This window comes from Galactobacter valiniphilus, from assembly GCF_003575975.1.
Taxonomy (GTDB): domain Bacteria; phylum Actinomycetota; class Actinomycetes; order Actinomycetales; family Micrococcaceae; genus Galactobacter; species Galactobacter valiniphilus.
Window position 1 is genome coordinate 55,456 of sequence record NZ_QQXK01000003.1, and the last position, 57,671, is coordinate 113,126.

The 57,671-nt window shown below is 71.5% G+C and carries 49 protein-coding genes (1 of these 49 running past the window's edge); 33 read left to right on the top strand and 16 right to left on the bottom strand.

Annotated features, from left to right (window positions below; translation table 11 throughout):
- Nucleotides 1–27: 27 nt before the first annotated feature.
- The 13 genes from rpsK to rpsI all read left to right on the top strand — a co-directional run bounded on the left by rpsK (nt 28) and on the right by rpsI (nt 15,473).
- Nucleotides 28–429, top strand: coding sequence for a 30S ribosomal protein S11 (gene rpsK / locus DWB68_RS02045; protein WP_119423480.1), 402 nt, complete (start codon nt 28–30; stop codon nt 427–429).
- A gap of 169 nt (nt 430–598) precedes the next feature.
- On the top strand, nt 599–1,582 hold the full coding sequence (locus tag DWB68_RS02050; protein ID WP_119423481.1) for a DNA-directed RNA polymerase subunit alpha: 984 nt from the start codon (nt 599–601) through the stop codon (nt 1,580–1,582).
- A gap of 62 nt (nt 1,583–1,644) precedes the next feature.
- Entirely contained in the window at nt 1,645–2,373 is a 729-nt protein-coding gene (rplQ, locus tag DWB68_RS02055; protein WP_119423482.1) for a 50S ribosomal protein L17, sunset domain variant, read from the top strand.
- A gap of 218 nt (nt 2,374–2,591) precedes the next feature.
- Entirely contained in the window at nt 2,592–3,458 is an 867-nt protein-coding gene (truA, locus tag DWB68_RS02060) for a tRNA pseudouridine(38-40) synthase TruA (protein WP_233548560.1), read from the top strand.
- A gap of 83 nt (nt 3,459–3,541) precedes the next feature.
- Nucleotides 3,542–5,701 (top strand): helix-turn-helix transcriptional regulator, encoded by a 2,160-nt coding sequence (locus tag DWB68_RS02065; protein WP_147391547.1) that lies wholly within the window; start codon nt 3,542–3,544, stop codon nt 5,699–5,701.
- The gene (locus tag DWB68_RS02070; RefSeq protein ID WP_147391548.1) at nt 5,698–8,067 is read left to right on the top strand and encodes a LuxR C-terminal-related transcriptional regulator; all 2,370 of its coding nucleotides are present in this window, start codon (nt 5,698–5,700) and stop codon (nt 8,065–8,067) included. Before DWB68_RS02065 ends, DWB68_RS02070 begins: the two co-directional genes overlap by 4 nt.
- Before the next feature lie 159 nt (nt 8,068–8,226).
- Nucleotides 8,227–11,115, top strand: coding sequence for a vWA domain-containing protein (locus DWB68_RS02075; RefSeq protein WP_147391549.1), 2,889 nt, complete (start codon nt 8,227–8,229; stop codon nt 11,113–11,115).
- An 85-nt stretch (nt 11,116–11,200) separates the two neighbouring features.
- Nucleotides 11,201–11,803 (top strand): alternate-type signal peptide domain-containing protein, encoded by a 603-nt coding sequence (locus DWB68_RS02080; RefSeq protein ID WP_158588176.1) that lies wholly within the window; start codon nt 11,201–11,203, stop codon nt 11,801–11,803.
- A gap of 82 nt (nt 11,804–11,885) precedes the next feature.
- Entirely contained in the window at nt 11,886–12,677 is a 792-nt protein-coding gene (locus tag DWB68_RS02085) for a hypothetical protein (RefSeq protein WP_119423487.1), read from the top strand.
- Nucleotides 12,674–13,240: a signal peptidase I gene (locus DWB68_RS02090; protein WP_158588177.1), complete on the top strand. Its 567-nt coding sequence runs from the start codon at nt 12,674–12,676 to the stop codon at nt 13,238–13,240. The genes DWB68_RS02085 and DWB68_RS02090 overlap by 4 nt, the downstream gene beginning before the upstream one ends.
- On the top strand, nt 13,237–14,082 hold the full coding sequence (locus tag DWB68_RS02095) for an LPXTG cell wall anchor domain-containing protein (RefSeq protein ID WP_147391550.1): 846 nt from the start codon (nt 13,237–13,239) through the stop codon (nt 14,080–14,082). The genes DWB68_RS02090 and DWB68_RS02095 overlap by 4 nt, the downstream gene beginning before the upstream one ends.
- A 414-nt stretch (nt 14,083–14,496) precedes the next feature.
- Nucleotides 14,497–14,940 (top strand): 50S ribosomal protein L13, encoded by a 444-nt coding sequence (gene rplM / locus DWB68_RS02100; protein ID WP_119423490.1) that lies wholly within the window; start codon nt 14,497–14,499, stop codon nt 14,938–14,940.
- A gap of 38 nt (nt 14,941–14,978) precedes the next feature.
- Entirely contained in the window at nt 14,979–15,473 is a 495-nt protein-coding gene (gene rpsI, locus DWB68_RS02105) for a 30S ribosomal protein S9 (RefSeq protein ID WP_119423491.1), read from the top strand.
- 164 nt (nt 15,474–15,637) lie between these two features.
- Here the strand turns inward: rpsI and DWB68_RS02110 are convergent, their stop codons facing one another.
- The 8 genes from DWB68_RS02110 to DWB68_RS02145 form a co-directional block, all read right to left on the bottom strand.
- Nucleotides 15,638–17,233 (bottom strand): sialidase family protein, encoded by a 1,596-nt coding sequence (locus DWB68_RS02110; protein WP_119423492.1) that lies wholly within the window; start codon nt 17,231–17,233, stop codon nt 15,638–15,640.
- Complete coding sequence (locus DWB68_RS02115) at nt 17,230–17,916, bottom strand: N-acetylmannosamine-6-phosphate 2-epimerase (protein WP_119423493.1); 687 nt, start codon at nt 17,914–17,916, stop codon at nt 17,230–17,232. The genes DWB68_RS02110 and DWB68_RS02115 overlap by 4 nt, the downstream gene beginning before the upstream one ends.
- Nucleotides 17,917–18,038: 122 nt before the next feature.
- Nucleotides 18,039–18,995 carry an ROK family protein gene (locus DWB68_RS02120; protein ID WP_119423494.1) on the bottom strand — a complete coding sequence of 319 codons (957 nt, stop codon included), beginning with the start codon at nt 18,993–18,995 and terminating at the stop codon, nt 18,039–18,041.
- Between the two features lie 2 nt (nt 18,996–18,997).
- A complete protein-coding gene (locus tag DWB68_RS02125; RefSeq protein ID WP_119423495.1) occupies nt 18,998–19,930 on the bottom strand; it encodes a dihydrodipicolinate synthase family protein in 933 nt (310 codons plus the stop codon).
- Nucleotides 19,927–20,787 (bottom strand): ABC transporter ATP-binding protein, encoded by an 861-nt coding sequence (locus DWB68_RS02130; RefSeq protein WP_119423496.1) that lies wholly within the window; start codon nt 20,785–20,787, stop codon nt 19,927–19,929. Before DWB68_RS02130 ends, DWB68_RS02125 begins: the two co-directional genes overlap by 4 nt.
- Nucleotides 20,784–22,790: a dipeptide/oligopeptide/nickel ABC transporter permease/ATP-binding protein gene (locus DWB68_RS02135; RefSeq protein WP_119423497.1), complete on the bottom strand. Its 2,007-nt coding sequence runs from the start codon at nt 22,788–22,790 to the stop codon at nt 20,784–20,786. The genes DWB68_RS02130 and DWB68_RS02135 overlap by 4 nt, the downstream gene beginning before the upstream one ends.
- A gap of 1 nt (nt 22,791) precedes the next feature.
- Nucleotides 22,792–23,745, bottom strand: coding sequence for an ABC transporter permease (locus DWB68_RS02140; RefSeq protein ID WP_119423572.1), 954 nt, complete (start codon nt 23,743–23,745; stop codon nt 22,792–22,794).
- 137 nt (nt 23,746–23,882) lie between these two features.
- Nucleotides 23,883–25,481, bottom strand: a complete 1,599-nt coding sequence (locus DWB68_RS02145) for an ABC transporter substrate-binding protein (protein ID WP_119423498.1) — start codon at nt 25,479–25,481, stop codon at nt 23,883–23,885.
- Nucleotides 25,482–25,673: 192 nt separating this feature from the next.
- On the opposite strand from DWB68_RS02145, the gene DWB68_RS02150 reads away from it, so the two are divergent.
- Together DWB68_RS02150 and glmM are read left to right on the top strand one after the other, a co-directional pair.
- Complete coding sequence (locus tag DWB68_RS02150; protein WP_119423499.1) at nt 25,674–26,399, top strand: FadR/GntR family transcriptional regulator; 726 nt, start codon at nt 25,674–25,676, stop codon at nt 26,397–26,399.
- 58 nt (nt 26,400–26,457) lie between these two features.
- Nucleotides 26,458–27,807, top strand: a complete 1,350-nt coding sequence (gene glmM, locus DWB68_RS02155) for a phosphoglucosamine mutase (RefSeq protein WP_119423500.1) — start codon at nt 26,458–26,460, stop codon at nt 27,805–27,807.
- Nucleotides 27,808–27,966: 159 nt separating this feature from the next.
- Here the strand turns inward: glmM and mscL are convergent, their stop codons facing one another.
- Nucleotides 27,967–28,350 (bottom strand): large conductance mechanosensitive channel protein MscL, encoded by a 384-nt coding sequence (gene mscL, locus DWB68_RS02160; RefSeq protein ID WP_119423501.1) that lies wholly within the window; start codon nt 28,348–28,350, stop codon nt 27,967–27,969.
- Nucleotides 28,351–28,443: 93 nt separating this feature from the next.
- Nucleotides 28,444–29,433 carry a type I pantothenate kinase gene (coaA, locus tag DWB68_RS02165; protein WP_119423502.1) on the bottom strand — a complete coding sequence of 330 codons (990 nt, stop codon included), beginning with the start codon at nt 29,431–29,433 and terminating at the stop codon, nt 28,444–28,446.
- Between the two features lie 61 nt (nt 29,434–29,494).
- Here coaA and glmS point away from each other — a divergent pair, with 61 nt between their 5' ends.
- Nucleotides 29,495–31,366 carry a glutamine--fructose-6-phosphate transaminase (isomerizing) gene (gene glmS / locus DWB68_RS02170; RefSeq protein WP_119423503.1) on the top strand — a complete coding sequence of 624 codons (1,872 nt, stop codon included), beginning with the start codon at nt 29,495–29,497 and terminating at the stop codon, nt 31,364–31,366.
- A gap of 80 nt (nt 31,367–31,446) precedes the next feature.
- Here glmS and galU read toward each other — a convergent pair whose 3' ends face one another.
- Nucleotides 31,447–32,355 carry a UTP--glucose-1-phosphate uridylyltransferase GalU gene (galU, locus tag DWB68_RS02175; RefSeq protein WP_119423504.1) on the bottom strand — a complete coding sequence of 303 codons (909 nt, stop codon included), beginning with the start codon at nt 32,353–32,355 and terminating at the stop codon, nt 31,447–31,449.
- A gap of 70 nt (nt 32,356–32,425) precedes the next feature.
- Between galU and DWB68_RS02180 the strand changes: the two genes are divergently transcribed.
- The 3 genes from DWB68_RS02180 to DWB68_RS02190 all read left to right on the top strand — a co-directional run bounded on the left by DWB68_RS02180 (nt 32,426) and on the right by DWB68_RS02190 (nt 36,842).
- Nucleotides 32,426–32,782 carry a holo-ACP synthase gene (locus tag DWB68_RS02180; RefSeq protein ID WP_119423505.1) on the top strand — a complete coding sequence of 119 codons (357 nt, stop codon included), beginning with the start codon at nt 32,426–32,428 and terminating at the stop codon, nt 32,780–32,782.
- Nucleotides 32,782–34,368, top strand: a complete 1,587-nt coding sequence (locus DWB68_RS02185; protein ID WP_119423506.1) for an NAD(P)H-hydrate dehydratase — start codon at nt 32,782–32,784, stop codon at nt 34,366–34,368. Before DWB68_RS02180 ends, DWB68_RS02185 begins: the two co-directional genes overlap by 1 nt.
- A 95-nt stretch (nt 34,369–34,463) precedes the next feature.
- Nucleotides 34,464–36,842 (top strand): CDP-glycerol glycerophosphotransferase family protein, encoded by a 2,379-nt coding sequence (locus tag DWB68_RS02190; protein WP_158588178.1) that lies wholly within the window; start codon nt 34,464–34,466, stop codon nt 36,840–36,842.
- 65 nt (nt 36,843–36,907) lie between these two features.
- On the opposite strand, the gene DWB68_RS02195 is transcribed toward DWB68_RS02190, so the two are convergent.
- On the bottom strand, nt 36,908–37,921 hold the full coding sequence (locus tag DWB68_RS02195) for a glycosyltransferase family 2 protein (protein WP_233548568.1): 1,014 nt from the start codon (nt 37,919–37,921) through the stop codon (nt 36,908–36,910).
- A 300-nt stretch (nt 37,922–38,221) separates the two neighbouring features.
- Between DWB68_RS02195 and alr the strand changes: the two genes are divergently transcribed.
- The 5 genes from alr to tsaD all read left to right on the top strand — a co-directional run bounded on the left by alr (nt 38,222) and on the right by tsaD (nt 42,381).
- A complete protein-coding gene (gene alr / locus DWB68_RS02200; RefSeq protein ID WP_233548562.1) occupies nt 38,222–39,409 on the top strand; it encodes an alanine racemase in 1,188 nt (395 codons plus the stop codon).
- The gene (gene tsaE / locus DWB68_RS02205; protein ID WP_199700358.1) at nt 39,406–39,954 is read left to right on the top strand and encodes a tRNA (adenosine(37)-N6)-threonylcarbamoyltransferase complex ATPase subunit type 1 TsaE; all 549 of its coding nucleotides are present in this window, start codon (nt 39,406–39,408) and stop codon (nt 39,952–39,954) included. Before alr ends, tsaE begins: the two co-directional genes overlap by 4 nt.
- Before the next feature lie 131 nt (nt 39,955–40,085).
- Nucleotides 40,086–40,769 carry a tRNA (adenosine(37)-N6)-threonylcarbamoyltransferase complex dimerization subunit type 1 TsaB gene (tsaB, locus tag DWB68_RS02210; RefSeq protein ID WP_119423511.1) on the top strand — a complete coding sequence of 228 codons (684 nt, stop codon included), beginning with the start codon at nt 40,086–40,088 and terminating at the stop codon, nt 40,767–40,769.
- Complete coding sequence (gene rimI / locus DWB68_RS02215; protein WP_233548564.1) at nt 40,766–41,308, top strand: ribosomal protein S18-alanine N-acetyltransferase; 543 nt, start codon at nt 40,766–40,768, stop codon at nt 41,306–41,308. The genes tsaB and rimI overlap by 4 nt, the downstream gene beginning before the upstream one ends.
- Nucleotides 41,305–42,381 (top strand): tRNA (adenosine(37)-N6)-threonylcarbamoyltransferase complex transferase subunit TsaD, encoded by a 1,077-nt coding sequence (gene tsaD / locus DWB68_RS02220; protein ID WP_119423512.1) that lies wholly within the window; start codon nt 41,305–41,307, stop codon nt 42,379–42,381. The genes rimI and tsaD overlap by 4 nt, the downstream gene beginning before the upstream one ends.
- Nucleotides 42,382–42,455: 74 nt before the next feature.
- Here tsaD and DWB68_RS02225 read toward each other — a convergent pair whose 3' ends face one another.
- From DWB68_RS02225 to DWB68_RS02240, 4 genes are all read right to left on the bottom strand, one after another.
- Entirely contained in the window at nt 42,456–43,598 is a 1,143-nt protein-coding gene (locus DWB68_RS02225; protein ID WP_119423513.1) for a glutamate--cysteine ligase, read from the bottom strand.
- Between the two features lie 120 nt (nt 43,599–43,718).
- Nucleotides 43,719–44,555, bottom strand: a complete 837-nt coding sequence (locus DWB68_RS02230; protein WP_119423514.1) for a DUF4097 family beta strand repeat-containing protein — start codon at nt 44,553–44,555, stop codon at nt 43,719–43,721.
- A gap of 45 nt (nt 44,556–44,600) precedes the next feature.
- Complete coding sequence (locus DWB68_RS16935; RefSeq protein WP_119423515.1) at nt 44,601–45,164, bottom strand: toxin-antitoxin system HicB family antitoxin; 564 nt, start codon at nt 45,162–45,164, stop codon at nt 44,601–44,603.
- A gap of 129 nt (nt 45,165–45,293) precedes the next feature.
- Entirely contained in the window at nt 45,294–46,553 is a 1,260-nt protein-coding gene (locus DWB68_RS02240; RefSeq protein ID WP_119423574.1) for a class I SAM-dependent methyltransferase, read from the bottom strand.
- A 217-nt stretch (nt 46,554–46,770) separates the two neighbouring features.
- Between DWB68_RS02240 and groES the strand changes: the two genes are divergently transcribed.
- From groES to DWB68_RS02285, 9 genes are all read left to right on the top strand, one after another.
- A complete protein-coding gene (gene groES / locus DWB68_RS02245; protein ID WP_119423516.1) occupies nt 46,771–47,067 on the top strand; it encodes a co-chaperone GroES in 297 nt (98 codons plus the stop codon).
- Between the two features lie 137 nt (nt 47,068–47,204).
- Complete coding sequence (groL, locus tag DWB68_RS02250) at nt 47,205–48,797, top strand: chaperonin GroEL (RefSeq protein ID WP_119423517.1); 1,593 nt, start codon at nt 47,205–47,207, stop codon at nt 48,795–48,797.
- Between the two features lie 180 nt (nt 48,798–48,977).
- On the top strand, nt 48,978–51,215 hold the full coding sequence (locus DWB68_RS02255; protein ID WP_158588179.1) for an acyltransferase family protein: 2,238 nt from the start codon (nt 48,978–48,980) through the stop codon (nt 51,213–51,215).
- A gap of 168 nt (nt 51,216–51,383) precedes the next feature.
- Nucleotides 51,384–52,895 carry an IMP dehydrogenase gene (guaB, locus tag DWB68_RS02260; protein WP_119423519.1) on the top strand — a complete coding sequence of 504 codons (1,512 nt, stop codon included), beginning with the start codon at nt 51,384–51,386 and terminating at the stop codon, nt 52,893–52,895.
- Nucleotides 52,896–52,986: 91 nt separating this feature from the next.
- On the top strand, nt 52,987–54,132 hold the full coding sequence (locus tag DWB68_RS02265) for a GuaB3 family IMP dehydrogenase-related protein (protein ID WP_119423520.1): 1,146 nt from the start codon (nt 52,987–52,989) through the stop codon (nt 54,130–54,132).
- A gap of 167 nt (nt 54,133–54,299) precedes the next feature.
- Complete coding sequence (locus DWB68_RS02270; protein ID WP_233548565.1) at nt 54,300–55,199, top strand: SURF1 family protein; 900 nt, start codon at nt 54,300–54,302, stop codon at nt 55,197–55,199.
- A 66-nt stretch (nt 55,200–55,265) separates the two neighbouring features.
- The gene (locus tag DWB68_RS02275; protein ID WP_407645633.1) at nt 55,266–55,772 is read left to right on the top strand and encodes a DUF3817 domain-containing protein; all 507 of its coding nucleotides are present in this window, start codon (nt 55,266–55,268) and stop codon (nt 55,770–55,772) included.
- A gap of 110 nt (nt 55,773–55,882) precedes the next feature.
- Nucleotides 55,883–57,430, top strand: coding sequence for a glutamine-hydrolyzing GMP synthase (guaA, locus tag DWB68_RS02280; protein ID WP_119423577.1), 1,548 nt, complete (start codon nt 55,883–55,885; stop codon nt 57,428–57,430).
- 169 nt (nt 57,431–57,599) lie between these two features.
- Nucleotides 57,600–57,671, top strand: partial view of a DNA helicase gene (locus DWB68_RS02285; protein WP_147391551.1) — the 5' end (the start) only. 4,032 nt of this gene lie beyond the right edge of the window; 72 of the gene's 4,104 nt are visible here — the first part of the coding sequence; the start codon lies at nt 57,600–57,602; its stop codon lies beyond the right edge, outside the window.

Sequence of the window (57,671 nt, forward strand, 5' to 3'; positions counted from 1 at the left end):
ACCCACAGGATTTAGGTAGGAGTAGACATGCCCCCCAAGGCACGCACCGCGGTTCGTAAGCCGCGTCGCAAGGATAAGAAGAACGTTGCCGCCGGTCAGGCGCACATCAAGAGCACGTTCAACAACACCATCGTTTCGATCACGGATCCCACCGGCGCCGTGATCTCCTGGGCCTCCGCTGGCCAGGTTGGCTTCAAGGGCTCGCGTAAGTCGACCCCTTACGCCGCGCAGATGGCCGCCGAGCAGGCCGCCAAGCGCGCGCAGGAGCACGGCATGCGCAAGGTTGACGTCTTCGTGAAGGGCCCGGGTTCGGGTCGCGAGACGGCCATCCGTTCGCTGCAGGCCGCCGGCCTCGAGGTTGGCTCCATCCAGGACGTCACCCCGAGCGCCCACAACGGCTGCCGTCCGCCGAAGCGTCGCCGCGTCTGATCGCGGGTCGCGCGCTGGGACGGTGACGGCGCGGGCTGCATAGCCCGCGCCGCCCGTCCCGTCCAGGGGCTCGTGCCCCGCCGACGGTTCACCCACCAAGAGGTGTCGTCGTCCTTAAGTCGCCATGTGTTGCGTCATATAGCGGACGCTCGCTGAAAGGACATCATCAGTGCTCATTGCACAGCGCCCGACCCTGACCGAAGAGGTCGTCGCCGATAACCGTTCCCGGTTCACCATCGAACCGCTGGAGCCCGGTTTCGGCTACACCATCGGCAACTCCATCCGTCGTACCCTGCTCTCGTCCATCCCGGGCGCCGCTGTCACCAGCGTGCGCATCGATGGCGTGCTGCACGAGTTCACCACGGTGCCCGGCGTGAAGGAGGATGTCACCGAGATCATCCTGAACGTCAAGCAGCTCTCCGTCTCTTCGGAGCACGACGAGCCCGTCGTCGCCTACCTGCGCAAGCAGGGCCCCGGCGTCGTCACGGCCGCGGACATCACCCCGCCGGCCGGTGTGGAGATCCACAACCCGGATCTGCACATCGCCACGCTCAACGAGAACGGCAAGTTCGACATGGAGCTGACCATCGAGCGTGGCCGCGGCTACGTCTCGGCGGCGCAGAACAAGAACGCCGACGCGGAGATCGGTCGTATCCCCGTTGATTCGATCTACTCCCCGGTGATGAAGGTGACCTTCCGCGTCGACGCCACCCGCGTTGAGCAGCGCACCGACTTCGACAAGCTCGTCCTGGACGTCGAGACCAAGGAGTCCATGCTGCCGCGTGACGCCGTGGCCTCGGCCGGCACCACCCTGGTGGAGCTGTTCGGTCTGGCCCGCGAGCTCAACGTCGCTGCCGAGGGCATCGAGATCGGCCCGTCGCCGACGGACGCCCAGGTGGCGGCCGACATGGCGCTGCCGATCGAGGACCTGGAGCTCACGGTTCGTTCCTACAACTGCCTCAAGCGCGAGGGCATCCACTCCGTGGGTGAGCTCGTGGCTCGTTCCGAGGCGGATCTCATGGACATCCGTAACTTCGGCGCCAAGTCCATCGACGAGGTGAAGGCCAAGCTCGTGGAGCTGGGTCTCTCCCTCAAGGATTCCCCGGCCGGCTACGACCTCTCGGCCCACGCCGACGTCGATTACGACGCCTGATTCGTTAAGCTTTCTGCCTTCTCGGATGGCTTCCGTGAGGGTCTCTTCCAAGGAGAAATCCCATGCCTACCCCTACCAAGGGTCCCCGCCTCGGCGGCAGCCCGGCGCACCAGCGCCTCATCCTGGCCAACCTGTCGCTCCAGCTCTTTGAGCACGGCAGCATCACGACCACGGTGACCAAGGCCAAGCGCCTGCGTCCCTTCGCCGAGCGCCTGATCACCATCGCCAAGCGCGGTGACCTGGCCTCGCGTCGTCGTGTGCAGTCCGTCCTGGCCTCGCGCAGCCGCACCAACAAGGGCGTCGTGTACACCTTGATGGAGCAGATCGCCCCGGCCATGGCCGGCCGCGATGGTGGCTACACCCGCATCACCAAGATCGGCAACCGCCAGGGCGACAACGCGCCCATGGCCGTGATCGAGCTCGTCATGGAGCCCGTTTCTGCCAAGCAGGCCGTCGTCAAGGAGGCCGCCAAGGCCACCGAGAAGGCCGCCAAGGCTGAGGAGACCAAGGTCGAGGAGACCGTTGTCGAGGCCCCGGCCGCCGACTTCGATTCCGCCAAGGCCGAGGCCACCGCCGCCAAGTTCGCCGGCGCCATCGCCGCGAACGCCGATGCCGCCGCCCCCGAGGGCGCCGACATCAAGGGCAACGCCGATTCCATGAAGTACCACGTGCCTGGCTCGCGCTGGTACGACCAGACGGTCGCCGAGGTGTGGTTCGCCACCGCCGAGGATGCCAAGGCCGCCGGCTTCGCGCCGGCGGGTGGCGAGGCCGCTCAGCAGCAGGGCGAGTGATGATCGGCGGGCGTGAGCCCGCCGGCATCAACGCTTGAGGGCCGCCCCTCACCGGATCTTCGGATCCGGTGAGGGGCGGTTCTTTGTGTGCGCCCGGGGAGCTGCTCCGGGTTTCCGATGCCCGACGGCGGGTGGTGGGCCGGGTGGCGCCCGCCCGAGCGGGCGCGGGGCCGGGACCCGGCCCCGCGTCGTCGGGCACTGCACCCTAAGATGGTGGGGTGTCTGAGCCGGTGCCCTCCCCCCAACGCTTTGCCCTGACCCTGGCCTATGACGGGGGCCCGTTCAACGGGTGGGCGCGGCAGCCGGGCCTGCCCTCCGTGCAGGAGGCCATCGAGTCGGCGCTGGCCGTGGTCAGCCGGCAGGAGCTGCGCGTGGTCGTCGCTGGGCGCACCGATACCGGGGTTCACGCCTCGGGCCAGGTGCTGCACGTGGACCTCGACGCCGCCGCCCAGGCCAAGGTGGGCGTGCGGGACGGCGCAGAGCCCGTCGAGGTGACGCTCGTGCGGCGGCTCAACGCGGTGCTCGCCCGCTCCACCGGACGCGCCGTGCTCATCCACTCGGCCCGGCCCGTGCCGCCCGGCTTCGACGCCCGATTCTCCGCGCTCTGGCGCTCCTACACGTACACGATCGCGGACGGCGAGCGGCGCTGGGATCCGCTGCGCCGCGGCGACACCCTCTTCCACGCGCGCGCCCTCGACGTGGACGCCATGCAGGCCGAACTCGACTCGCTCCTGGGGCTGCACGACTTCCTCTCCTTCTGCAAGCCGCGGGAGGAGGCCACCACGGTGCGGGAGCTGCAGGGCGGCGAGGTGGTGCGCGGGGAGGACGGCCTGGTGCGCGTGCACCTGCGGGCCGACGCGTTCTGCCATCACATGGTGCGCACCATCGTGGGTGCCCTCGTGGCCGTGGGGGAGGGGCGCGAGCCGTCAGGCTGGGTGGGGCGGCGCCTGGGGGAGCGGACGCGCGATGCCAAGACCAAGATGGTGGCGGGGCACGCGCTGGTCCTTACGGGCGTCGGTTATCCGGACGACGAGGTCGCCGGTGCCCGGGCCAAGGCGACCCGGGCCAAGCGCGCAGCCCTGTGAAGTGTCTTTCCGTGGAGCTGCCCCCTTTTTCCTGACGGCGTGAGCGTGATCCAATCCCGTCAAGAGGAACATCGCCCCATGCCATGAATGAGGATCCCCCCTTGGTGGAGTCAGCTCCTCGCGCCCACGAAGTGCGCCACCTCTGGCGGCGGCACAGCGTGGTGATCGTTGAGGGTCCGAGCGGCAGCGGCCGCTCCAGCACCGCGTTCGCCGCGGTATCAGCCGAAGTCGCGGAAGGCGGCCGTCACGGGCTGATCATTCAGGGCGCCCAGGGGCCGGACATCGACGACCTGCGGATGTGGATCGCGACGCGCGTGGCCGTGGCCCGCGCCTCCGGTTCGGGGCAGCAGCCCACCTTCGCCGTGGTTGACGATCTTCACCTGCTCGATGACGAAGCGTGGGGCCTGATCGAGCGCCTCTCCAAGGAACACGGGACCCGCTGGGTCATGACCGTCGCCATGGGCCGCGCCGAGACGCGCGTCGCGGCCCTGCTCGCGGCCGGCGCCGGCCACCTGCGCGTGAGCACGGTCAGCACCCAGGCGGCCAGGGACATCCTGGCCGAGACGTGGGGGCACGAGCCCTCGCCCGGCATGGTCGACGTCGTCTACGAGCTGACGGCCGGGCGTCCCGGGTGGATCCACAAGTGGGCCAAGGCCTCGGCCCATGTGCCGCCCGAGGCCAAGCTGGCTGGCCGCGGCGAGCTCGCCACCTACGAATGGAACGTCTTCCAGCGCACGGCGCGCGTCCTCGGTGAGGGCCTAGGGGTGGGCGTCGAGGCGCGCGCAGCCATGGAACGCCTGGGCCGGGGAGTCGAGACGCCCGCCGATGCGCGGCTCCTGCTCGAGCGCGGCGAGGCGATCGAGACTGACTACAGCCCGCGGCTCCTGATTGCCGTGCCCATCCTGCGCCGGCTCGTGGCGCACGATGCCGAGACCGCCCTGGCGGCCGCCGAGCACCCTGAGCCCGCCACGACGGCCGCCAGGCGCTGGCTCGAGATGTGCATGCCCGACGGCGCGCGACGCCGACTCGAGGGCCAGGCTTCGCCCGAGGCGCGGTTGCTGCGCCTCGAGGCTGCGGCGCTCCTGGGCGAGACCGCGGCCGGCCGCAACGAGCTCGCGAGCCTGCTGGGGGAGGGAGCGAGCTTCTCCGGGAACGATGCCCAGCGGCTTTTGGCACTGGCCCTGGCGGGGCTCAACCGCCCGGCGCTGGATCAGCTGCGCGAGGTGGAGCACGTCCCGGAGATCCTGGGGGCCATCTCCCTGGCCCGAGACGGCGACCTGGCCGGCGCCCAGCGCCTCGCCGACGTGGGGGCCGGCGCGGGGACCGAGCCCAACGCCCTGGGGCTGGCGCCGCTGCGCCGCGCCCTGGCGGCGTGGTATGCGGCACTCTCCGATGACACGGTGAGCGCCTACCGCCTCATGTTCGGAGCCACGCCGTCGAGCTACACGCCCCTCGAGGCGGTCTCGCCGCTCTGGGAGGCTCTGCTCGGCGACCTTCACGCGCTCACGTGCCTCGTGCTCGGGGAATGGAACCGCGTGGGCATGCGCCCGGAGCCGTTCCCGCGCCGCGCCAACACGTGGCTGCGTCACGACGCGGGCAGCTGGCCCATCGTGGCCGTGGCGATGGGCGTGGACCGCGGCCACGGGCGCCTCACGCGCTGCGTGTTTGCCGACAGCATCCACGGCATGGCCTGGCTCACCGCGTTCGCGCGGGTCGTGGCCGACGACGCGGAGCTCACGTCCCCGGCCACCCTGGCGCGCGTGAGGCGACCCGAGGAGCCCGGCCTCGCCAGGCTTTTGGGGGTGTGGCGTTCGCGCGCCGAAATGCTCCAGCGCGGCGCCGTCGTGCGAGGATCTGACGAGGAGGAGAAGGCGGTGACGTCCGCCGGATCCACGCTCGCCAGGGTGCAGCTCGCGCTGTGGAGTTCGGCCTCGCCCGGTCAGGCCGGGCGGTCCGTCGCCCGCGCGAACCTGGTCCGCCTCGGCGGCGTGTACGGACTTGACAGTTGGCTGTCACTCCCCGAGGAGGCCAGCCCGTCAGCGGTGATTCTGAGCCGCAGGGAGAAAGAGGTCTGCGTGGAGCTCGCGCACGGCTACACAGCGGCCGAGACGGCACAGCGCCTCGGCATCTCGCCGCGCACGGTGGAGAAGCATGCCGCCAACGCCTACAAGAAGCTTGATATCGCTTCGCGGCAAGAGCTGGCCGCCGCCCTGGGCATGAGCCTGGCCGGGGGCGGCGCGTGAGGGAGACCGGACTGCTCGCCGGCTGGACCGCGGGGGTGCGCCTGCCCGCGCCCCTGCTGAGCGCCGGCTGGTGGGCAGTCGACCCGCTCGGCGTGCTCGAACGCCACTGGCTGGCGCGGCTCGCGCGGCAGGGGATCGTGGTCGACCTCGATCACGCCGTCGCGGAGGCCGTGCTCGGCATCGCCGGCCCGGAGGTCGACCTCGCCCGTCTGCTCGCTGCTGAGGAGAGCAGCGGTGCCGGCGCGCGCATCATCTCCCTGCACGCCCAACTCGTGGGCCAGCACGGCTTCGTCACGTACTTCACGCGCCGTCCCCTCGCCCTGCGCCCCGCCGTGCGCGGATGGTTGGTGGCGGCGGCCCGCGCCGGCGGTGCCCAGGTGCTCGCCGTCGTGGGCGGCGAGGATGAGATGCCGGACGACTGGGGAGCGGGGGAGGAGTCCGCCCTCCATGAGCTGCCCTCACCCGTGGCCCGCGTGGGTGACGTCGTCAGCCTGGCTCCGTCCTCCGTGACGCAGGGTGTGCCGGTCTTGGCGCTCGCGGCCTTCCTGTCCTCCTGCGGCTATCGACTCGACGTCGCCGAGCTCGCGCTCGGGGCCTTCGAGGACGAGGAGGCCGCCCGTGTGGCGCTGCTGAACGGCACGGCCGCCCAGCGGTCCGCCGGTTCACCGCTGGACCGCGCCCTCCTGCGCCTGCTCGAATCGCTCAGCGAGCGCGAGCAGGCCTTGGCAACGCAGCTGGTGCACAGCGGCGAGGCCCTCCCCGTGTTCGGCTCCGACGTGGAGGCCATGGTGCGCCTGACCTCGCGCGGCCTCGCCGAGGCCCTCGGCGGGCGGGGAGGCCCGCGCGTGAGGGCAGCCAGCGAGCTGATGCGCACCGCCATCGAGGCGCACCTGCTGGAGCCGCGCGAGGCGCCCCACGCGCTGCCGTCCAGCCCCGGGGCCTGGGAGGAACAGCTCCTGCGGCTCGATCGCGCGAACGAGGCCATGGACGCCGTGGCCGGGCGGCTGCCGGCCCAACGCCTCATTCAGTTCCGTTCCGCGTGGGCGGAGGATCCGCTCGCCGACCTCGTGGTGGCGCTGGTCATGGAGCACCACTTCCTCCTGGGAGGGGCCACCGCTTGCCTGCGCCGAGCACGGGCCCTCTCGTTGCCCGGCCCGCTGGCCCGGGGCATGCTCGTGCGCGCCACCCTGGAGAGCGGAGAGATCTACCGCAGCGTGGCCTCCCTCGCCCAGCAGGAACTGGGGCGCGCGCCGCAGCACCGCGACGACGACCTGGTCCTTGACCTGGCCCCTGAGTCGGAGCTGCGCGAGCTCATGCGCGCTGGCCTGCGCGCTGGCGAGCGCGGGGACGTGCGCCGTCAGGCCGTGGCCCTCGGCCGCCTGGTCCGGCTCGTCCTGCGGCCCCTCGAGACGGAGGGGCGTGAACGGGCGGACGTGGCGCGCGAGGCCTACAAGCGCCGCCTCTTCCGGGTGATCGCCGGGCAGGGCATGCTCATGGCGCTCGGCGTGGGCGGGTACCGCTCCATGTTGGAGAGCGTGACGGACACCCTCGTGGCGGACGTGCGACCGTGGCTCGGCGCGCTGGCCGGCGTCAATGAGCTGGCGCTCGCCGTGGACGATGTGGCGCGCGGCTGGCACCGCGAGCTACGCGCTCGCTTCGAGCGCGCCATCAATCACTCGCGGGCCTGGCACCACGGGACGGTGGGCCGAGCCGCGTTTGTGCTGGCCACCGACACCTGGACGGGCGAGGCCGCGCTCGGCGAGGACACCGAGGGCGCCCTGTTCCGCGGCAAGCGGGACCTGCTCGCCACGTGGATGCGGGGCCTGAAGGGCGACTTCACGGCGATCGCCTCCCTGGCCGCGCTCCCGAGCGAGGGCGAGGACGCGCGCACCCGCTCGGCCGTGCTCTGGGCTCGGGCCGTGATGCAGACGGAGGAACCCGTGGCGGCCGCGGCGGCGCTCGCCGACGTGCACGAGGACATGCTCGTGATCTGGCTGGCCAATGTGGCCCTGATCCTGGACCCGGGACGGGCCCATCCCACTACCTCGGCGCTGCTCATGCAGGCCGGGCGCGGGCGCGCCGAGGCGGCCCGCAACTTCGAGGCCCTGCGCGTCCTCGTGGAGCCGTGCACGCTCACCGCACGCGAGATCGACATCGAGCGCGCGCGCCTGGCCGGCGAAGAGGTGGCCACGACGGCGGCGCGCCTGGGGATCAGCGAGCGCACGGTCGAAACGCACCGCTCCACCGCCAAGTTGAAGGCCGATCAGCTCGTCGCCCTGGGCTGGAATCCGGCCGATGCGCGGCGCTGGACCCTCGAGCTCGAGGACCTCCTCAAACCGAACGTTGTTGTGAATGACCATTCATGAAACACCTACTCAATGCCTCTACGTAGTTCTATAAAAAGTCCCGTGCCGACTACGTAGTTCGGCAAGAAGACCCGCTCCTAGCGTTATCGCTGTCATCGAAGGAGCTCCCATGCTTCGTCCCTCCGGGGCTCCTCAGCGTCATTTGCGAAGGAGCCCCTCGTGCGCGTCAGAAGAACTTTGCGACCGGGAACGGCATGGGCCGCGGCCGCCGCCCTGATCGTGGCGCCGCTCGTGGTGGCCCCGATCGTCTCCGCGGCCGCGCCGGGTACGGACGACGCGCCCGCGGCGGTGGCCGCAGCGGCGCCCGCCGCCCAGGAGCAGGCCGCACCCGTTGTCGCCGATGAGGCGCAGCCCGCCGCCGCGGCGCCGGCACCCGCAGCCCAGGAGGCCCCGGCCGCCGACGAGCCGGCGGAGGCATCGCAGCCGGCCACGCAGGAGGCTCCGGCCACGCGGGAGGCTCCGGCCTCCGACACCGCTGCTGTCGCACCCGCGTCCCCCGCGAGCGACGAGCCGAGCACCCCCGCCGCCGAATCGAGCAGCTCGTCCGCGGCGGCGCCTGCCTCCTCGAAGGCCGGCGCGCAGCGCGCCGCGGCTCCCGCGAGCGAAGCCGCCCCGAACGAGGAAGCCGCGAGCGAGCCGGTTGCGGCCGCCGCAGCGATCACCCCGCTCGCCGCCGGGGACCGGGGCACCGTCACGGTGCGTGTGCTGCTCGATCGCAACGGGTCGAGCACCGAGGCGGCCACGGGCTACGCGGGGGCCACCGTGGAGCTCGTCGCCAAGACGCGTTCACGTGCATATTGGTACGACTTCTGGAGCAACTGGAGCGCCTCGAGTGTGCGGGCGACGTGCGTCTCGACGTCGACCGGTCTGTGCTCGCTCGACGTCGCCCCGGTGACCTACCTCTTTCAGTACTCAGAGGTGAGCGTCAACCTCGTCTCCACCGGTGCCGGCGTCACGCGGCTGAGCCAGGTGGGCACCGGTTCATCCGGTGGCTCGCTCACCACCGTCGACGTGATCAACCTCGACGGCGACAAGATGCCGAAGGCCAACAAGACGGCCAAGGCCGAGGACATCACGAGCGACTCGACGAACAACCCCCGCGCCGTGTTCAGTGTGGTGCGCAACAACCCGAGCCTGAGCGGCAAATGCGGCCTCAAGCTCGGCCTGCTCATGGACGTCTCGGGCTCCATTGCCGACTCCACGGACGGTGTGAAGAACCTCAAGAATGCCGCGAAGGCCTTCGTCTCCGCGCTCCAGGGCACCCCCTCACAGGTCCTCATCCGCAACTTTGCCGACAGTTCCCCGGCCGTTGAGAGCGCCGAGGTGGGAACGCTCACCTCCGTCGCGACCCAGGGCGGCGTCACCACGCTCAACAACGCCATCGACCAGCTCAACAACAGCAACGTCACGGGCGCTACCAACTGGGATGCGGGCCTCTACCGCATGCGCAACGCCGGCCTCGACGCCGTGGTCATCGTGACCGACGGCGTGCCGACCTACCGCATGAGGGGCAACTCAACGAGCGGTCCGGGCAACTCGGCCACCGCCGACGTGGTCCAGCACGCCAATTGGTCGGCCAACGCCGTCAAGGCCGGCCCACAGAGCATCATCGCGGTGGGCGTGGGCAGCGACTTTGCCAAACTGGGCGCGGACCTGAACCTCAAGCTGCTGGCCGCGGGCCAGGTCTACAAGGCCAGCGACCTGGGCGCGCTCAAGAGCACGTTGACCTCCCTGGCCCAGCAGAACTGCAAGGGCACGGTCAACATCGTCAAGCGAGTCACCGCCAGCGGGACCACCACGGAAGCCGCTTCCACCCCCGGGGTCGGCTTCACCTTCAAGCAGAACGACGCAGGGGCCAAGGCAACGGACAACAACGGCGCGGTGAGCTTCGACGTGACGAGCAGCGCGGCCCAGAAGTTCACTGAGGTGGCGCAGCCCGACTACGAGATCGTGCCGCAGAACGGCAAGCCAGCCTCGTGCACGGCGGATGGTGCCTCCGTCACGGTGAACGCCGTGGCCGGGGATGCAAACTCCTTCACGGTGGCCGGGTCCACCACCAAGACCATCACCTGCGTTGTCTACAACAAGCCCAAGCCCAAGGACACCTCGCTCACGATCAAGCACGCGTGGGTCGATGAGAACGGCGCGGCTATCCCGGCCGCGGACCTCAGCGACATTGTGGCGAACGACGGCAACCCCGCGCTCAAGGTCAACACGGGTACGGCGGCCGCCGCGACGTACGGCGCCACGGTCAGCACGTGGTCCGGCTCGGCGCTCAAGGCCGGGGATACGGCCACGGTGACCGTGGGGACGGCCCCGAGCCTCAAGAGCGCCTACACGGGCAGTTGCACGGTGCAGTCCGTGGCGGTCACTCCCTCCGGTGCGACGGCGCTCGTGGCGGCAGCCGCTGACAACGCCTTCCTCGTGACGCACACCTTGAAGTGCACCACGCAGCTCACGCTCATCAAGCAGGTCGAAACGACCACCGACGTGCCGGCAGCGGCCACGTTGTGGGATCTCACGGTGACTGGCAAGGGCACGGGCAAGACCGGTACGAGCTACCCGGTGACCCCGGGTGTCGCCTACGGCATCTCCGAGTCCGGCGGGCCCAGCAACCTGGCGGCCAACACCAACTTCGAGCTCACCAATGTCGTCTGCTCGAACGGCAGCTACGACGCAGGCACCCAGAAGGTCACGGTGTCACGCGGCAAGAGCGCCAACTGCACGTTCACCAACAGCCTCCTCCGGCTTGAGGTGACGAAGACGGCCTACGCCGGCACCCCCGATCCGCTCAGCAACGGGACGGAACTGGCCAGCGGCAGTCCCATCTTCACGGGCCAGTACACCTGGCTCTTCACGATCAAGAACACCGGCAAAGCGCCCATCAAGCTCACCTCGGTGTCCGATCCTCAGCTCGGCAACGTCGCCGTCACCTGTTCAACGAACAAGTCGGCAGCGCTCGCCACCTGGGGTGCCTTCTCCGGGAACTCCGTGCTCCCGACCGGCGGCACCTACTACTGCAAGGCCACGGGCGCGGTCACCCGCTGATCTCACCCGCACCTCCCACCGCCCGGCCCGGATGGTCGGAACACCCCACCCTGTCGCGCTCGCGACCACTCCACAAGGAGACATCATGAAGAAGAACACCCAGGTTGTTCTGGCCGGTGCCGTTGCCCTTGGCCTCGCCGCAGGCGGCGGAACGTTCGCCCTCTGGAACTCCACGGCCACCCTCAACGGTGGCGGCGTCACCACCGGCAAGCTCGCGGTCGCCGCTGGCGCCGTGAGCTACACCGACGCCTCGCCGGACGCTGCCAACACCACGTGGCTCTCGACCTACCGCATCGTTCCGGGCGACACCGTGATCAGCAAGCAGGACGTCACCGTGACGCTGGTGGGCAAGAACCTCAAGGCCGATCTGTCGCTCGTGAACGCCACGGGCAACATCCTGGACATCCCGGCGGCCCTTGCCTCCGATCTCACGGTCACCTACGCGGCCGTCCCCGCCGGAACCACCCCGGTGGCCGGCGACTACCACCCGGCCGCGGGTGCCACCACGCTCAACCTGAAGTCGGGCCTGACGCCGGCTGCCACCGACACCGCCGTGTACACGGTCTACGTGAAGTACGCCTTCGCGAAGGCCGCCGGCAACCTCGACCCGAACACGACCGCCACCCAGCTGGACCAGACGGCCAAGCTCATCGACACGACTCAGGTTTCCCTGACTCAGGTCCGCTAGGCGACAACGCGTCGTCGCACCCACTGCATCACCCTCCGGTGCCCGCCCTGCGGGGCGGGCACCGGGCCCGAAAGGAGACACCGTGAAGACCAGAAGCGTCGTCACCACCACAGCGGTCCTGGCCGGCGCCACGGCGCTGGGCATCGCCGCCGGAAGTGCCACGTTCGCCCTCTGGAAGACGGACACCTCGATCAAGAGTTCCGTCACCACGGGCCAGTTCTCCCTGCAGGTGCAGGACGGCAACGGAGGCGGCACCCCCTCCTCCTGGGCGGCGGCGAGCTACGGCACCATCGGCTTTAACGTCAACGCCGCCACCCCGGCCGGCAACCGCCCGGCCGATCCGCTGGCGGCCCTGGATTCCGGGGCGCCGCAGGCCTACCCGATCAAGGTGGACTCCTCGGCCTGGGGTCGCTTCGGGCTCGCCTTCGACCTCAAGGGGCTGAGCACGAGCTACACGGGTGCCGGCAATGCGGACACCGCCCTCATCGCGGCCTCCAAGGTGGTCATCTCCACCGTCAGCTCGAGCGCCGCATGCACCCCGAGCTACGTTCCCAGCTCGGCGGCCACGATCTACTCCGGACCGCTCAGCGACGCAGCCACTCTGCCGAGCAATCCGGTCCAGGGAGTGCAGGGCAATCCGGCCGCGAGCGCCTCGGACACCAAGTACGTCTGCCTGCAGTTCAGCGTCCCCGGCTCCTCGACCCCGTACACCAACGAGGTCACGGTCAACGGTGAAGGTACGGGCCTCTCGCAGAGCACCGTCAAGGCCACGGATACCTGGACGAGCGGCGGCGGCGTCGGCTTCACCGCGGCGCAGCGCTCCTTCTCCTTGCAGCTCAAGGTGGCCCCCACCCTGAACCGGGCCACGCCGTGAACCTCCTGGGCAAGGCGTTCGGCCTCCTCGTGACCGCCGCGCTGCTCGGCGTCTTCGGTCTCGTCGTCGCCGTGCCCCTGGCCACCGGGGCCACGACCCTGACCGTTCTGACGGGGTCGATGGAACCCACGATTGCCCCGGGCGCGCTCGTGGCAGTCAAGCCCGTGCAACCCTCCGAAATCCAGGTCGGCGACATCGTCACCTTCCGCCCGGACAGCGGCTCAGAGGACCTCATCACCCACCGCGTGGTGGCCATCCACGTCGGAGCACAGGGCACCCAGTGGGTCACGCGCGGCGACGCAAACAACACGGACGACCCGCCGATCACGGCGGAGCAGATCCGCGGCACGGTCAGCTATTCGCTGCCCTACCTCGGCTATGCGCGCCAATGGCTTAACGCCGCAGGACCCGCCCCGCTCGTCGGCCTCGCCGTCGTGATCGTTATTGCGGCGCTGTGGCCGCTCATCATCCGCCGGCGCGGTGACGCCGCACCGAACGCCGAAGCGGCGGTCGACGCGCAGCCCGGCACTCGTATCCCTGACCTGAGAGGTGCATCATCATGAACCGCCAGCTACGCCGTGTCTTCGCGGCAGGAGCGCTCGCCGTGCTGCTGGCTGCAGGTGCAGCGGCACCGGCCGGTGCCGACACCACCATCGAGGTGGCTCCCGAGGTCAGTTGGGACGGCGAAGCGGGTACCTGGTCGCAGGAGATCGACGAGCCCATGTTCTCGGTCTCCAACATGGTGCCGTGCAACACCGAGGTCCGCTCGGCCCTCGTGCGCAACGGTGGAACCCGCGAGGCGCACCTCACGGTGACCCTGCAGAACGCCCAGCTGGCCGAGGGGCGCAGCGCGAGCGACCCCTTCTACCAGCAGATTCACCTGCAGATGTTCAAGGGCACCTCCTCCGACCTCGAGGTGGATGACACCATCCCGAACCTCGTGGGGCGCGACATCGTGCTCTTCGATGGGGACGTCGCCGCGGGCCAGGAGGTCCCGGTTCGCGCCCAGTACGCCTGGATGTACGGAAATGCCTGCGGCGTGGATCCGGATAACGCGGCCAACGGTGCCGAGGGGCCGTGGATGGACTTCAAGATCGTCGCCACGATGCGCTACGTCATCGACAGCACCCCGCCGCCCTCCACCACGGCGGCCCCGACGAGCACGCCGGCCCCGAGCGACACCGTGATTCCGCCCACGACCGTCACGGTAACCACCACCGCGACCGACGGCATCGACGCTGGCGTCAAGAGCAGCACCCCCCCGGCCGGAGGCGGCGGGGGAGACCTTCCCTCGACGGGCCTCGGGACGCCCGTCATGGCGCTGGGCCTGACCGGGCTCGTGCTGCTGGCCCTTGGACTGCCGCTCATCCTGCGCCGCCGCAAGGGCAAGCGCAGCCACGCCTGATCCACCCACCCGGCCCCACGCCGTCGTGCACCAGCGCGGCAACAGCCAAGGCCACCCACCCGCGTACCCGCCCTTCACCTGGGGCGGGTACACCCCAGAAACGCGCGGGCCATACCTCGAATGGGAGCGAGGTATGGCCCGCGTCTCTTCGCCTTGGAACCCGCGGGGTTCTTCGGCTACCATTGATAGTTGTTGTGCGCGTGTGCTTTCGACACCACCCGCTTCGCGTGACGGCCCGGTTGCAGGGCCACTGGTCTGCGAGCGGAGCGAGAGCCTCAGCTGTTGAGCGGAAAAGTCCTCACCTGGACCGTTCCTCCTGTGCACAGCAACACCACGGCGCCCGCGCCGGGCGGTTCTCACGCCCACCTCGGTGCCGGACGTCTGACCAGTCAAGTAAACGAAGGCATACATACAGTGCGTACGTACACCCCGAAGGCCGACGACGCCGATCGTCAGTGGCACGTCATCGACGCCACCGACGTCGTCCTCGGTCGCCTCGCCACCCAGACCGCAACCCTGCTGCGTGGCAAGCACAAGCCGACTTTCGCCCCCCACGTGGACATGGGCGACTTTGTCATCATCATCAACGCCGAGAAGGTTGCCCTCACCGGCGCCAAGCTCGAGAACAAGCGCGCCTACCGCCACACGGGCTTCCCGGGTGGCCTGCGCTCCGTGAACTACGCCGAGCTGCTCGAGAAGAACCCCGTTCTCGCCGTGCAGAAGGCCGTTCGTGGCATGCTCCCGAAGAATTCGCTCGCCGCTCAGCAGCTGACGAAGCTCAAGGTGTTCCGCGGTGCCGAGCACCCGCACGCCGCTCAGCAGCCGAAGCCCTACGAGATCTCGCAGGTCTCCCAGTAATTCTGGGCCAACGAGTAGAAACTTCTAAAGGAGAAATCATGGCTCAGAACGAAGAGCTTCTGGAGGCCGAGGCCCCCTCGACCTACACCACCGAGTCGTCCGCTTCGGTTGAGGGCGGTGCCCCCGCCGTGGAGCGCAACCTCACCGTCGGCGGCAACGCCACCGGCCGCCGCAAGGAGGCCATCGCTCGCGTGCGCCTCGTGCCGGGCAAGGGTGAGTGGACCATCAACGGTCGCGCCCTGGCCGAGTACTTCCCGAACAAGCTGCACCAGCAGGAGGTCAATGACCCCTTCAAGCTGCTGGAGCTCGAGGGTGCGTACGACGTCACCGCTCGCATCAACGGCGGTGGCCCCTCCGGCCAGGCCGGCGCCCTGCGCCTCGGCATCGCCCGCGCGCTGAACGAGATCGACCGCGAGAACAACCGCCCGGCCCTGAAGAAGGCCGGCTTCCTGACTCGTGACGCTCGCGTCATCGAGCGCAAGAAGGCTGGTCTCAAGAAGGCCCGCAAGGCCCCGCAGTACTCCAAGCGCTGATCCAGCGTTGTCGGCCTCGTGCCGGCATGGAAGGAAGGCCCCGCACCTCTTCGGTGCGGGGCCTTCCTGCGTTCTTGGGCTCTCTCTGCTGACTCCCCGGTGCTTGCACTTTTCCCCGGTGGATACACGGGGAAAAGTGCAAGCACCGGGGAAACTCGCGGGCCTCAGGCGGGCGTGACGTCCCACGTGAGCCCCAGCTCCCCGTCGCCGAGGGCACGGGAGAGGTGCAGCCAGGCCACGGTGGTGCCGGGGGTGGCGGTCCGGGGATCCCCGGTTGGGCGGCCGTCGGCCACCCAGCGCGGGTGCAGCACGACGTCGCGCGTTCCGTCCCAGCGCGCCGTCGCCGAGAGCGTGATGAGGTCCGCCGGGCTGGGGGTGGCGCTGGCCGGGGCCAGGTTGGCGGCCAGGTCAGCGCGCGTCGCGACGATCTGCGTGGCCGTCGCGCCCTTCTCCTTGCCCTCGCTCGCCGGGGCCGTGATGGCCTCGCCGGAGAGGAAGAGGTGTTCGTCCTTGAGCTCCCAGCGCTCCGGCGGAGCCGGCGTGATGGAGCGGGGTACCACGCGGGTGTGCAGGGCGCCGTGGGGCGTGTCCTCGCGGGCTTCGGCGGCCCAGGCCTCCGAGTCGAGGCCGGGCAAGGCGAGCACGGCCTCAGCCGCCGCACCGGCCGCGGGCGCGGACCCGGTCGGCCGGGCGGCCGCGGCCTCGAGTTGGGCCCGGGGGACGCGAACGAACGCGAGCTCCTCGTAGGCGCCGCGTTCGAACAGGACTCCCGCGTCGCCGCCGGTCAGCTCCACGAGCGTCGAATAGCCGGAGGCACCCGGGCACAGCTGCGCCGAGCCGCCCCAGGTCACGGCACCGTCGGCGCCGGCCACGCCCACCGTGAGCACGGTGTCGCAGCGCAGCCACGGGTGTTGATTGTGCGAGACGACGACCAGGCCGTCGACGCTCAGCACCGAGCCGTTGTCGGAGGGGTCCGGTAGCTCGGGGACGGCCGCCGGCCGGCCAAACGTCAGGCCGCCGTCCGTGGACACGGACCACAGCCGGTGCGGCGTGGCCCGCGAGCAGGACACCACGGTCCCGTCCGGCAGCTCCGCGAGCGAGTGCTCATTCGTGTGCACGCCGCCCGCGGTGGGGGAGAAGGGCTCGCTCAGCCTCCACGTGGCGCCGTGGTCGTCGCTCGCGGCCACGGCCGAGGCGATGACGCCGGGCGTGCCGTCGACCGGATCGGTCATGACCACAAACGGCTGCAGCAGGCGCCCGGCGTGCGGGCCGCGGCGCAGGGCGAGCCCCGAGCCGGAGGCGGGGAAGAGCGAGCGGATCCCCGGGCGCTTGAGCTGCGCCGTGAGCCGGCGGTGCTCCCACGTGAGCCCGTCGTCGAGGGACACGCTCAGATCGCAGTGCTGGGTCCGCTCGAGCCCGGCCTCCGACTCAAAGAAGCCCCACCGGGTGGTGGTCACGTGCCAGCAGAGGACGGCGCCCGTGGCCGGGTCCTGCAGCAGCGCGGCGTCGCCGAAGCCCTCGAGCCCCGCGCCGATGCGCAGCGGCTCCCACGGCTCCCAGGTGGCGCCCTCGTCCGCGCTGCGGCGGATCACGAGGTCGATGGGGGAGGGCAGATCATCCAGCAGCGGGCGGGCGTCGGACACCGCCAGCAGGGTGCCTGCCCCCGTGCGCAGCAGGGCCGGGATGCGGAACTGCCGATAGCCGAGGTCCCCGCGGCGGGCCAGGACGACGGCGGCCGCGGTGGCGGCGTCCGCGCTCATCGGCGCAGCTCGGCGTCGAACCAGGAGGTGATGGAGCTCGGGTGCGTGATCGCGGTGCCGACCACCACGGCGAAGGCTCCGGCCTCGCGCGCGGCGCGGGCGTGTGCCGGCGTGTGGATGCGGCCCTCGGCGATGAGCGGGCGCTCCAGGCCCGCCGCCGCGATCTGGGCGATGAGCTCGAGGTCGGGGCCCTCGGTCTTGGGGCGCTCGCCGCTGTATCCGGCCAGCGTGGTGCCGATGAGGTCGGCGCCCGCCTCGGCGGCCGCGAGCGCGTCGTCGAGCGAGCCGCAATCGGCCATGACCAGCGCTCCGCTGCCGGCGTGCACGCCGGCGATCGTCTCGGCGAGGCTGCGCCCGTCCGGGCGCTCGCGGCGCGTGCCGTCCAGCGCCACGATGTGGGCGCCGGCCTGCGCCACGGCGAGGGCGTGGTGCAACGTGGGCGTGATGAAGACGCCGTCGTGCCCGTCCTTGAACAGGCCGATCACGGGCACCTCCACGGCGCTGCGCGTGAACTGCACATCGGCGAGGCCCTGCACACGCACGGCGACGGCGCCGCCCACCACGGAGGCGGCGGCGACCTGCGCCATGGTGCGCGGATCGCGCATGGCCTCGCCCGGGTAGGCCTGGGCCGAGACGATGAGTCCGCCTTCGAGGGCGGCGAGCTGGGGCTGGGCGAGCAGCATGGGGTTCCTTTCGGGTGCCCTTGGAAGAAGGGCGGTGGGCGCCACGGGCGCCGGGTACTGAAGTGAGGGAAAGTGCCCGACGCCGCCCGCCTCGGCTGAGGCGGACGGCGTCGGGTGGGGCGTCAGGCGGGTGGGGTCCCGCGCAACAGCAGGGAAGCGGCCCCGAGGGTCGCGGCGTCGCCGCCGAGCGAGGCCTTCACCGGCACGGCAGCGCGGACGGCGGGCAGGGCCGCGGCGCGATAGGCGCGCAGCACCGGATCCCACCACGTGGGCCCGGCGTCCGCGAGGCCGCCCGAGACCACCAAGCGGTGCGGGTCGAGGGCGTTCGCCAGGCCGGCCAGACCCTCGCCGGCCGCGGTCGCGGCGGCCTGCACCACGCGCGAGGCGAGCGCCTCGCCGGCGCCGGCCCGCGCGATCACCTCGGGGGTGTCGACGGCGGCGCCGCCCAGGCGGGCGTACCGGGCTGCCAGCGCCGGCCCCGCCGCGATCGCCTCGAGGTGGCCCGTGGCACCGCACGAGCACGGCAGCCCGGCGGCCTGCACGCTGGGGACGTGCCCCACGTGCCCACCCACGTGGTGGCCGCCCGTCAGGGGCACGCCGTCCACGAGGAAGGAACCGCCGACGCCCGTGCCGAAGGCCACGAGCAGGGCGGTCGGCGCGCCCGCAGCCGCGCCGAGCCAGGCCTCGCCCAGCCCGTGCGCGTGGACGTCGTTGACGGCCTCGATGCGCGGTGAGCCGCCCACCCAAGCCGCCGGCGCGACGTCGTGCAGGGCCTCGCTGAGGCCCGGGCGAAGCCGGGTGCCGGTCCAACCGGGCAGGGTGTCGGTCGCGGCGACGACGCTGGCCGAGGCCGGGTCGATCGTCCCCGCGGCGCCGAGGCCCAGGCCGAGCACGGGGCCGGGGGCCTGCGCGAGCAGCTCCCTGACCACGTCGGCGATGGTGCCCAGAACGGCGCGCGCGCCGCGCGCGGCCGGGGTGGCCGCGCGGGCGCGCGCGAGAACGGTTCCGTCGCCGGTGATCAGCGCCCCGGCGGTCTTGGTGCCGCCGAGGTCGAGTCCCAGAGCGAGAGGGGCGTTCATGCTCAGAGCAGGCCCTCCGTCTCGAGGATCGTGCGGATCGCCGCCGCCTCCTCGTCGTTCAGGCTCAGCATCGGGGCGGCCATGCGGTTGCTGGCGAAGACGCCGAGCTCCACGAGGGCCGTCTTGAAGGCGCCCAGGCCGGCGGCGCCGGGCGAGACACGTCCGTTCGGGACGTCGACGATGCGGAACAGGCGCGTGAGGCGATCCTGCTCGGCCTGGGCGTCGGCCCAGCGGCCCTCGACTGCCGCGTCGTACAGGCGGCGGTAGCCGGCCGGGTCCACGTTGCCGAGGCCCGGGACGATGCCGTCGGCGCCGGAGAGCATGGCGCCGTCGCAGACCACCTCGTGGCCCGTGAAGAGGCTGAAGCCCTCCACGCCACGGGTCAGCAGGCGCAGCTGGCGGAAGGAGACGTCGTCGCCCGAGGAGTCCTTGACACCGGAGAGGGTGCCTTCGGCGGCGAGCTCGGCCACGAGCTGCATGGGCAGCTTGTAGTGCGTGCGCACCGGGATGTCGTAGGCCAGGACCGGCACGTCCACGGCGGCGGCGAGGGCGCGGAAGTGCGCCTTCACCTCGGCAGCATCGCTGATCGCGTAGTACGGCGAGGTCGCGACGATGGCGTCGGCGCCGATGGCCAGCACCTTCTTGGCCTCGTCCACGACGCGGTCGACGGTCTGGTCGTTCGCGCCCACCAGCAGCGGCACGCGGCCGGCGTTGGCGGAGACGACGGCGCGCAGGACCTCGTCGCGCTCGGTCTGGGTCAGGTACGGGGTCTCTCCCGAGGACCCGAGCGGGAACAGGCCGGTCACGCCGCCCTGGATCAGGTGCTCGACGACGGCCTCGACGCCGGCGAGATCAAGCTCGCCCTCGGCCGTACGCGGGGTGACCACCGGCGGGACAACGCCCGTGAAGAGGGGGGTGGTGGTCTGGGGGCTCATGCTTCCTCCGTGGTGGTGGGGTTCTCGAGCAGCGTGGGTGCCGCGCCGAGGAGGGTCTTGGTGTAGTCGTTGCTCGGGGAGTCGAAGACCTGGGCGGCGCTTCCCTCCTCGACGATGCGGCCGGCGTTCATGACGCAGATCCGATCGGAGATGTAACGGACGGTCTGGATGTCGTGGGAGATGAAGACCATGCCGAGGTTCAGCTGCTCCTTCAGGTCTCCCAGCAGGTTGAGCACCTGGGCGCGGACCGACACGTCGAGGGCGCTGGTCGGCTCGTCGGCGACGATGACCTCCGGCTCCAGGGCCAGGGCGCGGGCGATCGCCACGCGCTGGCGCTGGCCGCCCGAGATCTGGCCCGGGGTGACCTCGGCCGCCGAGCGCGGGAGGCCAACGACCTCGAGCAGCTCGTAGACGCGGGCGTCCCGGGAGGCCGTGTCGCCCACGCCGTGGATGATCAGCGGGTCCGTCAGGATGTCGTGCACCGTCATGCGCGGGTTCAGGGCCGTGGACGGGTCCTGGAACACGATCGAGACGGCGCGGCCGAACTCCTTGCGCTGGGCCGCGGTGCGGCCCGTGTACTCGGCGCCGTTGAAGAGGCGGGTGCCGCTCGTGGGGGCCTGCAGGCCCACCAGAACGGACGCGAGCGTCGACTTGCCGCAGCCCGACTCGCCCACGATGCCGACGGTCTCGCCGCGGGAGACCGAGAAGTCGACGCCGTCGACGGCGCGCACGATGGTCGGCTTGAAGAGCTTGCCGCCGCGGGCGCGGTGGTGGACGTGCAGGTCCTTGAGTTCCAGAACCGGGGTAGAGGTGGTGGAGACCGCCGGCTGCGGCGCCACGTGCTGAGCCGGGCTCATGCTCGGGCTCCTTTCTGCAGGGAGCTGCGCTCCGCGTCGGTGACCTCGCGGGCGTAGACGTGATCGGCGGTGCCGACCTGCGTCAGCACGAGCGGGCGGTTCGGGTCCGCGTTCGGATCCAGCGAGCGCGCGGCGAAGCGGTCGCCCGTCGCGAAGTCGTGCGGGCTCGGGACGGAGCCGGGGATCTGGTGCAGGCGCTCCGCACCGGACTCGATCGAGAGCACGGAGCCCAGGAGGCCGCGCGTGTACTCGTGGCGGGGGTCCGTCAGGATCTCCTTGATGGCGCCGGACTCCACGATCTGACCGGCGTACATCACCGTGGCGCGGTGGGCCAGGGAAGCGACGAGCGCCAGGTCGTGGGAGACGAACACCATCGCGAAGCCCAGCTGCTCGCGCAGCTCGTTGAGCAGATCGACGACCTGCTTCTGCACCGTGACGTCCAGGGCCGTGGTCGGCTCGTCCGCCACCACGAGCTTGGGGGAACGGGAGAGGGCCATGGCGATGAGGACGCGCTGGCGCTGGCCGCCGGAGAGCTCGTGGGGGTACGAGCGCAGCGTGCGGCGGGGGTCCAGCTTGACGAGCGTGAGCAGTTCCTCGGGGGAGAGGCGGCCGCCGCGCTTGGTCAGCTGCTCCATCTGATCCTTGATCAGCATGGAGGGGTTCAGCGAGGACAGCGCGTCCTGGTACACCATGGCGATCTGCTCGCCGCGCAGGCCGGCGTAGACCTTGTCGCGGGCGCGCTCGTCGCCGCCGGGGGTGACGAGCTCCTTGCCCTCGAAGGTGATGGAGCCGGACACACGGGCGTTCGGGGCCAGCAGGCCCATGATCGCGAGCGAGGTGATGGACTTGCCGCAGCCTGACTCGCCGACGAGCGCCATCGTCTCGCCCTCGCGGACCGTGAAGGAGACGTTGTCCACGAGCGCCGAGTCGCCGTAGCGGTCCGGGAAGCGGATGGAGAGGTTCTTGACCTCCAGCACCACGGGCGCCTGCTCGTTGCTCAGGAGGCGATCAGTGCGCGCCGACTCGACGGCGGAGAGCTGGGCGAGCTCGGCGTCGAGCCGGTTCGCCTCCTCGCCCTCACGCGCGGCCTGGGCAGCGCCGCGGGAGGTGACGGCGGCGTCGTCGTTCGCGTCCTTGATCTTGACTGCCTTGCGCAGGCGGGGGTTGACCATGGCGTCCGTGAGGCCCTCGGCGAGGACGTTGAGCGCCAGGACGGTCAGCAGGATGCACAGGCCGGCGAAGGTGGTTGACCACCAGGCGCCGTTGAGCACCAGGGTACGGCCGTAGGAGAGGACGTTGCCCCACGACGGGGCGGGGTCCTGCACGCCGGCGCCCAGGAAGGAGAGCGAGGCCTCGAAGATGATCGCGTCGGCGACCATGACCGTGGCGAACACGAGCACCGGGGCGGCCATGTTGCGCACGATGTGCTTGAGCAGGATGCGCAGGCGGCCGGCGCCCAGGACGCGCTCGGCGCGGACGTAGTCCTCGTTCCACTGCGAGAGGACGTTGGCCCTCACCACGCGGGCGAGCTGCGGGACGTAGATGATCGCGATCGACAGGATGATGACCGGGACCGAGTTGCCCATGGTGGCCAGCAGCACGGCCGCGAGGGCGATGCCGGGGAAGGCCATGATGACGTCCATGACGCGCATGGTGCCCTCGTCCACCCACTTGCGGGAGGTCGCGGCCAGGGCGCCGATGATGGCGCCGACGACGATGGCCAGCGCCACCGAGCCGAGGCCGATCATGAGCGAGGTGCGGGCGCCGTAGAGCAGGCGCGAGAGGATGTCGCGGCCCAGGCGGTCCGTGCCGAAGAGGTGCTCCGCGGAGGGCTTCTGGGCGGGCATGCCGGTGGCCAGCGGATCGTGCGGGGCGAGCACCGGGGCGAAGATCGCCGCGAGGGCGATGAGCACCAGGAAGAGCAGGGAGAGCTTGGAGCCCCACGGCATGGAGCGGAACGCGATGCCGGGGCGGCTCAGGCGGTCGGCGAGTTTTGAACGCATGTCACACCGTCCTGATGCGGGGGTTGATGAGCAGGTAGAGGACGTCGACGATGATGTTCACCAGCACGAAGGTGATCGCGATGGTGAGCGTCACGCCCTGGACGAGGTTGACGTCCGAGTTGGTGATGCCGTTGAGGATCAGCTGGCCCATGCCGGGCAGCGAGAAGATCATCTCGATGACGACGGCGCCGCCGAGCAGGTATCCCACGCGCAGGCCGAGAACCGTCACCGGGGTCACGAGCGCGTTGCGCAGCACGTTCTTGCGGATCACCTCGGGGCGCGGGACGCCGTTGCCGATGGCCGTGCGCACGTAGTCGCGGTCCATCTCCTCCACCATCGAGGTGCGGACCACGCGGATGAGCGAGGCGCTGACCGGGATTCCGAGGGCCAGGGCCGGCAGGGCCATGGACTTGAAGTAGCCCACCGGATCCTCCGAGAACGGCACGAAGCCGCCGGAGGGGAAGACGTGCACGCCGAGCGCCAGCCACTGGATCAGCAGGATGCCGAGCCAGAAGGACGGGGTCGCGACGGCGGCGATGGAGAAGACGCGGATCAGCTGGTCCTGCCAACGATCGCGGAAGAGCGCGGCCGTCACGCCGAGGAGGAGGGAGAGGATGACGGCGATGATGACGCCCCAGAAGGTGAGCTGGAGGGTCAGGGGGAACGCCTTGGCGATGATGCCGAGGATGGGCTGGGCGGGCGGCGTCGTGTTGCCGAGGTCGAGCGTCACGAGGCGGCCGAGGAAGTGCACGTACTGCAGCCAGACCGGGTCGTTGAGCCCGTTCTCCTGTCGGTAGAGCTCCTTGGCTTCCTCGCTCGCGCCCTCGCCGAGGGCCGTGGTGGCCTGGTCGCCCGGTGCGAACTGGAGGATGACGAAGACGAGCAAGGTGATGCCGAGCACCATGAACGGCAAGGCGAGGAGGCGCCTACCGAGGAGTCGGAGGATGTTGGCCAGCAAGGCTCCACTTCCTTCTAGAAGGGGATCAGGGTCTTGGGGGGAAGGGGTGGGAGGGCGCGCGATGTGTGGTGCGCGCACCCTCCCAAGCGAGGCGGGGCGCCGCTGGGGGTCAGCGGCGCCCCGGGGCGGGTGCGTCAGGCGCGGCCGACGCCCTCGAAGGACAGGCCGGTCGTCGGCAGCGGCTTGAAGCCCGTGAGCTGATCGGCCTTCCACGCGGTGGGGAGCTTGCGGTGGAAGAGCGGGTACAGCGGGGCCTGCTCGGCGACGATGTCCACGATCTGGTTCCAGGTCTCCTGGGCCTTGGCGGTGTCCGTGGCCTGGGCCGCCGTGTCGAGGAGGGTTTGGACCTGCTTGTACTCGGCGGTGTCGGACCAGAAGAATCGCTTCTGCGGCCAGACGGCGCCGCGGTAGAACCAGGAGAGGAGCAGGTCCATGTCCTGGCCGAAGACCGAGGGATCGCCCGGGGCGGCCACGATCTGGTAGGTGCCCTTGTCCACGTTGTCGGCGTACAGCGCGCCGGACTGCAGGGAGCGCAGCGTGACCTCGACGCCGGGAAGCTTGTTCCAGGTCTCGATGATCAGCGGGGCGACGTCCTTGACCCACGCGGTGTCCGTCGTCAGCAGTTCGACCTTGAGCGAGGTCACGCCGGCCTCCTTCAGGAGGGAGGCGGCCTTGTCGGCGTCGTAGCTGTAGACGGTGGAGGCCTCGTGGTAGTTCGGGTGCTCCTTCTGCACGTACGACGTCGCGGGGGTCGCGTTGCCGAGCAGCGCCTTGGTGATGATGGACTCGCGATCCACGGCGTACTGGAACGCCTGGCGCACGCGCACATCGTCGAAGGGCTTGGCCTTGCAGTTGAACATGAGGAACATGAGGCCGAAGGACTGCACCGACTCCACGGTGGCCGTGGCCTTCAGGCGATCCATGTCCAGGTAGGGGACGTCCTCGATGACCTGCACGCGGCCGGACTCGACGGCGGAGACGCGCGCGGCGGCGTCGGAGAGCAGGTACCAGGTCATGCCGGAGGCCTTGGCCGGCATGGGGCCGTTGTAGGCGTCGAAGCGCTCGAAGACGATCTTGTCGTCCTTCGTGGCGGAGATCAGCTTGTACGGGCCGGTGCCGATCGGGGCGGCGTCGAAGGCCTTCTGGTCGGCGGAGGCCACGGCCTTCGGCACGACCTTGACCACGGAGAGGCGGTCCGCCAGCAGCGGCGTGGCGTACTTGAGCTTGATCGTCACGGTCGAGGCGTCCTTGGCCGTGACCTTGTCGATGAAGGGGATGAACTGTGCGAAGAGGGCGGCGTTGGCCGGGTCAAGCACGCGCTCGAAGGAGTAGGCGACGTCCTCGGCGGTGACCTTGTTGCCGTTGTGGAAGGTGGCACCCTCGCGGATCGAGACCTCGTAGGTCTTCTCGTCGATCTTCTTGGGGTCCGCGGCGGCGAGGGCGTTGTAGCGCTCGCGGGTGGCGGGGTGCAGCTCGGTCAGGCCCTCGAAGACGTGGAGGTTGGCGGCCATGGGGGTGGCGCCGGAGGAGGTCATCGGGTCGAAGCCGGTGGAGAGGGGGTAGGACATGCCCGCCTCGATGGTCTTGCTCGCGGAACCGGCGGCGGAGCCGGAGTCCGAGGAGGAGCAAGCGGCCAGCGTGGCAGCGAACGCGCTGGCCAGGCCCATGGCACCGGCAAGCTTGAGCACCGTACGACGTGAAGTGCCCTGCGCGAGGATCTCGGGGGAGTTCATGAAACCGCCTTAGGGGTGTCGGTGGAGTGAAGCGGGGTGGGATGTAGGATGTCCTACACGAGACACAAACGTAGGGCAGATCACATCGACGCGTCAACTAGGACACAATGCGTGATGAGGGGCGACACAATGGCGTTGTTAGACCGCTACGACCGTGATCACCACTTCGCTCGAGGAGGGCACTGAGCCGCGATGACCATCAGCACCGCGAACAAAGCACGCGAGAGTGCCAAACTGCGCTCGCGCGCCCTGCAACACGAGATCATGGCGCTCATCCTCGAGCGGGGACTCCTGCCGGGCGACCCGCTGCCCACCGAGCTGGAACTGGTGGAGGAACTGGGGGTCGGGCGCAACACGGTCCGCGAGGCCCTCAAGGTCCTGCAGGCCATCGGCATCGTGGACGTGCGCCACGGCTACGGCATGTTCGTGGCCAAGAAGAAACTGGACGCGCTCGCCGTGACCCTCGAATTCCACGCGCGCATGTCGCTGGCCCACTCCGGCCGCGAGGCCGTGGAGCTCGTCGACGTCCGTCAGGCCCTCGAATCCGAGCTGATCGCCGCCGCCGTGGACGCCATGACGCCCGAATCCCTCGCCGCCGTGCGCGCGGCGGTGGAGCAGATGGAAGCCGACGCGGCGCGCGGGCACTCGCTCGTCGAGGCCGATCGCGAGTTCCACCGCGCGCTCTTCGCCCCGCTCGAGAACGCGTTGCTGAGCAATCTGCTCGACGTCTTCTGGGCCGCCTACTCCGGCATGCACGAGACGCTGTCCCCGGACGCCGTGGACCTCGCCGAGACCTCGCGCGAGCACCGCGGGATCTACGACGCCGTCGCGGCGGGGGACAAGGAGCTCGCCACGGCGCGCATGCGCGGGCACTTCGACGGCATCCGCGGGCTGATCAGCCGCACCGTCGGTCAGTAGCGCCGCCCCGGCACGGCGAGCGAGGCGATGGCGGGGCCACGGTCTAGAATCGCGTGTTATGGCACGACTCTTTGGCACCGATGGCGTTCGCGGTCTCGCGAACGAGCTGATCACCCCCGAACTCTCCATGGGCCTCGCGCAGGCCGCCGCGGTGGTGCTCGGCTTCAACGAGGTCGAGGTGGGGCAGCGCCCCATCGCCGTGGTCGCCAAGGACCCGCGCATCTCCGGAGACTTCATCTCCGCCTCGATCGAGGCGGGCCTCGCCGCCTCGGGCGTCGACGTTTTTGACGCAGGCACCCTGCCGACCCCCGCCGCCGCGTACCTCGTGGCCGATCTGGGCGCCGACTTCGGCGTCATGATCTCCGCCTCGCACAACCCGGCCCCCGACAACGGCATCAAGTTCCTGGCCCGCGGCGGCCAGAAGCTCGACGACGCGATCGAGGACGCCATCGAGGCCCGCCTGAGCCAGGAGCCGCTGCGCCCCCACGGCGGCGAGGTGGGCCGCGTGCGCCGCTTCGCCGACGCCGAGGACCGCTACGTCATGCACCTGTTGCAGTCGCTGCCGCACCGCCTCGAGGGCCTCAAGGTCGTCATCGACGCGGCGCACGGTGCGGCCTCCGGTTGCTCGCCCGAGGCCTTCAAGGCGGCCGGGGCCGAGGTGGTCGTCATCGGCGCCTCGCCCAACGGCGTCAACATCAACGACGGCTACGGCTCCACCCACCTCGAGGCGCTGCAGGCCGCCGTCATCGAGCACGGCGCCGACCTCGGCGTGGGTCACGACGGCGACGCCGACCGCTGCCTCACGGTGGACGCCGAGGGCACCATCGTGGACGGCGACAAGGAGATGGCCATCATGGCGATCGCCATGAAGGAGGCCGGCACGCTCAAGGACGACACGCTCGTCGTGACGGTCATGTCCAACCTCGGCCTCAAGCTCGCCATGAAGGAGCACGGCATCCAGCTCGTGGAGACCGGCGTGGGCGACCGCTACGTGCTCGAGGCGATGCGCGCGGGCGGCTACAACCTGGGCGGTGAGCAGTCCGGTCACGTCATCATGGCCGACTACGCCACGACGGGCGACGGCGTCCTGACCGGCCTGCAGATCGCCTCGCGCATGGCGGCCACGGGCAAGAGCCTCAAGGAGCTCGCCTCCGTGGTCACGGTGCTCCCGCAGGTCCTCATCAACGTGCGCGGCGTGGACAAGGCGGCCGCAGCGACCGACGCCGCCGTGCTGGCCGCGGTGGCCCGTGCCGAGGAACAGCTCGGCGACACGGGCCGCGTGCTCCTGCGCCCCTCGGGCACCGAGCCCGTGGTGCGCGTCATGGTCGAGGCCGCCGACCACCAGAGCGCGCAGGACGTGGCCCGCTCGCTGGCCCAGACGGTGCAGACCGAGCTCGCGCTCGCCTGAGCCTCCCCCTTTTTCACCGCACGACGGCGCCCGGCTGAGCCGGGCGCCGTCGTGCGCTTGGCGTTGGGGGAGCGGAGCGCGACGCCGTGTGCTCACGCAAAGGGGCCCGGCACCGAAAGGTGCCGGGCCCCGAGGCGGATGGAGTGATGGTGGTGACGCTCAGGCGCCGCGGTTGGCCTTGAGCTCGTCGCGGATCTGGGTGAGGAGCTCAAGCTGCGGGTCCACGGCCTCTTCCTCAGTGATGCCCTCCTTGGCGGCCTTGCGCTCGGCGAGCTTGTTCATCGGCAGGACGAGCGCGAAGTACACGGCCAGGGCGATGAGCAGGAAGTTCACGATGGCCGTGAGCAGGACACCGAACTTGATGTCGCCGAAGGCCAGGAAATCGTCAAAGCTCGGCGTGCCAAAGACGCGGGCGATGGCCGGCATGAGCACGGAGTTGACGAGGGCATCGACAATCTTGCCGAAGGCGGCGCCAATGATGACACCGACGGCAAGGTCCATGACGTTGCCACGAGTGATGAAGTCCTTGAATCCCTGAAGCATGGACTCATCGTAAGACCCTCGAGGTGTATTTCCCAGGGGCTTTCGCAAACTCGTTTCCGCGAGATACATCACGGGGCGCCCCGCGGAGTGTCGTCAGAGCTTGCGTAGCAACATGTGGTGGATCGAGTGATCCGCGTCCTTGGAGAGCACGAGGCGGGCCCGCCCGCGCGTGGGGCGCACGTTCTCGCGCAGGTTGGGTTCGTTGATGCTGCGCCAGATCCCGAGCGCCGTCGTCACGGCCTCGGCGTCCGAGAGGCTCGCGTAGCGGTGGAAGAACGAGGCCGGGTCCGCAAACGCGCCCGAGCGCAGCCGCATGAAGCGGTCCACATACCAGCGCTCGATGTCCCGCGTGCGGGCGTCGACGTAGATGGAGAAGTCGAAGAAGTCCGACAGGGCCAGGCCCACCGTGCCGTCGGCGCGCGGGCGCGCAGGCGCGAGCACGTTGAGGCCCTCGACGATGAGCACGTCCGGCTGGTCCACCACGATGCGTTCGCCGGGGACGATGTCGTAGCTCAGGTGCGAGTAGCGCGGCGCCTCGACCTTGGGGGCCCCGGACTTCACGGCCGAGATGAAGCGCAGCAACGCCTTCTGGTCGTAGGACTCGGGGAAGCCCTTGCGCTCCATGATCCCGCGGCGCAGGAGTTCCGCGTTGGGGAAGAGGAAGCCATCGGTCGTGACGAGGTCCACCTTGGGGGTGCCGGGCCAGCGGCGCAGCAGCTCCTGCAGCACGCGCGCCGTCGTCGACTTGCCGACCGCGACCGAGCCGGCCACGCCGATGACAAACGGGGTGCGGCGGCGGTGCTCGCCCAGGAAGCGGGACGTCGCGGCGTGCAGCTTGTCGGTGCCCTCCACGTACAGGGCGAGCAGGCGCGAGAGGGGGAGGTACACCTCGCGGACCTCGTCCAGGTCCAGGCGATCGCCGAGCGCGAGCAGGCGCGCGAGGTCCGCCTCGTCGAAGGGCTGCTCGAGCTCGTTGGAGAGGCGGGCCCAGGTGGCGCGGTCCAATTCCACGAAGGGCGAACCGGGCGTCTGGTTGACGGGGGCCGCCGGACGGACGGGCTCGGGGGAAGTCACGTGCGCCATTGTTCACCGCGTGTGTGCGGCCACACAAATCATTCCGGCGGCAGTCGCTAGGATGATCTGCATGTGTGGAATTGTTGGATATGCCGGTCTTTCAGCGGACCGAGGTGGACACGACGCGGTTGACGTCGTCATGGAGGGCCTGCGGCGCCTGGAGTACCGCGGCTACGATTCGGCCGGCGTGGCCGTCGTGGCCGACGGAGAGATCTCCTCGCGCAAGAAGGCCGGAAAGCTCGTGAACCTGGTCGAGGAGATCGCGGCGCACCCGCTGCCGGCCTCCTCCACGGCCATCGGTCACACGCGTTGGGCCACGCACGGCGGGCCCACCGACCGCAACGCCCACCCGCACCTCGGGGACGAGGGTCGCCTGGCCCTCATCCACAACGGCATCATCGAGAACTTCTCCTCGTTGCGCGCCGAGTTGCGCGAGAAGGGCCACGAGTTCCTCTCCGAGACCGACACCGAGGTCGCCGCCGTGCTCCTCGGCGAGATCTTCCGCGGCGCGGGCGAGGGCGATCTGACCCGCTCGATGCAGCTGACCGCCTCGCGCCTCGAGGGCGCCTTCACGCTCCTGGCCGTCCACGCCGAGGTGCCCGGCGTCGTCGTCGCCGCCCGCCGCAACTCACCGCTCGTGGTGGGCCTCGGCGAGGGCGAGAACTTCCTCGGCTCCGACGTCTCCGGCTTCATCGACTACACGCGCCGCGCCGTGGAGCTGGAGCAGGATCAGGTCGTGACCATCACGCCCGAGTCCTACTCCGTCACTGACTTTGCCGGCAACGCGGCCGAGGGTCGCGAGTTCCACGTCGATTGGGACGCCGCGGCCGCCGAAAAGGGCGGCTTCGACTCCTTCATGGAGAAGGAGATTCACGACCAGCCGCAGGCCGTCGCCGACACGCTGCTGGGCCGCGCCGACGCCTCGGGTCGCCTCGAGCTCGACGAGCTGCGCATCGACCCGCAGGAGCTCAAGGACATCTCCAAGATCGTGGTCCTCGCGTGCGGCACCTCCGCCTACGCGGCCCACGTGGCCAAGTACGCCATCGAGCACTGGTGCCGCATCCCCGTGGACGTGGAGCTCAGCCACGAGTTCCGCTACCGCGACCCGATCGTGGGCCCCGACACCCTCGTGGTGACGATCTCCCAGTCCGGCGAGACCATGGATACCCTCATGGCCCTGCGCTACGCCAAGGAGCAGGGCGCCCGCACGTTGGCGATCTGCAACACCAACGGCTCCTCGATCCCGCGCGAGTCCGACGCCGTGCTCTACACGCACGCCGGGCCCGAGATCGCCGTTGCCTCCACCAAGGCGTTCCTGGCGCAGATCACCGCGACCTACCTGCTCGGCCTGTACCTGGCCCAGCTGCGCGGAAAGCTCTTCCAGGGCGAGATCAAGGACATCCTGGCGGACATGGCCGACATCCCGGCCAAGATCCAGGACATCCTGGAGCGCAAGGACGAGGTCATCTCCCTCGCCCACGCCATGAAGGACACCACGAGCGTGCTCTTCCTCGGCCGCCACGTCGGCTTCCCTGTGGCCATGGAGGGCGCGCTCAAGCTCAAGGAGCTCGCCTACATCCACGCGGAGGGCTTTGCCGCGGGCGAGCTCAAGCACGGCCCCATCGCCCTGATCGACGAGGGCCAGCCGGTCTTCGTGGTGGTCCCGTCCCCGCGCGGTCGCCACTCGATGCACTCCAAGGTCGTCTCCAACATCCAGGAGGTGCGCGCCCGCGGTGCCCGCACCATGGTGATCGCCGAAGAGGGCGACACCGCCGTGGGCGAGTTCGCCGAGTGGGTCTTCCGCGTGCCAGAGACCAAGACCCTGCTCATGCCGCTCCTGAGCGTCGTGCCGCTGCAGATCTTCGCCTGCGCGCTCGCCGGCGCCAAGGGTCTGAACGTGGACCAGCCGCGCAACCTGGCCAAGTCGGTCACGGTCGAGTAGGCCCACCGCACGCCAGAACGACGGCGGCCCGGCAGCGAAACGCTGCCGGGCCGTCGTCGTTCTGCGGAAGGGGAGAGGCCCTACTTCGCCTCGCCGCGGGAGGCGACAAACTCGCCGAGCCAGGCGGAGAACTCCGGGCCCAGGTCCTTGCGCTCGCTCGCGAGCTGCACCACGGCCTTCAAGTAGGAGAGCTTGTCGCCCGTGTCGAAGCGGTGGCCGCGGAAGACGACGGCCGTCACGCCGCCGCCCTGCTCGGCCGGCATCGTGGCGAGCTCGAGGAGCGCGTCGGTCAGCTGGATCTCGTTGCCGCGGCCGGGCTCGGTGCGCTCGAGCACCTCGAACACGGCGGGGCTCAGGACGTAGCGGCCGATCACGGCGAGGTTGCTCGGGGCGTCGGCGACGGCCGGCTTCTCCACGAGCGTGTTGACGCGGACGTAGTCCTCGCCCTCGACCTCGGTCACGTCGGCGCAGCCGTAGGCGGAGATCGACTCGCGGGGGACCTCCATGAGGGCGATGACGGAGCCGCCCACGCGTTCCTGCACGGCGATCATGTCCTTGAGCAGCGACTCGTTCTCGCCGATCAGGTCATCGCCCAGGAGGACGGCAAAGGGCTCGTCGCCGACGTGACCCTTGGCGCGCAGCACGGCGTGGCCGAGGCCGCGGGGATCGCCCTGGCGGATGTAGTGGATGTCGCCCACATTGGTGGGGCGCTGGATGGCCTCCAGCTTGGCGGTGTCGTCCTTCTCGCGCAGCTGCGCCTCCAGGAAGGGCATGCGATCGAAGTGGTCCTCGAGAGAGCGCTTGTTGCGCCCCGTCACCATGAGCAGATCGTGCAGGCCGGCATCCACGGCCTCCTCCACGACGTACTGGATGGCCGGCATATCGACGACCGGCAGCATCTCCTTGGGCATGGCCTTCGTGGCGGGCAGGAAGCGCGTGCCCATGCCGGCGACAGGGAAGACGGCCTTGCGAACCTTGTGCGAACTCATGAGGCCATTCAACCACTTCGCGCCTTGAGTGCCCGGCGTCGGGTGCGTTCGCGCGGCTACGATCGGTGACGTGATTGTGGGAATCGGCGTCGACGTGGTGGCCCTGGAGCGCTTCGAGCGCAAGATCGAGCGGACCCCCGCCCTCGTGGAGCGGCTCTTCTGCCCCGACGAGCGCGGGCTGCACCCGCGCTCCCTCGCCGCGCGCTTTGCCGCGAAGGAGGCGGTCGCCAAGGCGCTCGGAGCGCCCGGGGACCTGCACTGGCACGATTGCGAGGTCGTGACGGCCCCGTCGGGTGCGCCCTCCATCAAGGCCACGGGCTCCGTGGCCGCGCGCGCCGCGGCGCTCGGGGTGTCGCGCTGGCACGTGTCGCTGACCCACGACGGGGACAGCGCCATCGCCATGGTCATCGCTGAGGGCGAGGGCTGATGCTCCCGGTCTTCCTCGGTTCGGCCGTGCGGGCCGCTGAGGCGCCGGCCATCGCCGCGGCGGCGGCCGCGGGGGATCCCGAGCGCTACATCGCCCGCGCGGCGCACGGGCTGGCCTCCGTGATCCTGCGCCACCTCGGCGCGGCCGGACTGCCGGCGCCGGAGGTCTCCGGCCCCGTTCCCGTGCGCCGCGAGGTGCGGGTCTTGGGCGGGGCCGGCGTGCGCGGGCGGCGCGTCGTGGCCTGGGTCGGGCCCGGCAACAACGGCGCCGACGGCCTGCACGCGCTCTCGCTGCTTGCCGCGCGCGGCGCCGAGGCCACGGCGGTGCTCGTGACCGAGCGGCATCATGAGCCGGGGGCGGCCCGCCTGCGCGCGGCCGGTGGTCGCGTCCTTCCTGCGAGCGGCCCCGCCGCCGGGCGCGCCCTGGCCCGAGCGGAGATCCTCATCGACGCAGCGCTGGGCACCGGCGCCAACGGCGGCATCGACCTCCCGGGATTGGAAGCCGGGCGCCCGCGCGTTCCCGCCTCCGCCTGGCGCATCGCATGCGACGTCCCGTCCGGCCTGGACGCCGATCACGGCGAGGCCGACCCCAGCGTGCCGGCCGCCGACACCACCGTGACCTTCGGGGAGCTCAAGGCGGGGCTGCTGCTCGGCCGGGGGCGCTCGCTCGCCGGGGAGCTGCGCCTCGTGCGGCTGCCCGGGCTGCTGGATCCCGCGCTCCTGGGCGATCCGGCGTTCAGCGTCCTGAGCGAACGGGAGGCCATGGACAGCGTGCTGTCACCGCGGCCGGAGGAGCACAAGTACTCGCGCGGCGTCCTCGGCCTCGTCGCCGGCTCTCCCGCGTACCCGGGCGCCGCCGTGCTGGCCGCCCACGCGGCGCTCGCCACGGGCGTGGGCATGCTCAGCGCCTTCACGCGCGGCACGGCCCGCCTCACCTTCTCGGGGGCGATCCCCGAGGCCGTCGTCTCCCGCCGCGAGGACGCGCCCGACGGCGCGGCCGCCTCGCGCGTGAACGCCTGGCTCGTGGGCCCCGGGCTGGGGGACGAACCGGAGGACCTGGATGCGGCCCGCAGGGTCCTGGCGACGGACGCTCCCGTCGTCGTCGACGCCTCCGCGCTCGCCGTCGTGGCGCCCTCCGCTGAACCGTCCCCCGTGCCCCGCCTGCTCACGCCGCACGCGGGGGAGCTGCGGGCGCTGGCCCGCCGGCTGGGGGCCGACTGGCCCGATCCGCTGACCCGGCCCGTCGCCGCGGCAACGGCCGCGGCGAAGGCCCTGTGCGCCGTCGTGCTCCTGAAGGGTTCGACGACGCTTGTGGCCGCCCCCGACGGCGGCGTGCTCGCCGCCTGCTCCGCCGGGCCGGAGCTGGCCGTGGCGGGCAGCGGCGACACGCTTGCGGGCCTCCTCGGCGCGCTGCTGGCGACGCACGCGGCGCGGGCGGCGGCCGAGGGGCGGCCCCTGGATGCCGCCGAGCTGCAGCGCCTCGGCGCGGCGGGCGCCGTGCTCCACGGTCTCGCCGCCACGCGCGCGCCGGGGCGTGGGGCCGAGCCGCTCGCGGCCGGCCTGCGGGAGCTGCTGGGACCGCGCTGAGACGTATGCTGGGACTTCGCGCGCCGCAGGGGCGCGCCCTGTCGTCGCGCCCGCCTGGAGCGTCGGCGTCGCTGACGAGGAGAATCGGAACACCCGTGGCCACACGCTTCACCTTTGCGGGGGGAAACCTCTCCAAGCTGGCCCGCCTCCCGCTCTACGTCCTGGCCCGGCCGGCCCAGTGGCTCACCCCCCGCAGCCGCCGCGAGTGGGTCTTCGGCTCCGGTGCCGGACTGGCCCAGGGTGCCTGGGAGCTGTGGCAGGAGGTCGCGGCGCGGGAACCCGACGCGCGGCTCACGTGGCTCGTCGCGAACGAGGCGCAGGCCGAGCAGGCCGTCGACGCCGGTGTGGAGTTCGTCGCCAAGGACAGCTGGGCCGGCTTCTGGCGCACCCTGCGGGCCGGCACCGTGGTCGTCACGCACGGCCTGGGGGACGTGAATCGCTACGGCTCGGGCGGCGCCTTCCTGGTGCAGCTCTGGCACGGCATTCCGCTCAAGCGCATCCATCTCGACTCCCCGGCGACCTTTGCCCTGGGCGGTCGCCTGCCGGCCGCGGCCGGCCGCATCCTGCGCGGCATGTACCGCCTCTCCACCCGCGCCATCAGCCTCTTCCCCGTGCCCTCCCAGCTCGTGGGCTCGCGCATCGCGAGCGCTTTTGGCCTGGACCCGGCGCGCATCGCCGTCACGGGGGATCCCCGTGACGAGGCGCTCGTGGCCGGCACCCCCGCGTCGCGCCGCGCCGACTCGCTGCGCGTGCTGCTCGGTGCCGGCGTGCTCTCCGGCGAGGAACGGGAACGCCGCCTGGTGCTCTTTGCCCCCACGTGGCGCGACGGCGTGGAGGACCCCACGGTCCCCACCGAGGCCGAACGCGACGCCCTCGAGGCGCTCGCGCAGCGCCTCGACGCCCTTATCCTCTTCCGCCCGCACCCGTTGGGCCTGGGCGCCTACCGCCGCGCCATCGCCGGGGCCCCGCGCCTGCGCATGGTCAGCTCGGAGGCCGTTCCCGACGTCAACGCGGTGCTTTCGGCCGTGGACGCGCTCGTCACCGACTACTCGTCGGTGGCCTTGGACTACTCCCTCGCGGGCGGGCACATCGTCTGGTTTGCGCCGGACCGGGCCAGCTACGAGAAGAGCCGCGGGCTCTACGAGGACTACGAGGCGACGACGGGCGGGCACGAGGAGACCTGGGCCGGCGTCATCGCCCAGCTCGAGGCTCGCCTGACCAGCGGGCCGGAGGCCGCCGCGTCCCTCGCCGCGACCGAGGCGCTGCGGGACCGCTTCTTCGAGGTGCGCACCCCCGGGGCGCCGGGCCGGGTCTACGAGCAGGTGCTGGCGCGCCGCGACGGCGGAGTGGCGGCTGCTCCCGCGGGCTTGCCGTCGGGTTCGCCGGCTGAGGTGCCCGCCGACGCGGCGACCGGCACGGGCCCCACGGTGTTCTTTGAGAGCTTCTACGGCCGCCGCGCCAACGACAACCCGGCCGGCATCGACGCTGCCCTGGCCGCCCTGCGCCCCGATGTGCGCCGCGTCTGGTCCGTCGCCAACGACACCGTGACGGTGCCGGAGGGCGCGGTCGCCGTGCTCGAGGGCTCCCCGGCGTGGGCACGCGAGCGCGCCGCTGCCTCGACGCTCGTGGTCAACGACTGGCTGCGCACCCCCGTGGCCGATCCCCGGAGGCAAAAGGTGCTGCAGACCTGGCACGGCACGCCGCTCAAGCGCCTCGCGTTGGGCCGGCCCAAGGTGGGCCTGCGCACGCGCCTCGCGATCCTGCGCCAGACCCGGCGCTGGGACGCGCTCCTGAGCCAGAGCCCGTTCTGCTCCGCGGCCCTGGCCGGCGACTACGCGTACCGCGGCCCCGTCTGGGAGACGGGCTACCCCCGCAACGACGCCATGGTGCTCGGCACGCGCGCCGACGCCCGCGCCGCGCTCGGCCTGCCGGAGTCCGGCCGCGTGGTGCTCTACGCCCCCACGTGGCGCGACGACGGGCGCGTGGTGCTCGACGGCGCGGGGTTGGCGGCGCTCGCCGCCTCCCTGGGGGAGGGGACCACGCTCCTGGTGCGCGCACATTCGCGCGTCACTGAAGGCTTCGAGGGGGCGCCAGGCGTGCTCGACGTCTCCGGCCACGAGGACCTGGGCGAGCTCCTGCGCGCTGCCGACGCGCTCGTCACCGACTACTCCTCGATGATGTTCGACGCCGCCGCCATCTCGCTGCCGCTCGCCTTCTTCGTGCCGGACCTCGAGCTCTACCGGGACGAGCAGCGCGGCCTCAGCTTCGACTTCGAGGCCGAGGCGCCGGGGCCCGTGGTGCGCGAGGCCTCCGCGTTGCCGGCGGCGATCGCCGGTCTGTGGGAGCGGCCCGAGGCCTTCGCCGGGGCCTACGCCGCGTGGCGCGAGCGCTACACGCCGTGGGACGACGGCGGGGCTGGAGCCCGCGTCGTCGAGCGCCTCGAGGCCGAGGGCTTCCTGCCCCCGGCGGCCTGAGCCGCCGGTACACCGCGCCGCGCCGTGCGCCCCGCGGGGTGCGCGAAGCGGTGCCCGCCCGGGGCCTAGCCGTTCGTGCGAATGCGCGAGGTGTCCACCGTGCCCTCGCCCTTCGTGACCACGCCGCGCAGGAAGCCGCCGCCCCAGCACAGGTGCATCGTGGCCAGGACGGCGGGCACCAGGAGGCGCACGCCGGGGGAGCCGGCGTCCTTGGTGGTCGCCGCCGCGCCGAGCAGCACCAGCACATACAGCGCCACGGGAACGTAGACGAGGCTCGCGACGGCGCCGATCGTCCCGCCGAGGACGCCCGTCAGCTGCAGCACGGCCACGATCACGGCCAGGCCCAGGAGCACCACGAGCAGCGGGGGAGCGAAGTAGCGCAGGGAATTGCGCGTGCCGAGGCGGCGCACGAGGTCGCCGCGCCACACGCCGGTCGCGTGGAACTGCCGGGCCAGGGCGCCCCAGGAGGCGCGCGGCCAGTAGGTCACGCGCAGGCTCGGCTCGAACCAGACGAGGTGCCCGGCCTCGCGCAGGCGCAGGTTCAGCTCCCAGTCCTCGCCGCGGGCGATGCTCTCGTCGAAAAGCCCCACGGCCTCCAGGGGCCCGCGGCGGAACACGCCGAGGTAGGCGGACTCGGCCGGGCCAGCCTCGCCGTGCCCGTGATAGGCGCCGCCGCCCAGACCGGCGCGGGAGTTGTAGCCCACGGCGATGGCCCGCTGGACGGGGGTGCGGCCCTTGGCGCTCATGATGCCGCCGACGTTGGCGGCGCCCGTGCGCAGGAGCGTCTCGACCGCGGCGCGGGTGTAGCCCTCGGAGAGCGTCGCGTGGGCATCGACGCGCACGATGATGGGGTGGCGGGAGGCCTTGATCGCGAGGTTCAGGCCCATCGAGATGTTGGTCTCGGGGTTGTGCACCGTGCGGATGCGCGGATCCGCGGCGCTCAGCTCGGCGGCGATGCGGTCGGTGGCGTCGTGGGAGGGGCCGAGCGAGAGCACGATCTCCGCCTCGCCCGGGTAGTCCTGCGTGAGCACCGCCTCGACCGCCTCGCGGAGGTCCCGCTCCTCGTTGAGCACGGGCATGATGTAACTCACGGCCGGCCACGCGTCGTCCGCCGGAACGGCCTGCGCCGAGGGGCTCGCGGCCGGGCGCTCCGGGACGCCCGCGGAGGCGCCCGCGGGGGCCGCCGCCGCGTCCCCGCGCGGATGCGAGTGCTCAGGGTTCGGCTGCGGCAGGGAGGGGGAGGGCATGCCCAGCATTCTGCCACGCGGGCCTCGAGCGGCCGCAGGCGGGGGTTCCCGGGGCCGCCACCCCGGTGCCGAACCGTCACGTCTCCCCGCGCGGACCGGCCCGGGCGACGGCGCGGGTCTAGGGTGGTGCCCGTGCATCACCCCGAATTGACCCCCGGCGGCGCGGAACGCGTCGCCACCATCGACCTGGACGCGATCGAGCACAATGTACGCACCATCGCGAGCAAGGTGGCGCCCGCCCGCGTCATGGCCGTCGTCAAGGCCGACGCCTACGGGCACGGCGCCGTTCCCGTGGCCCGCGCCGCCCTGCGCGCCGGCGCCGCCTTCCTCGGCGCGGTGCACGTCTCCGAGGCCCTCGCGCTGCGCGCGGCCGGCATCGACGCGCCGATCCTCTCGTGGCTGCACACCGCCTCCACCGACTTCCCCGCCGCGCTCGCCGCCGGCGTGGACCTGGGCGTCTCCGGCTGGGAGCTGGAGCCCATCGCCGAGGCCGCCCGCGCCGCCGGCCGGACGGCGCGCGTGCACCTGAAGATCGACACGGGCCTGGGCCGCAACGGCTGCCCCGCCGATCTCTGGCCTGCGTTGACGGCCCGCGCCGCCGAGCTCGAGGCCGAGGGCGTGCTGAGGGTCGCCGGGATCTTCTCCCACTTCTCCGTGGCCGACGAGCCGGAGCGACCCGAGACCGGGGAACAGCTCGGTGCCTTCGAGGCGGCCCTCGAGGTGGCGCGCGCCGCCGGCCTGCGCCCCGAGACCCGGCACATCGCCAACACCCCCGGCCTACTGACCCGCACCGACGCGCACTACGACATGGTGCGCCTGGGGCTGGGCATGTACGGCCTCTCGCCGCTCGAGGGCGTGACGTCGGCGGACCTCGGGCTGCGCCCCGCCATGCGCCTGTCCTGCCAGGTCGCCGCCGCCAAGCGCGTCCCCGCCGGCCAGGGCGTCTCGTACGGCCTGCGCTGGCACGCGCAGCGCCCCACCACCCTGGCGCTCATCCCGCTCGGCTACGCCGACGGCATCCCGCGCATCGCGGAGGGCGCCCCCGTCCTGCTGGGCGGCCGGGTCCTGCGCAGCGTGGGCCGCGTGGCCATGGATCAGTTTGTGGTTGACCTGGGCCCGGACGTGGCCCCCGAGGACGTGGTTGGCACCGAGGCGGTGCTCTTCGGCGGCGAGGGCGAGCCGCCCGTCGAGGCATGGGCCGAGGCCGCCTCGACCCTCAACTACGAGATCGTCACGCGCATCTCCCCGCGCGTTCCCCGCGCCTATGTGGGCGCCCACGCCGCCGCCGATGCCGCCGCACCCGAAGGGACCCGCCCGTGAGCTCCGCCGACCTGACGCTGACCCTGCCCGCCGCCGCCGACACGCAGGCCGCGGCCAAGGCCCTCGCCTCGGTGCTGCGCGCCGGCGATCTGCTCCTGCTCATCGGCGAGCTCGGCGCCGGCAAGACCACCTTCACGCAGGGCCTCGGTGAGGGGCTCGGCGTGCGCGGCGGCATCATCTCGCCCACCTTCGTGCTGGCGCGCGTGCACCCCTCGCTCGTGGGCGGCCCGGAGCTGGTCCACGTCGACGCCTACCGCCTGGGCAGCGCGGGCGAGCTCGAGGACCTCGACCTCGCCGACACGATGGACCGCGCCGTGACCGTGGTCGAGTGGGGCCGCGATCGCGCCGAGGGCCTGGCCGACTCGCGCCTCGAGCTGGAGCTCATCCGCCCAGTGGGCGGCGCCCTCGCCCCCGGCGCCCCGGCGCCGTGGGAGTCCGAGGAACTCGAGGACGACGTCGTCGAACGCACCCTCACGGTGCGGGCCATCGGCCCGCGCTGGGACGCCGAGGCAAGGGCGGCCCTCGCCGCCGCGCTGGGCCTCTAGCCCGCGCGCCGGGCCGGCCGCGCGCCGTCGGGCACCGAGGGGCACGACGGCGCGGCGCCCGTCACGTGCCCGCCCCGCCCTGGCGGGGCGTGAGGGAGCCCACCGCGGGGGCCCGCGCCGCCGGGCGTAAAATGGCAGGCGTGCGCCTGCTGAGTCTCGATACCTCGTCCGTGGTTTCCGTCGCCCTCCTCGAGGTGTCCGACGACGCCGAGCCAGTGATCGTGAGCGATGCGCTCGGCACCGATACGCACCGCCACGCCGAGGATCTGGTCCCCGCCGTGCGCGACGCGCTCGCCGCGGCCGGCTGGGAGCGACCGGACGCGATCCTCGTGGGGGAGGGCCCCGGCCCTTTCACTGGCCTGCGCGTCGGCCTCGCGAGCGCCGACGTCCTCGCCTTCGCCTGGGGCGTGCCAGTGTTCGGCCTGTGTTCTCTCGACGGGCTGGCGCGGCAGCTCGCGCCGGCCGCCGGCGGCGAGTTCATCGCCGCCCTGGACGCGCGCCGCAAGGAGCTGTACTGGGGCCGCTACGACGCCACCGGCCGCCCGCTCGGCGGCCCTCAGGTCGGCGCCGTGAGCACCCTTCCCGCCGGGCTGCCCGTGGCCGGCGCCGGAGTGCGCGCCCGCGAGGCCGAGCTGAGCGCGGCCGGGACCCCCGTGGTGGCCGGCACCGAGGACACCCCCGTCTCCGCGGCGCACCTAGCCCTCGCTTGGCTCGCTGCGGGCCGTCCGGAACATGCGCCGGTGGCCCGCTACCTGCGCGAGTCAGACGCCGTCGCGCCCGCCTCCTTGGCGCCCTCCGCTGGCGGGGTCAAGTGAGCCACCGCCTCGCGCCGGCCACCGCGGCCGAGCTGGAGGGACTGCCTGCTGGCTACACCCTGCGCGAGATGACGGGCGCGGACCTGTCAGCCGTCCACGCGCTGGAGACCGTGCTTTTCCCCGCGGATGCCTGGCCCCTGCACCTCTTCGAGGAGGAGCTGGCCCACCCAGAGTGGCGGCTCTATTGGGTGCTCGAGGCCGGCGCGGAGATCGTTGCCTACGCGGGGGCGCAGTACAGCTCCGGCATGGCCGATGTGCAGACCATCGCCGTGAGCCCGGCCCACGAGGGCCGCGGCCTCGGCGGCTTCCTCATGCGCCTCATGGCCGCGCGCTCGCGCGCCTGGGGCGCCACCGATCTGCTCCTGGAGGTGCGCGTCGACAACGAGCGCGCGCAGGCCCTCTACGAGCGCCACGGCTACACCGTGATCCACACGCGCCGCGGCTACTACAACGACGGCTGCGACGCCCTCATCATGCAAAAGTCATTGCTCGCGCAGATCCCCGATCTGCCGGAGCACAACGAAGGAGAGAGCGCGTGAGCGCGAGCGAGCCCCTGGTCCTCGGCATCGAGTCGAGCTGCGACGAGACGGGCGTGGGCGTGGTGCGCGGCACCGAGCTCCTGGCCAACGCCGTGGCCAGCTCCATGGAGGAGCACGTCCGCTTCGGCGGCGTGATCCCGGAGATCGCCTCCCGCGCGCACCTCGAGGCGCTCGTCCCGACCCTGCGCCAGGCGCTGGACACCGCGGGCGTGACGATGGACGACGTCGACGCGATCGCCGTGACCACGGGCCCCGGCCTGGCTGGCGCACTCATGGTCGGCGTGGCGGGGGCGAAGGCCCTGGCCCTGGCCACGGGCAAGCCGCTCTACGCCGTGAACCACCTCGTGGCGCACGTGGGCGTGGGCGTGCTCGAGGGCGGCGAGCTGCCCGAGTCGCTCGGCGCCCTGCTCGTCTCCGGTGGGCACACCGAGATCCTGCGCGTCGGCTCGCTCACGGGGGACGTGGAGCTGCTCGGCTCCACGATCGACGACGCGGCCGGCGAGGCCTACGACAAGGTCGCGCGCCTGCTCGGCCTGTCCTACCCGGGCGGCCCGGTCATCGACATGCTCGCGGCCGAGGGAAACCCCAAGGCCATCCGCTTCCCGCGCGGCCTGACCCTCGGCAAGTTCATGGGTACGGCCGAGGAGCCGGGCCCGCACCGCTACGACTTCTCCTTCTCCGGCCTCAAGACCGCCGTGGCGCGCTACGTCGAGGACTGCCGCGCGCGCGGCGTCGAGGTGCCCGTGGCCGACGTCGCCGCGTCCTTCCAGGAGGCGGTGGTCGACGTCATCACCAAGAAGGCCGTCCTGGCCAGCCAGGAGCACGGCCTGCGGAACCTCCTGCTCGGCGGCGGCGTCGCCGCCAACTCGCGCCTGCGCGCCCTGCTGGCCGCGCGCTGCGCGTCGGCCGGGATCGGCCTGCGCATCCCGCGCCCGGGCCTGTGCACCGACAACGGCGCCATGATCGCGGCCCTCGGTTCCCAGCTGGTCTCCGCCGGCGTTGAGCCGACCGGCACCGAGTTCGGCACCGACACGGGGCTGCCGCCCTCGATCGTCTCGCTCCCGGCCGCCTGAGCCGGGCCGCCTCAGCCGACCGGCGCCGAGGCGCGGTCGGGCCGGAAGCCGCGCCGCTGGGTGCCGGCTGGGTCTCAGTCCTCGATGCGCAGGCGGCGCGTGTTGGCCAGAACGACCTCCTGCAGATCCCCGGCGTGGGCCCCGGCGACGGCGCGCTGGCGCTGGTAGCCGGCGCCGTCCGTGACGATGCGCCAGACATCGGCCAGCTCCTCCTCGCAACCGAGGCGCTTGGCGATGGGCGTGAGGCGCGTGAGCTCGTCGGCCAGATGCTCCGTGACGAGCTTCTCGTTGCCGGCCGAGTCGAGGATGATGATCGCGTCGAGGCCGTAGCGCGCCGCCCGCCACTTGTTCTCCACGCGGAACCAATTGCTCATGACCGGGATGTGGCGCCCGGCGTCGAGCTGGGCCGACATGTCGGCCACGAGGCACTGCGTCAGCGCCGCGACCGAGGCCACCTCGCGGATCGAGGAGAGGCCGTCGCAGATGCGCATCTCGACCGTGCCGAAGCGCGGCACGGGGCGCACGTCCCAGCGAATCTCGTTGAGCTCGTCCACGACGCCCGTGTGCATCATGTCGGCGACGTACTTCTCGTACTCGCTCCACTGATCGAAGTGGAAGGGCAGACCGCCCGTGGGCAGCTGCTGGAACATGAGGGAGCGCTGCGAGGCGTAGCCCGTGTCGTCGCCGCCCCAGAAGGGGGAGGAGGCGGAGAGCGCCAGCAGGTGCGGCTGGTAGTTGATGAGCCCGTCCACGATGGGCAGGGCCTTGGCGTGGTGATCCACCCCGACGTGCACGTGCACGCCGTAGATCACCATCTGCCGGCCCCACCACTGCGTGCGGTCGATGAGCTTGGAGTAGCGCTCCTTGTCCGTGACCGGCTGCTGCGTGGGCTGGGCGAAGGGGTGCGAACCGGCGGAGTAGAGCTCCACGCCCAGCGGATCGGTCACGGCGCGGACCTCGGCGAGCGTCTCGGAGAGCTCCTGACGGGCGTCGGCCACGCGCGTGTGCACGCCAGTGACGAGTTCAACGGTGTTGGAGAGCAGTTCCTGCGTCACGCGGGGGTGCTCCTGCCCCTCGGGCAGGCCGGCGGCGACGCGCACGCCGTCCAGGACCTCCTGCGCCACGGAGCGCAGATCGCCGTTGTCGCGATCGACGAGGGCAATCTCCCACTCGATGCCAAGCGTGTTTGCCGCCGACTGCGCAAAATCGATGTTCACTGCTGCTGTGCTCCCCTCGTGACGGGGCACGCGCCCCGTTGATCGTGATTCTAGGACCGGGGGAGCGGCGACGCGGCCCGTGCGACGCGGTGCGGCGCGTCACACGGGCCTCAGGCGCGCTCAGGCGGCGAGGCGGCGCAGGCGCACCGTGCCGAGGCTCGTGCTGGCCCGCAGCTCCGCCGTGGCCTGCGAGGCGGGCCCGTCGGTGGCGCGCAGCTCGTTGATGACGCTGCCTGCCTTGGTGCTGGCGTCCACCCACACGGCCACGCCCTGGGCCACGTCGATGTCGATCTCGCCGACCGAGGTGGCCGCCGTCAGGCTGCCGCCCTCGAGGCTCGCCACGCTGATGGCGCCGGCCGAGGTCTTGAGCGTGGTCTCGCCAGTGGAGCGCCCCACGCGGATGGTGCCCGCGCTCGTCTTGGCGCCGAGCCTTCCGGCGGCACCCGCCACCCGGATGTCGCCGTTGGAGGTCTTCAGCTCGGCGTCGCCGAAGACCTCGCCGACCTCGAGGCTGCCGTTGGAGCTCGTGAGCTCGGCGCGGCCGCCCACGGCGCCCACCGTGACGGGGCCGTTCGAGGTGTTGGCGCGCAGTCCGGCGGCGGAGTCGACGCGGATGGAGCCGTTGGAGGTCTTGAGGCTGGCCTGACCCCACGACCCGCGGGCGGTGATGGCGCCGTTGCCGGTCTTGGCCTCCACGAGGGTGCCGGCCGGTGCGGTGATCCGCACGTGGGCCGTGCCGAGGGCAAACATCTTGGGCCCGGCGTGGAAGAGGGAGACGGTGTCGGCGTCCGCGCTGACCTCGATGCGCTCGGCGGCGCGCTCATCGGCCGCGCGGCCCGGGCGGGCGGCGGTGATCCGCACGAGGACGGTGGCTTCCTCGTGGGTGTCGAGGTCGAGGATGGCGGAGGGAAGATCGATGATCATGCGCGGGATGCCCGCGACGGGGAAGTTCTGCATGGTGTGCTCCTAGCGCTGCGTCGGGGTGGAGGGAGGGGCGGGTGCTCAGTTCATCCAGCCCGTGACGCGCTGGCGCGCGCCCGCACGGGTGGAGGAGGCGGCCTGGCGGAGGGCGTCCTCGGTGCCGGTGGCCGCGACGTCGGCCGCGGCCACGGCGAAGCCGACGGCCTTGACGAGCCAGGAGTTCAGGCTCTGTCCCGCCTCGGCGGCGAGCGACTCGGCCTGGGACTTCAGGCCCTCCGGGACGCGCAGGTTGAAGCGGGCGGTGTCGCCGTCCTCGGCGGCGGAACCGGCCGGGCCGGCGGCGGGGAAGGCGCCCCATGCCGGGGTGGCGGGCTCGGCGGCGGGTGCGGCAGCCGGGGCGTCGGCGTCGAGCCCCTGGGCCACGAGCCGGGGCTCGTTGCCGCTGAGCTGCAGCGAGACGGTGCCCGGGGCCAGGTCTGCGCTGAGCTCATCGGCGGCGGCGGCCAGGGCGGAAATGAGCGCGAGGCGCAGCGAGGAATCGAGCGCGGCGGCGAGGCGCTCGGCGTGCTCCGCGGCGGCCGAGTCCTCGGGGAGCGCGGCCAGGAGGTCGCGCTGCACGGTGTTCACGAAGCGATCGAGTTGCATGGCATCACTGTGGCATCACAATGATGCCATGTCAATACCTTGATGGTGCCAGGATGCGCGAAGGGCGGGCCTCCCGTGGAGACCCGCCCTGGCTGCGGTGGCGGTTTGGCGGGGAAGAAACCCGGCGGCTCAGGCCACCGGCTCGACCTCGAGCGCCACGCGGCGCTCGCCCACGCGGGCCAGCACGAGGGTGGCGGCGCGTCCGCCCTTGAGCTTGCCGCGCCCCGCGAAGATCTCGCGCCGCAGCGTCTCCGGCGCGATGTCCACCCCGCGCTTCTTGATCGTCAGGGTCGTCACGTTCTGCGTCTTGGCCCACGTCCGCAGGGCCTTGGTCTTCAGGGGCAGCTCGCCGATCACGCGGTAGCTCGTCGCGAGGGCGTCGGGGGAGGGGGTGGCGGAGCGCAGGTAGGCGAGGTGCGGGTCAACGGCCTGCGCGCCGAGCCGCTGCGCCAGGTCGGCCACGAGGCCGGCGCGGATCACGGCGCCGTCCGGCTCGTGCAGGTACTCGCCCGGCGCGGGGAGACCGCCCCCCTCCAGGACGGCGGCGGCGGGGTCGATCCCGGGGAAGCCGGTCGCGGCCGTGAGCTCCACGACGCCTGCAGCGCCGAGCACCGCCGCGGCGCGCCGCACTCCGGGGCGCGCCAGGGAGTTGAACCAGAGCGTCGCCTCGACGACGTCCCCGCGGTCGGAGAGCCACTGCGCCTCGGCCCCCTCGGGCACGGCGTCGTGGGGGAGGCCGGGGCCGAGCTTGACGCCCACGGCGAGCCCGCAACCCGCCAGGGACGTCACAAAGCTCAACGGCGGCGTGAAGGCCTCCGGGTCGAAGAGCCGGCGCGTGCCCGAGCTGTCCTCGTCGCGGCGGGCCGGGTCCAGCCACGCGCCGTCCATCCCCTCGAGCGGGACCTCCTCGGCGAAACCGTGGATCACGCGGGCCTGGGGGAAGGGCATGAGGTTGAGGGTCGCGACGGCGGCCGTCGTCTCGTCGGCCTCGACGCTCGTCACCTCGAGGTCCATCGAGGCGAGGGCGAGGGAATCGGAGCCGATGCCGCAGCCGAGGTCGGCCACGTGCCTGACCCCGGCCCGCGCGAAGCGCTGGGCGTGCAGGGCTGAGACGGGCAGGCGCGTGGCCTGTTCCAGGCCGGGGCGGGTGAGGAACATTTCGGCGGCAAACGGCCCAAACTTGGCCTCGCCGCGGTGGCGCAGGCTCAGCTGGTGCACGACGGCGGCGACCACCTCGGGCGCGTGGCCCGCCTTGCGCAGGGCGAGCGTCAGGCGCATCGCCGCGTCGTCGTCCGAGGCCTCCTCGGGACGGTGCTGGCTCAGCAGATCCAGTCCCTCCGGGGTGAGGAGGGCGGCGAGCGGCTCGGAGGAGGGAGGGGAGACGGGCATGAAGCCAGTTTCCCACGCGGGGCGAGCCGGCACGCCGTGGGTGAACAACTGGCACTCACCTTGACCGAGTGCCAGCGTCTTCCTACAGTTGAACCATCAGCACTCGCCGCGCGCGAGTGCTAAGCCCTTCGGCCCAGCGACCGGCCCCCGCGACGGCGGACGCACCGGTGCCGGAAGGCGTTGACACCACTGGTTTCAAGACAAAGGAGCGAGCCGCATGTCGGTCTCCATCAAGCCCCTCGAGGATCGCATCGTCATCCAGCAGCTCGAGGCGGAGCAGACCACGGCCTCTGGCCTGGTCATCCCCGATACCGCCAAGGAGAAGCCCCAGGAGGGCAAGGTCGTGGCCGTTGGCCCGGGTCGCGTTGACGACAACGGCAACCGCGTTCCGCTCGACGTCGCCGAGGGCGACGTCGTCCTGTACTCGAAGTACGGCGGAACCGAGGTCAAGGTCGGCGGCCAGGAGTTCCTGGTGCTCTCCGCTCGCGACGTTCTCGCCAAGATCGAGAAGTGATTCTTTGACGCCATCGCCCCGACGCAGCGCGCAGCGCAGCGCGGGGCGATGGTGCGTCTTTGCCGCGCGCGCCTGAAACACGGCCGGGCGCGGCCAGCAGTTCCCCAGACCCACCTCCACTAAGGAGTCATTCACTCATGGCAAAGCAGCTTGCTTTCGATGAGGCGGCCCGCAAGGCCCTCGAGGCCGGCGTCGATCGCCTGGCCGACACCGTCAAGGTCACCCTGGGCCCCCGCGGCCGCAATGTGGTCCTGGACAAGCAGTGGGGCGCCCCCACCATCACCAACGACGGCGTGACCATCGCCCGCGAGGTCGAGCTCGAGGATCCGTACGAGAACCTTGGCGCCCAGCTCGCCAAGGAGGTCGCGACCAAGACCAACGACGTCGCCGGCGACGGCACCACCACCGCCACCGTCCTGGCCCAGGCGCTCGTCAAGGAGGGCCTGCGCAACGTTGCCGCCGGTGCCGCCCCGGGCGCCGTCAAGCGCGGCATCGAGGCCGCCGTGGACGCCGTCGAGGCGCGCCTGAAGGAGAATGCCCGTCCGGTTGAGGGCGCCAATGTGGCCCACGTCGGCGCCATCTCCGCCCAGTCGGACGAGATCGGCGAGCTGCTCGCCGAGGCCTTCGGCAAGGTGGGCACCGAGGGTGTCATCACCATCGAGGAGTCCAACACGACCAACACCGAGCTGGTCGTCACCGAGGGCATGCAGTTCGACAAGGGCTACCTGTCCCCGCACTTCGTCACCGACGCCGAGCGCCAGGAGGCCGTCCTCGAGGATCCCTTCATCCTCCTGAACTCCGGCAAGATCTCCTCCGTCCAGGAGCTGCTGCCCCTGCTGGAGAAGGTCCTGCAGGCCTCCAAGCCGCTCTTCATCGTGGCCGAGGACATCGAGGGCGAGGCCCTCTCCACGCTCGTCGTGAACAAGCTGCGCGGCCTGCTCAACGTCGTGGCCGTCAAGGCCCCGGGCTTCGGCGACCGCCGCAAGGCCATGCTCCAGGACATCGCCACCCTCACGGGTGCGCAGGTGATCTCCCCGGACCTGGGACTCAAGCTGGACCAGGTCGGCGTCGAGGTACTCGGTACCGCCCGCCGCGTGAGCGTCACCAAGGACTCCACCACCATCGTTGATGGCGGCGGCGAGGCCGAGGATGTGGCAGCCCGCGTGGCCCAGATCAAGGCCGAGATGGAGCGCTCCGATTCCGATTGGGATCGCGAGAAGGCCCAGGAGCGCCTGGCCAAGCTGGCCGGCGGCATCGGCGTCATCAAGGTTGGCGCGGCCACCGAGGTGGAGCTCAAGGAGCGCAAGCACCGCATCGAGGACGCCGTGTCCTCCACGCGTGCAGCGCTCGAGGAGGGCATCGTCGCCGGCGGCGGCACCGCCCTCGTCGACGCCGTCGCCGTGCTGAACACCGATCCGGCCATCACGGCCCTCGAGGGCGACGTCGCCACGGGCGTCGACATCGTGCGCCGCGCGCTGCTGGCCCCGGTCAAGCAGATCGCCGTGAACGCCGGCTTCGACGGCGCCGTCGTGGCCGCCAAGGTCACCGAGTCCCCGGTCAACTCCGGCTTCAACGCCAAGACCGGCGTGTACGAGGACCTGCTGGCCGCCGGCGTCATCGACCCCGTCAAGGTCACCCGCTCGGCCCTGCGCAACGCCGCCTCGATCGCCGCCCTCGTGCTGACGACCGAGACCCTCGTCGTGGAGAAGCCGGCGGACCAGGAGGACTGATCCTCCCCGCCGTCGTCCACCGACAACGCGCAGGAACCCTCCCCACCCGGTCCACCGGGCGGGGAGGGTTCCTCCGTTTCTGCCCCGCGCATGGCTGGGGCAAAGGAAGCGGACAGCGTTCTCTTGCCCCGCGCCGGTACCATCGTGCGATGGGTCGGCTCCCTCTCGACCCGTCTACCTATGCAGAACTCCACAGCCACCGCCCCGCATCGTTCACCCGCCGGGTTCCGCGCCGATCTGGCCGGACTGCGCGGGGTCGCCGTGTTGCTCGTGGCGATCTATCACATCTGGGTCGGCAGGGTCTCGGGAGGCGTCGACGTCTTCCTGCTGATGTCCGCGTTCTTCCTGACCGGCGGGTGGGTGCGGGCCACCGAATCCGGGCGACCGCGCGGCATCCTCTCCTCGTGGATCAAGCGCCTGCGCGGGCTCCTGCCCGCCGCGGCGCTTGTCATCGCGACGATCCTGCTCCTCACGCTGCTGATCCTGCCCGGCACGCGCTGGCCCGAGACGCTCTCGCAGGCCTGGGCCTCGCTCGGCTACACCCAGAACGTGCACCTGGCCAATGTGGCCGTTGACTACTACAACCCCGACCACTCCAAGTCCTCGCCGCTGCAGCACTTCTGGTCGCTCTCGGTGCAGGGCCAGGTCTTCCTGCTCTGGCCGCTCCTCCTGGCGGGGGCGGGCCTGGTGGCGAGGTACACCCGGCGGTTCGGCTGGGGCCTGCGCCGCGTGAGCCTCGCGCTCTTCGGCGCGGTGTTCATCGCGTCCTTCGCCTATTCGGTGGTGTTCACGGCGCAGGACCAGGGGCGCGCCTACTTCTCGACCCCGGCCCGGCTGTGGGAGTTTGCCCTCGGCTCGCTCCTGGCCCTCGTCGTGGACAAGATCCCCACCCTGCCGCGCTGGCTCGCGCGGTGCATCGGTTGGCTCGGCTTTGCCGCGCTCATCAGCTGCGGCATGGTGCTGCAGGTCGAGGGGCAGTTCCCCGGCTACGCGGCGCTCTGGCCCACCCTCGCCGCCGCCGCGATCGTGGTGGCCGGCAGCGGGAGCTCCGGCTGGAACCGCGCCGATGTGAGCTGGTGGCTCTCTCGCCGCCCCGCCGTGTGGCTCGGTGAGATCTCCTACCCGCTCTACCTCTGGCACTGGCCGCTGCTCGTGTTCGGGCTCTTCCTGTGGGGGAGCACGGCGCTGAACCTGTGGCAGGGCGCCGTGGTGCTCGTCCTCGCCGTGCTCCTGGCCATGGCGACGCACCGCTTCGTCGAGCTGCCGGCCGCGCGCTGGGCCGCCCGCCCGCTGCGCGCCCTCGAGGCGCGCGTGCCCGCCGCACCTGCGGCACCCAAGCCGGTCCGAGGCTCCCGCCCCCGCGGCTGGCGACGCGTGGCACGCAAGGCCCGGCGCGGCGTCGAGCGTTTGCCCCGCCGCGCCGTGGGCGGCCTGGACAGGCACGCCCGCGCCCTGGCCATCGTGGCCCTGTGCTTCGCCGTGGCGCTGCCCGTGGCGCTGTGGCAGGCGAGCCTGAACCAGCAGGCGAAGTCGGCCGCGACGCAGAGCCCTCAAGATAACCCCGGGGCGGCGACCCTGGAACCCGGTTACTCCGACGAGATCGCCTCCTCGGCCATCGCCCTTCCGCTGCCGGCGGATCAGAAGCAGGACTGGGCCACCACCGGCCAGGCCTGCGCCGGGCAGTGGGCCATCGACTCGCAGGTCATCGAGTCCTGCCACGAGGGAGGGGACCTCGGTTCGAAGACCACGGTGCTCGTCGTCGGCGACTCCCACGCGCAGCAGTGGACGCCCGCGCTCGACGCGGCGGCGCAGGCGCAGGGCTGGCACTGGGTGGCGCTCTACCGGCCCGGCTGCCGCTTCGGCTCCACCGAGGAGGGCTCGGCGGATCCCGAGTGCGCCGCCTACACACAGGAGGCCAAGGACTACGTGGCCGGGCGCACCGGCGCCATTTCGGCGATCGTCACGGTGGCCACGAAGTCCGTGGCCGCGGGCGAGGACGGCGCGAGCGCTGGCGAGTCCGAGGTGGTCGTGCCCGGCTTGGTGGACGCCATCTCCCCCTGGCTCAAGGAGGGTCTGCCCGTGGTGGGGCTGCGCGACACCCCGCGCTTCAGCTTCGACATGGCCGATTGCGCGGCCCGCCTCACCACCACGGAGGAGCAGTGCTCGGTGCCGCTCGCCGAGCAGCTGGCCCCGCTGAACCCGCTCCTCGAGCTCACGTCCGGCCCTGCGCGGCTCAAGGGCCTGACGGCGATGGACATGAGCGACGTCGTCTGTCCCGACGGCACGTGCGTGCCGGCCATCGGCAACGTCAACGTGTGGATCGACGACTCGCACCTGACGTCGCGCTTCGCGCTCACCACGGGAGAGATCTTTGAGCGGCGTTTGCTCGCAGCGCTCGGCTGGGACGCCCGGGGCTAAAGCCCGCCGTGGCGCGCCGCGCGGGCCGTCGCTGTGACCCACCGGCAAGCAATGGTGAGCAGGATCACGCGCGTCGGGCCGGTGGCGGGGCATGCGGGAATGATCGGGCGCCCCGGAGCGCTCTAGGATTGTCTCTAACCCCCACCGGCTCGTTCCGAAAGGCATCGCGTGAGCGCCAACGATGACTTCAATCCCTTCGCATTCGAGGGGCTGACCTATGACGACGTGCTGCTGCTGCCCGGCCCCACGGACGTGATCCCGTCCGACGCCGACACCAGCACGCGCCTGTCCAAGCGCATCAGCCTGAACGTGCCCATCCTCTCTGCCGCGATGGACACCGTGACGGAGGCGCCGATGGCGATCGCCCTGGCCCGCCTGGGCGGCATCGGCATCATCCACCGCAACATCTCCATCGAGAACCAGGCCCGCCAGGTGGACCAGGTCAAGCGCTCGGAGTCGGGCATGATCACCGATCCGGTGACCATCACCCCCACCGCCACGCTGCAGGAGCTGGACGATCTCTGCGCTCACTACCGCGTCTCGGGCCTGCCCGTCGTGGACGAGAACCGCAAGCTGCTGGGCATCATCACCAACCGCGACACGCGCTTTGTGCCGCGCGCCGAGTGGGCCACCACGCAGGTCCACGAGAAGATGACGGCCATGCCGCTCATCACGGCGCCCGTCGGCACGAGCCGCGAGCAGGTCCTCGAGCTGCTGGCCAAGCACCGCATCGAGAAGCTCCCCCTCGTCGACGCCAACGACGTGCTCCAGGGCCTCATCACGGTCAAGGACTTCGACAAGGCCGAGGATTACCCGCTGGCCACGAAGGACGACGAGGGCCGCCTGCGCGTCGGCGCCGCGGTGGGCTTCTTCGGCGAGGGCTACGACCGCGCCATGGCGCTCGTGGACGCCGGCGTCGACGTGCTGGTCGTGGACACCGCCAACGGCCACAGCCAGGGCGTGCTGGACATGATCGCCCGCCTCAAGAAGGACCCGGCAGCGGCGCACGTCGACATCATCGGTGGCCAGGCCGCCACGCGCGAGGGCGCCCAGGCGCTCATCGACGCCGGCGCCGACGCCATCAAGGTGGGCGTGGGCCCGGGCTCCATCTGCACCACCCGCATCGTGGCCGGCGTGGGCGTCCCCCAGGTCACCGCGATCTACGAGTCCGCGAAGGCCGCGATCCCGGCCGGCGTTCCGCTCATCGCCGACGGCGGCCTGCAGCACTCGGGCGACATCGGCAAGGCCCTCGTGGCCGGCGCCGACTCGGTCATGCTCGGCTCGCTGCTCGCCGGCACGCAGGAGTCCCCGGGCGACCTCGTGTTCGTCAACGGCCGCCAGTTCAAGGCCTACCGCGGCATGGGCTCGCTGGGCGCCATGCAGACGCGCGGCAAGAACACCTCCTACTCCAAGGATCGCTACTTCCAGGCCGATGTGCCCACGGACGAGAAGCTGGTCCCCGAGGGCATCGAGGGTCAGGTGCCGTTCCGCGGCCCGCTCTCCTCCGTGGTCCACCAGCTCGTGGGCGGCCTGCGCCAGACCATGTTCTACGTGGGCGGCCAGACCATCCCGGCGCTCAAGGAGCGCGGCAAGTTTGTGCGCATCACGGCGGCGGGTCTGAAGGAGTCGCATCCCCACGACATCGCCATGACGGTCGAGGCCCCGAACTACCACCGCTGATCGGCGGCGGTGACGAAGCCAACGTCACACAGTGCCAGACGGCGCCCACCCAGGTCGGGTGGGCGCCGTTGGCGTTGGTAGGCTAGGCAGAGTGAGCAACGACATCGAGATCGGCCGTTTCAAGCGGGCCCGCCAGGCCTATTCGCTGGACGACGTGGCGATCGTCCCCTCCCGCCGCACGCGCGATGCCTCGGACGTCTCCACGTCCTGGCAGATCGACGCCTACTCCTTTGACACCCCGTTCATCGGTGCCCCGATGGACTCGGTCATGTCCCCGGCCACGGCCATCGAGCTGGGCCGCCAGGGCGGCCTCGGCGTCCTGAACCTCGAGGGCGTGTGGACGCGCTACGAGGATCCGGCCAAGGTGCTCGAGGAGATCGCCTCCCTCGAGTCCGCCACGGAGTACGGCTCCGATCCGCGCATCACGCGCCGCCTGCAGGAGCTGCTGGCCGCGCCGATCCGCCCCGAGCTGATCAAGGCGCGCCTCGAGGAGATCCGTTCGGCCGGCGTGGTCGTGGCCGGATCCCTCACCCCGCAGCGCACGCAGGAGCACTACAAGACGGTGCTGGAGGCCGGCGTCGACGTCTTCGTCATCCGCGGCACCACCGTCTCCGCCGAGCACGTCTCCGAGCGCCACGAGCCGCTGAACCTGAAGAAGTTCATCTACGAGCTCGACGTCCCCGTCATCGTGGGCGGCGCGGCCGGGTACACCCCGGCGCTGCACCTCATGCGTACGGGCGCGGCCGGCGTGCTCGTGGGCTTCGGTGGCGGCGCCACCGGCACCACGCGCCGCGCCATGGGCGTGCACGTCCCCATGGCCACGGCCATCGCCGACGTCGCCGCCGCCCGCGGCGACTACCTGGATGAGTCGGGCGGGCGCTACGTCCACGTCATCGCCGACGGCGGCGTGTCCACCTCGGGCGACATCGTCAAGGCGATCGCGCTCGGCGCGGATGCCGTCATGCTCGGCACGGCCCTGGCCCGCGCCGAGGAGGCCCCGGGCTGCGGCTACCACTGGGGCATGGAGGCCGCGCACGGCTCCGTGCCGCGCGGCGACCGCGTCCGCGTGGGCACCGTCGGCCCCATGGCGCAGGTGCTGCACGGCCCCTCGCACCACACCGATGGCACCTCCAACCTCACCGGCATGCTGCGCCAGTCCATGGCGACCACCGGTTACGTGGACCTGAAGTCCTTCCAGAAGGTCGACATGGTCCTCACGCAGTACCTCTCCCGCTAGGCGGGCCGGAGCCGGCGGGCCCCGCGTCCCTTCCTTCCGGAGGGGACGCGGGGCCCTCGGTGTCTTCTGGGGTACGACGGCGCGTGGGGCCCGGCGCGCCGTGGCGTCACCTCGGCGCGGGGGAGGGCTGGTCAGCGCCGCTTCTCTATCGGCCGTAGAATTGAGCTGTGTTGAAGACCGCCCTGAAGCCCAAGTGGATCGCCACGCTCGTGGGCGCCTTGCTCGCCGCCACCGCCTTCGTGTGGCTCAGCCAGTGGCAATTCGGGGAATCCAAAACCGTCACGGCGGACACGAGTGGCACCACCGAGCACGCCGTCCCGCTGACCGAACACTTCCAGCCCGGCCGCGATATGTACGTCGCCGACGCCGACCAGATCGTCACGGCCACGGGACACTTTGTTGAGGGCAGCGCCTTCCTCGTCTCCGGGCGCCTGCAGGACGGCAAGGAGGGCTACTGGGTGGCGGCGGCCTTCGAGCCAGACGGCGCTCCCGGCAAGAACGTCATCCCCGTGGTGCGCGGCTGGCAGGCCGAGGCGGACGCCCCGGCGGCGCTGCCCACGGGCGAGGTCTCGCTCGAGGGGCGCCTGCTTCCCTCCGAATCGCCCACGGGCACCCGCGAGGTCGCCAACGGCCCCTACGCCGAGATCTCGGCCGCCTGGATGGCCAACGCCTGGGACCGCGACAGCTACGACGGCTTCATCGTCGCCTTCAAGGCCACCTCCGGCGGCAACGATGCCGGCGCAGCCTCCGCCGGCCTCGAGCAGATCTGGGTGGGCCCGCAGCCCTCCGGCACCACTGTCAACTGGCTCAACATCTTCTACGGCGTCGAGTGGGTCGTCTTCGCCGGCTTCGCCTTCTTCATCTGGTGGCGTCTTGTGAAGGACGACTACCAGCGCGACGAGGAGTACGAGCTCGAGCTCGCGGCCTGGCGCCAGCGCCAGGCGGCCCGCGAGGCCCTCGCCGCCAGCGGCGGCGACGGCGCCCCCGGCGCCGAGGGGCAGGCAGGCGACGCCGAGGCGGCGTCGCCCACCCAGCCCGGCCCCGCGCCGTCGGGCCCCGGCCACTGAGCAAGCGGCCACAGAACACCCAGCACCTGAACTAGAGCAACACCCAAGGACAAGGACTCTCCAGTCATGAGCGAGCAGGACCAGACCGTCCCGAAGCCGCTGCCCGCGGCCGAGGATGACCCGATGCCGGAGCGCAAGCGCACCTTCGCCGGCACCCGGACGCAGATCAAGACGGCCGCGACCTTCTACAAGGTGGCGTCCTACATCACGGGCATCATGCTGCTGCTGCTCGTCGTGGAGATGATCCTCAAGTACGGCTTCAAGCTCGTGGCCTACGCGGGCGGCACCCACCTGGATGGTGCAGCCAACGTCTTCACGCTCGCGCAGGAGGGGCAGGTCATCGGCGGCGTCAACGTGTCCATCGCCATCCTCATCGCCCACGGCTGGCTGTACGTCGTCTACCTGCTGGCAGTGTTCATCCTCTGGTCGCGCATGCGCTGGAGCCTCGGCCAGTTCATCGCGATCGCGCTCGGAGGCGTGGTGCCCTTCCTCTCCTTCATCATGGAGGCCAAGGTGCACAAGCAAGTGCAGCTGGACCTCGCCGCCAACCCGGACGCGGTGCGGCGCTACTGATCCCGGCGGCCGGGCCCGGTGGCCCGGCTCACCCCACGCAACCCGCCCGCCTCTCTCTCCGTTAGGCTTGACCCGTGACTTCCACCCCCATCGCTCCCGAGCAGCGGCCCGTGCTCGTGGTCGACTACGGCGCCCAGTACGCCCAGTTGATCGCGCGCCGCGTCCGTGAGGCTCACATCTACTCCGAGATCGTCCCGCACACGGCGAGCACCGAGCAGATCCTGGCCAAGAATCCGGCCGCGATCATCCTCTCCGGTGGCCCGTCGTCCGTGTACGCGGACGGCGCCCCGTCCGTGGGGGCCGACCTGTTCCAGGCCGGCGTGCCCGTGCTGGGCATTTGCTACGGCTTCCAGGCCATGGCCAACGCCCTCGGCGGCACGGTCGCCAAGACCGGCCTGCGCGAGTACGGCCACACCCCGGTCAACGCGACCGAGGCCACGAGCTGCCTGTTCGACGGCGTGCCCGCCGAGCAGGTCGCGTGGATGAGCCACGGCGACTCGGTCTCCGAGGCTCCCGCCGGCTTCACCGTGCTTGCCACCTCCGCCGGCGCCCCCGTTGCAGCCTTCGCGAACGAGGACGCCAAGCTCTACGGCGTGCAGTGGCACCCCGAGGTGAATCACTCCGAGTTCGGCCAGAAGGTCCTGACCAACTTCCTCTACGAGGGTGCCGGTCTGAAGCCCGACTGGACGCCCGGCAACATCGTCGAGGAACAGGTCGCCCGCATCCGCGAGCAGGTCGGCTCCAAGCGCGCCATCTGCGCGCTCTCCGGCGGCGTCGACTCCGCCGTGGCCGCCGCCCTCGTGCAGCGCGCCATCGGCGAGCAGCTCACCTGCGTCTACGTTGACCACGGCCTCATGCGCCAGAACGAGTCCGTCGAGATCGAGAAGGCCTTCGGCGCCTCGACCGGCGGCGCCAAGCTCATGGTCGTGCACGCCGAGGACATCTTCCTGGAGAAGCTGGCCGGCGTCACCGACCCCGAGGCCAAGCGCAAGATCATCGGCGAGCAGTTCATCCGCACCTTCGAGCGTGCGCAGGCCGAAATCATCGCCGCCTCCGAGGGCGAGGACGTCGCGTTCCTGGTGCAGGGCACCCTGTACCCCGACGTCGTCGAGTCCGGCGGCGGCGAGGGCACGGCCAACATCAAGAGCCACCACAACGTGGGCGGCCTCCCCGACGACATCGAGTTCGAGCTCGTGGAGCCGCTGCGCGCGCTCTTCAAGGACGAGGTCCGTGCCGTGGGCACCGAGCTCGGCCTGCCCGACGAGATCGTGCACCGCCAGCCCTTCCCGGGCCCGGGCCTCGGCATCCGCATCATCGGCGAGGTCACGCGCGAGCGCCTCGACCTGCTGCGCGAGGCCGACGCGATCGCCCGCGCCGAGCTGACCGCCGCCGGCCTGGACCGCGAGGTCTGGCAGATGCCGGTCGTGCTCCTGGCGGACGTGCGCTCCGTGGGCGTGCAGGGCGACGGTCGCACCTACGGTCACCCCGTGGTGCTGCGCCCGGTGTCCTCCGAGGACGCCATGACGGCCGACTGGTCGCGCCTGCCCTACGATCTGCTCTCCAAGATCTCCAACCGCATCACCAACGAGGTGGATGGCATCAACCGCGTGGTACTGGACGTTACGTCTAAGCCGCCGGGAACCATCGAGTGGGAGTGATCTGATCACGGCCCCGCCGCACCGCCTCGCATCGCGAGCGGAGCGGCGGGGCCGAACGCCTTTTCGGCGTGTGAAGCGGAGCCTCACCCTCCCGCGCGCGCCGGTGAACTACGGTGAGTAACGAGGCAGGCACCCCGGAGCCCTGCCCCGGGAAGGTAAGAGGACTTTCGTGAGCGCACAGCCGAACCAGGATGCCCGTTTTGGCGCGTGGTTGCAGTCCCTCGGGTCCGGCAGCGGGACC

Coding starts and splice junctions, on each gene's coding strand:
- rpsK (WP_119423480.1), top strand. CDS start 28: ATGCCCCCCAAGGCACGCACCGCGGTTCGTAAGCCGCGTCGCAAGGAT.
- rplQ (WP_119423482.1), top strand. CDS start 1,645: ATGCCTACCCCTACCAAGGGTCCCCGCCTCGGCGGCAGCCCGGCGCAC.
- DWB68_RS02065 (WP_147391547.1), top strand. CDS start 3,542: ATGAATGAGGATCCCCCCTTGGTGGAGTCAGCTCCTCGCGCCCACGAA.
- DWB68_RS02080 (WP_158588176.1), top strand. CDS start 11,201: ATGAAGAAGAACACCCAGGTTGTTCTGGCCGGTGCCGTTGCCCTTGGC.
- DWB68_RS02095 (WP_147391550.1), top strand. CDS start 13,237: ATGAACCGCCAGCTACGCCGTGTCTTCGCGGCAGGAGCGCTCGCCGTG.
- rpsI (WP_119423491.1), top strand. CDS start 14,979: ATGGCTCAGAACGAAGAGCTTCTGGAGGCCGAGGCCCCCTCGACCTAC.
- DWB68_RS02110 (WP_119423492.1), bottom strand. CDS start 17,233: ATGAGCGCGGACGCCGCCACCGCGGCCGCCGTCGTCCTGGCCCGCCGC.
- DWB68_RS02115 (WP_119423493.1), bottom strand. CDS start 17,916: ATGCTGCTCGCCCAGCCCCAGCTCGCCGCCCTCGAAGGCGGACTCATC.
- DWB68_RS02120 (WP_119423494.1), bottom strand. CDS start 18,995: ATGAACGCCCCTCTCGCTCTGGGACTCGACCTCGGCGGCACCAAGACC.
- DWB68_RS02125 (WP_119423495.1), bottom strand. CDS start 19,930: ATGAGCCCCCAGACCACCACCCCCCTCTTCACGGGCGTTGTCCCGCCG.
- DWB68_RS02130 (WP_119423496.1), bottom strand. CDS start 20,787: ATGAGCCCGGCTCAGCACGTGGCGCCGCAGCCGGCGGTCTCCACCACC.
- DWB68_RS02135 (WP_119423497.1), bottom strand. CDS start 22,790: ATGCGTTCAAAACTCGCCGACCGCCTGAGCCGCCCCGGCATCGCGTTC.
- DWB68_RS02145 (WP_119423498.1), bottom strand. CDS start 25,481: ATGAACTCCCCCGAGATCCTCGCGCAGGGCACTTCACGTCGTACGGTG.
- DWB68_RS02150 (WP_119423499.1), top strand. CDS start 25,674: ATGACCATCAGCACCGCGAACAAAGCACGCGAGAGTGCCAAACTGCGC.
- glmM (WP_119423500.1), top strand. CDS start 26,458: ATGGCACGACTCTTTGGCACCGATGGCGTTCGCGGTCTCGCGAACGAG.
- mscL (WP_119423501.1), bottom strand. CDS start 28,350: ATGCTTCAGGGATTCAAGGACTTCATCACTCGTGGCAACGTCATGGAC.
- coaA (WP_119423502.1), bottom strand. CDS start 29,433: ATGGCGCACGTGACTTCCCCCGAGCCCGTCCGTCCGGCGGCCCCCGTC.
- glmS (WP_119423503.1), top strand. CDS start 29,495: ATGTGTGGAATTGTTGGATATGCCGGTCTTTCAGCGGACCGAGGTGGA.
- galU (WP_119423504.1), bottom strand. CDS start 32,355: ATGAGTTCGCACAAGGTTCGCAAGGCCGTCTTCCCTGTCGCCGGCATG.
- DWB68_RS02185 (WP_119423506.1), top strand. CDS start 32,782: ATGCTCCCGGTCTTCCTCGGTTCGGCCGTGCGGGCCGCTGAGGCGCCG.
- DWB68_RS02195 (WP_233548568.1), bottom strand. CDS start 37,921: ATGCCCGTGCTCAACGAGGAGCGGGACCTCCGCGAGGCGGTCGAGGCG.
- tsaB (WP_119423511.1), top strand. CDS start 40,086: ATGGCAGGCGTGCGCCTGCTGAGTCTCGATACCTCGTCCGTGGTTTCC.
- DWB68_RS02230 (WP_119423514.1), bottom strand. CDS start 44,555: ATGCAGAACTTCCCCGTCGCGGGCATCCCGCGCATGATCATCGATCTT.
- DWB68_RS16935 (WP_119423515.1), bottom strand. CDS start 45,164: ATGCAACTCGATCGCTTCGTGAACACCGTGCAGCGCGACCTCCTGGCC.
- DWB68_RS02240 (WP_119423574.1), bottom strand. CDS start 46,553: ATGCCCGTCTCCCCTCCCTCCTCCGAGCCGCTCGCCGCCCTCCTCACC.
- groES (WP_119423516.1), top strand. CDS start 46,771: ATGTCGGTCTCCATCAAGCCCCTCGAGGATCGCATCGTCATCCAGCAG.
- groL (WP_119423517.1), top strand. CDS start 47,205: ATGGCAAAGCAGCTTGCTTTCGATGAGGCGGCCCGCAAGGCCCTCGAG.
- DWB68_RS02255 (WP_158588179.1), top strand. CDS start 48,978: ATGCAGAACTCCACAGCCACCGCCCCGCATCGTTCACCCGCCGGGTTC.
- DWB68_RS02275 (WP_407645633.1), top strand. CDS start 55,266: ATGAGCGAGCAGGACCAGACCGTCCCGAAGCCGCTGCCCGCGGCCGAG.